General features: G+C 58.9%; 56 protein-coding genes (1 of these 56 running past the window's edge). 31 read left to right on the top strand and 25 right to left on the bottom strand.

Annotated elements, in window-relative coordinates:
* The 14 genes from pseG to D6858_RS14630 form a co-directional block, all read left to right on the top strand.
* Positions 1-123: the final stretch of a UDP-2,4-diacetamido-2,4,6-trideoxy-beta-L-altropyranose hydrolase gene (gene pseG, locus D6858_RS14690; RefSeq protein ID WP_133305307.1), read on the top strand. Its footprint begins 1,017 nt before the window's first position; the window shows 123 of its 1,140 coding nt (coding positions 1,018-1,140); its start codon lies off the left edge, out of view; the stop codon is at positions 121-123.
* Positions 108-764: a hypothetical protein gene (locus tag D6858_RS14685; RefSeq protein WP_205664968.1), complete on the top strand. Its 657-nt coding sequence runs from the start codon at positions 108-110 to the stop codon at positions 762-764. Before pseG ends, D6858_RS14685 begins: the two co-directional genes overlap by 16 nt.
* Positions 757-1,809: a pseudaminic acid synthase gene (gene pseI, locus D6858_RS14680; RefSeq protein ID WP_120112305.1), complete on the top strand. Its 1,053-nt coding sequence runs from the start codon at positions 757-759 to the stop codon at positions 1,807-1,809. Before D6858_RS14685 ends, pseI begins: the two co-directional genes overlap by 8 nt.
* 7 nt (positions 1,810-1,816) lie before the next feature.
* Positions 1,817-3,244 (top strand): capsular polysaccharide export protein, LipB/KpsS family, encoded by a 1,428-nt coding sequence (locus tag D6858_RS14675; protein WP_120112302.1) that lies wholly within the window; start codon positions 1,817-1,819, stop codon positions 3,242-3,244.
* A gap of 52 nt (positions 3,245-3,296) precedes the next feature.
* The gene (locus D6858_RS15680) at positions 3,297-4,460 is read left to right on the top strand and encodes a hypothetical protein (RefSeq protein WP_133305306.1); all 1,164 of its coding nucleotides are present in this window, start codon (positions 3,297-3,299) and stop codon (positions 4,458-4,460) included.
* Positions 4,461-4,479: 19 nt separating this feature from the next.
* Positions 4,480-5,646, top strand: coding sequence for a glycosyltransferase (locus D6858_RS14670; RefSeq protein ID WP_120112298.1), 1,167 nt, complete (start codon positions 4,480-4,482; stop codon positions 5,644-5,646).
* A gap of 29 nt (positions 5,647-5,675) precedes the next feature.
* Positions 5,676-6,704: a polysaccharide biosynthesis protein gene (locus tag D6858_RS14665; protein WP_120112742.1), complete on the top strand. Its 1,029-nt coding sequence runs from the start codon at positions 5,676-5,678 to the stop codon at positions 6,702-6,704.
* A gap of 4 nt (positions 6,705-6,708) precedes the next feature.
* Positions 6,709-7,842, top strand: coding sequence for a UDP-2-acetamido-2,6-beta-L-arabino-hexul-4-ose reductase (gene wbjC, locus D6858_RS14660; protein WP_240623862.1), 1,134 nt, complete (start codon positions 6,709-6,711; stop codon positions 7,840-7,842).
* Between the two features lies 1 nt (position 7,843).
* Positions 7,844-8,980, top strand: coding sequence for a non-hydrolyzing UDP-N-acetylglucosamine 2-epimerase (gene wecB / locus D6858_RS14655; RefSeq protein WP_120112294.1), 1,137 nt, complete (start codon positions 7,844-7,846; stop codon positions 8,978-8,980).
* Between the two features lie 10 nt (positions 8,981-8,990).
* Positions 8,991-10,181 carry a glycosyltransferase family 4 protein gene (locus D6858_RS14650; RefSeq protein WP_120112290.1) on the top strand — a complete coding sequence of 397 codons (1,191 nt, stop codon included), beginning with the start codon at positions 8,991-8,993 and terminating at the stop codon, positions 10,179-10,181.
* A 322-nt stretch (positions 10,182-10,503) separates the two neighbouring features.
* On the top strand, positions 10,504-11,229 hold the full coding sequence (locus D6858_RS14645; protein WP_165859715.1) for a polysaccharide biosynthesis/export family protein: 726 nt from the start codon (positions 10,504-10,506) through the stop codon (positions 11,227-11,229).
* Position 11,230: 1 nt separating this feature from the next.
* A complete protein-coding gene (locus D6858_RS14640) occupies positions 11,231-13,393 on the top strand; it encodes a GumC family protein (RefSeq protein WP_120112283.1) in 2,163 nt (720 codons plus the stop codon).
* 48 nt (positions 13,394-13,441) lie between these two features.
* Positions 13,442-14,599 (top strand): hypothetical protein, encoded by a 1,158-nt coding sequence (locus D6858_RS15675; protein ID WP_165859714.1) that lies wholly within the window; start codon positions 13,442-13,444, stop codon positions 14,597-14,599.
* Positions 14,600-14,719: 120 nt separating this feature from the next.
* Positions 14,720-16,030 (top strand): UDP-glucose dehydrogenase family protein, encoded by a 1,311-nt coding sequence (locus D6858_RS14630; RefSeq protein ID WP_120112276.1) that lies wholly within the window; start codon positions 14,720-14,722, stop codon positions 16,028-16,030.
* Positions 16,031-16,034: 4 nt separating this feature from the next.
* On the opposite strand, the gene wecB (D6858_RS14625) is transcribed toward D6858_RS14630, so the two are convergent.
* The 11 genes from wecB (D6858_RS14625) to D6858_RS14575 all read right to left on the bottom strand — a co-directional run bounded on the left by wecB (D6858_RS14625) (position 16,035) and on the right by D6858_RS14575 (position 25,548).
* Positions 16,035-17,156 (bottom strand): non-hydrolyzing UDP-N-acetylglucosamine 2-epimerase, encoded by a 1,122-nt coding sequence (gene wecB / locus D6858_RS14625; RefSeq protein WP_120112273.1) that lies wholly within the window; start codon positions 17,154-17,156, stop codon positions 16,035-16,037.
* Between the two features lie 54 nt (positions 17,157-17,210).
* Complete coding sequence (locus tag D6858_RS14620) at positions 17,211-17,795, bottom strand: hypothetical protein (protein ID WP_120112270.1); 585 nt, start codon at positions 17,793-17,795, stop codon at positions 17,211-17,213.
* Between the two features lie 64 nt (positions 17,796-17,859).
* A complete protein-coding gene (locus D6858_RS14615) occupies positions 17,860-18,357 on the bottom strand; it encodes a demethoxyubiquinone hydroxylase family protein (RefSeq protein ID WP_120112266.1) in 498 nt (165 codons plus the stop codon).
* Positions 18,358-18,377: 20 nt separating this feature from the next.
* Positions 18,378-18,857 carry a disulfide bond formation protein B gene (locus D6858_RS14610; RefSeq protein WP_120112263.1) on the bottom strand — a complete coding sequence of 160 codons (480 nt, stop codon included), beginning with the start codon at positions 18,855-18,857 and terminating at the stop codon, positions 18,378-18,380.
* 4 nt (positions 18,858-18,861) lie between these two features.
* Positions 18,862-20,199: a S41 family peptidase gene (locus D6858_RS14605; RefSeq protein WP_120112260.1), complete on the bottom strand. Its 1,338-nt coding sequence runs from the start codon at positions 20,197-20,199 to the stop codon at positions 18,862-18,864.
* 80 nt (positions 20,200-20,279) lie between these two features.
* The gene (locus D6858_RS14600; protein ID WP_120112258.1) at positions 20,280-21,506 is read right to left on the bottom strand and encodes a murein hydrolase activator EnvC family protein; all 1,227 of its coding nucleotides are present in this window, start codon (positions 21,504-21,506) and stop codon (positions 20,280-20,282) included.
* Positions 21,507-21,526: 20 nt separating this feature from the next.
* Positions 21,527-21,985, bottom strand: coding sequence for a 23S rRNA (pseudouridine(1915)-N(3))-methyltransferase RlmH (locus tag D6858_RS14595; RefSeq protein ID WP_240623861.1), 459 nt, complete (start codon positions 21,983-21,985; stop codon positions 21,527-21,529).
* Between the two features lie 60 nt (positions 21,986-22,045).
* Entirely contained in the window at positions 22,046-22,414 is a 369-nt protein-coding gene (gene rsfS / locus D6858_RS14590; protein WP_102155112.1) for a ribosome silencing factor, read from the bottom strand.
* A 111-nt stretch (positions 22,415-22,525) separates the two neighbouring features.
* Entirely contained in the window at positions 22,526-23,188 is a 663-nt protein-coding gene (locus D6858_RS14585; RefSeq protein WP_120112734.1) for a nicotinate-nucleotide adenylyltransferase, read from the bottom strand.
* 14 nt (positions 23,189-23,202) lie between these two features.
* Positions 23,203-24,246: an aldo/keto reductase gene (locus D6858_RS14580; RefSeq protein WP_120112252.1), complete on the bottom strand. Its 1,044-nt coding sequence runs from the start codon at positions 24,244-24,246 to the stop codon at positions 23,203-23,205.
* A gap of 30 nt (positions 24,247-24,276) precedes the next feature.
* On the bottom strand, positions 24,277-25,548 hold the full coding sequence (locus D6858_RS14575) for a glutamate-5-semialdehyde dehydrogenase (protein WP_120112249.1): 1,272 nt from the start codon (positions 25,546-25,548) through the stop codon (positions 24,277-24,279).
* 230 nt (positions 25,549-25,778) lie between these two features.
* Here D6858_RS14575 and D6858_RS14570 point away from each other — a divergent pair, with 230 nt between their 5' ends.
* From D6858_RS14570 to D6858_RS14560, 3 genes are read left to right on the top strand one after another with little or no spacing between them, the layout of a single operon-like run.
* Positions 25,779-26,933, top strand: a complete 1,155-nt coding sequence (locus tag D6858_RS14570) for a M23 family metallopeptidase (protein WP_120112247.1) — start codon at positions 25,779-25,781, stop codon at positions 26,931-26,933.
* Entirely contained in the window at positions 26,926-27,321 is a 396-nt protein-coding gene (locus D6858_RS14565) for a bactofilin family protein (RefSeq protein ID WP_205664967.1), read from the top strand. The genes D6858_RS14570 and D6858_RS14565 overlap by 8 nt, the downstream gene beginning before the upstream one ends.
* A 24-nt stretch (positions 27,322-27,345) precedes the next feature.
* Positions 27,346-28,359 carry an NAD-dependent epimerase/dehydratase family protein gene (locus D6858_RS14560; RefSeq protein WP_120112241.1) on the top strand — a complete coding sequence of 338 codons (1,014 nt, stop codon included), beginning with the start codon at positions 27,346-27,348 and terminating at the stop codon, positions 28,357-28,359.
* A gap of 24 nt (positions 28,360-28,383) precedes the next feature.
* On the opposite strand, the gene D6858_RS14555 is transcribed toward D6858_RS14560, so the two are convergent.
* From D6858_RS14555 to D6858_RS14525, 7 genes are all read right to left on the bottom strand, one after another.
* A complete protein-coding gene (locus tag D6858_RS14555) occupies positions 28,384-30,078 on the bottom strand; it encodes a long-chain-fatty-acid--CoA ligase (RefSeq protein WP_120112238.1) in 1,695 nt (564 codons plus the stop codon).
* Positions 30,079-30,155: 77 nt separating this feature from the next.
* Positions 30,156-30,902, bottom strand: coding sequence for a DUF1013 domain-containing protein (locus tag D6858_RS14550; RefSeq protein WP_120112234.1), 747 nt, complete (start codon positions 30,900-30,902; stop codon positions 30,156-30,158).
* Between the two features lie 90 nt (positions 30,903-30,992).
* Positions 30,993-32,072, bottom strand: a complete 1,080-nt coding sequence (locus tag D6858_RS14545; RefSeq protein WP_120112231.1) for a glycosyltransferase family 4 protein — start codon at positions 32,070-32,072, stop codon at positions 30,993-30,995.
* The gene (locus D6858_RS14540; RefSeq protein WP_120112228.1) at positions 32,069-32,989 is read right to left on the bottom strand and encodes a UDP-2,3-diacylglucosamine diphosphatase; all 921 of its coding nucleotides are present in this window, start codon (positions 32,987-32,989) and stop codon (positions 32,069-32,071) included. The genes D6858_RS14545 and D6858_RS14540 overlap by 4 nt, the downstream gene beginning before the upstream one ends.
* Before the next feature lie 111 nt (positions 32,990-33,100).
* Positions 33,101-33,715, bottom strand: a complete 615-nt coding sequence (locus D6858_RS14535) for a glutathione S-transferase family protein (RefSeq protein ID WP_120112223.1) — start codon at positions 33,713-33,715, stop codon at positions 33,101-33,103.
* Between the two features lie 28 nt (positions 33,716-33,743).
* Entirely contained in the window at positions 33,744-34,520 is a 777-nt protein-coding gene (locus tag D6858_RS14530; RefSeq protein ID WP_120112220.1) for an FkbM family methyltransferase, read from the bottom strand.
* Complete coding sequence (locus tag D6858_RS14525; protein ID WP_240623860.1) at positions 34,520-35,542, bottom strand: NAD(P)H-quinone oxidoreductase; 1,023 nt, start codon at positions 35,540-35,542, stop codon at positions 34,520-34,522. Before D6858_RS14525 ends, D6858_RS14530 begins: the two co-directional genes overlap by 1 nt.
* A gap of 104 nt (positions 35,543-35,646) precedes the next feature.
* Between D6858_RS14525 and D6858_RS14520 the strand changes: the two genes are divergently transcribed.
* The 5 genes from D6858_RS14520 to D6858_RS14500 all read left to right on the top strand — a co-directional run bounded on the left by D6858_RS14520 (position 35,647) and on the right by D6858_RS14500 (position 41,614).
* Entirely contained in the window at positions 35,647-35,850 is a 204-nt protein-coding gene (locus tag D6858_RS14520) for a DUF1192 domain-containing protein (protein WP_120112730.1), read from the top strand.
* A gap of 152 nt (positions 35,851-36,002) precedes the next feature.
* Positions 36,003-38,378, top strand: a complete 2,376-nt coding sequence (gene clpA, locus D6858_RS14515; RefSeq protein ID WP_120112216.1) for an ATP-dependent Clp protease ATP-binding subunit ClpA — start codon at positions 36,003-36,005, stop codon at positions 38,376-38,378.
* A gap of 70 nt (positions 38,379-38,448) precedes the next feature.
* Positions 38,449-39,453, top strand: a complete 1,005-nt coding sequence (locus D6858_RS14510; protein ID WP_120112728.1) for a ligase-associated DNA damage response exonuclease — start codon at positions 38,449-38,451, stop codon at positions 39,451-39,453.
* Between the two features lie 33 nt (positions 39,454-39,486).
* Positions 39,487-41,082 (top strand): cisplatin damage response ATP-dependent DNA ligase, encoded by a 1,596-nt coding sequence (locus D6858_RS14505; RefSeq protein ID WP_120112212.1) that lies wholly within the window; start codon positions 39,487-39,489, stop codon positions 41,080-41,082.
* Between the two features lie 88 nt (positions 41,083-41,170).
* Complete coding sequence (locus D6858_RS14500; RefSeq protein ID WP_338067319.1) at positions 41,171-41,614, top strand: globin domain-containing protein; 444 nt, start codon at positions 41,171-41,173, stop codon at positions 41,612-41,614.
* An 8-nt stretch (positions 41,615-41,622) separates the two neighbouring features.
* Here D6858_RS14500 and D6858_RS14495 read toward each other — a convergent pair whose 3' ends face one another.
* The 5 genes from D6858_RS14495 to D6858_RS14475 all read right to left on the bottom strand — a co-directional run bounded on the left by D6858_RS14495 (position 41,623) and on the right by D6858_RS14475 (position 45,798).
* Positions 41,623-41,904, bottom strand: coding sequence for a DUF167 domain-containing protein (locus tag D6858_RS14495; protein WP_120112208.1), 282 nt, complete (start codon positions 41,902-41,904; stop codon positions 41,623-41,625).
* Positions 41,885-42,487, bottom strand: coding sequence for a gamma carbonic anhydrase family protein (locus D6858_RS14490; protein ID WP_120112204.1), 603 nt, complete (start codon positions 42,485-42,487; stop codon positions 41,885-41,887). Before D6858_RS14490 ends, D6858_RS14495 begins: the two co-directional genes overlap by 20 nt.
* Complete coding sequence (locus tag D6858_RS14485; protein WP_120112200.1) at positions 42,484-43,062, bottom strand: GNAT family N-acetyltransferase; 579 nt, start codon at positions 43,060-43,062, stop codon at positions 42,484-42,486. The genes D6858_RS14490 and D6858_RS14485 overlap by 4 nt, the downstream gene beginning before the upstream one ends.
* Positions 43,055-44,050, bottom strand: a complete 996-nt coding sequence (hemB, locus tag D6858_RS14480; RefSeq protein ID WP_102155124.1) for a porphobilinogen synthase — start codon at positions 44,048-44,050, stop codon at positions 43,055-43,057. Before hemB ends, D6858_RS14485 begins: the two co-directional genes overlap by 8 nt.
* Before the next feature lie 92 nt (positions 44,051-44,142).
* Positions 44,143-45,798: a peptidoglycan DD-metalloendopeptidase family protein gene (locus D6858_RS14475; RefSeq protein ID WP_338067318.1), complete on the bottom strand. Its 1,656-nt coding sequence runs from the start codon at positions 45,796-45,798 to the stop codon at positions 44,143-44,145.
* A 197-nt stretch (positions 45,799-45,995) separates the two neighbouring features.
* Between D6858_RS14475 and D6858_RS14470 the strand changes: the two genes are divergently transcribed.
* The 6 genes from D6858_RS14470 (at position 45,996) to D6858_RS14445 (ending at position 51,441) form a co-directional block, all read left to right on the top strand.
* Positions 45,996-48,656: a helicase-related protein gene (locus D6858_RS14470; RefSeq protein ID WP_240623859.1), complete on the top strand. Its 2,661-nt coding sequence runs from the start codon at positions 45,996-45,998 to the stop codon at positions 48,654-48,656.
* A gap of 9 nt (positions 48,657-48,665) precedes the next feature.
* Positions 48,666-48,977, top strand: coding sequence for an RNA-binding S4 domain-containing protein (locus D6858_RS14465; RefSeq protein ID WP_120112196.1), 312 nt, complete (start codon positions 48,666-48,668; stop codon positions 48,975-48,977).
* A complete protein-coding gene (fdxA, locus tag D6858_RS14460; protein ID WP_102154731.1) occupies positions 48,974-49,312 on the top strand; it encodes a ferredoxin FdxA in 339 nt (112 codons plus the stop codon). The genes D6858_RS14465 and fdxA overlap by 4 nt, the downstream gene beginning before the upstream one ends.
* Positions 49,313-49,596: 284 nt before the next feature.
* The gene (locus D6858_RS14455; protein WP_102154732.1) at positions 49,597-50,130 is read left to right on the top strand and encodes a CarD family transcriptional regulator; all 534 of its coding nucleotides are present in this window, start codon (positions 49,597-49,599) and stop codon (positions 50,128-50,130) included.
* Between the two features lie 134 nt (positions 50,131-50,264).
* Positions 50,265-51,053 (top strand): head GIN domain-containing protein, encoded by a 789-nt coding sequence (locus D6858_RS14450; RefSeq protein ID WP_240623858.1) that lies wholly within the window; start codon positions 50,265-50,267, stop codon positions 51,051-51,053.
* Between the two features lie 55 nt (positions 51,054-51,108).
* Positions 51,109-51,441, top strand: coding sequence for a hypothetical protein (locus D6858_RS14445; RefSeq protein ID WP_120112192.1), 333 nt, complete (start codon positions 51,109-51,111; stop codon positions 51,439-51,441).
* A 302-nt stretch (positions 51,442-51,743) separates the two neighbouring features.
* Here the strand turns inward: D6858_RS14445 and D6858_RS14440 are convergent, their stop codons facing one another.
* Positions 51,744-52,685 (bottom strand): L-threonylcarbamoyladenylate synthase, encoded by a 942-nt coding sequence (locus D6858_RS14440; RefSeq protein WP_120112188.1) that lies wholly within the window; start codon positions 52,683-52,685, stop codon positions 51,744-51,746.
* 47 nt (positions 52,686-52,732) lie between these two features.
* On the opposite strand from D6858_RS14440, the gene D6858_RS14435 reads away from it, so the two are divergent.
* Together D6858_RS14435 and D6858_RS14430 are read left to right on the top strand one after the other, a co-directional pair.
* Positions 52,733-54,481, top strand: coding sequence for an acyl-CoA dehydrogenase family protein (locus D6858_RS14435; RefSeq protein ID WP_240623857.1), 1,749 nt, complete (start codon positions 52,733-52,735; stop codon positions 54,479-54,481).
* Positions 54,478-55,293, top strand: coding sequence for a DUF815 domain-containing protein (locus D6858_RS14430; RefSeq protein ID WP_120112184.1), 816 nt, complete (start codon positions 54,478-54,480; stop codon positions 55,291-55,293). The genes D6858_RS14435 and D6858_RS14430 overlap by 4 nt, the downstream gene beginning before the upstream one ends.
* Before the next feature lie 52 nt (positions 55,294-55,345).
* On the opposite strand, the gene D6858_RS14425 is transcribed toward D6858_RS14430, so the two are convergent.
* Positions 55,346-56,806, bottom strand: a complete 1,461-nt coding sequence (locus tag D6858_RS14425; RefSeq protein WP_120112180.1) for a PQQ-dependent sugar dehydrogenase — start codon at positions 56,804-56,806, stop codon at positions 55,346-55,348.
* Positions 56,807-56,894: 88 nt separating this feature from the next.
* On the opposite strand from D6858_RS14425, the gene D6858_RS14420 reads away from it, so the two are divergent.
* Entirely contained in the window at positions 56,895-57,377 is a 483-nt protein-coding gene (locus D6858_RS14420; protein WP_120112177.1) for a GAF domain-containing protein, read from the top strand.
* The last annotated feature ends 294 nt before the right edge of the window (positions 57,378-57,671 follow it).

Here is a 57,671-nt window from a genome sequence, read left to right as displayed (position 1 = left end):
GACCTGTTTGCGTCGCGCGATCTTCCTTCCCGCCTTGCCGCGATGAGCCGCGCTGCCGCGGCGGTCACCGATGGGGAGGGAGCACAGCGCGTTTCTGGAGAGATGATGTGCCGAAAGCAATGAATGTTACCCTCCTTTGCAGTGATCGTCGCCATCCCGTAATGCCGCACTTGCGAGCATGGGCGAAACTCAACGGCAAAGCTCTCAATGTTTCGTTGGTGGATGATATCCATGATGTAGTAGGCGGAGAAATTCTCTTTCTGATTTCCTGCTCACAGAAGATCGAAAAAGCCGATCGCGACAAGTTCAAGAAGGTGTTGGTTATCCATGCAAGCGACTTGCCCACCGGGCGAGGATGGAGCCCTCATGTGTGGAGCATTGTTGGGGGCGCCGACCATCTCGTCGTTACGCTACTAGAAGCCGAAGACACAATCGATAGCGGGGACATTTGGCACAAGCTTACGATTGACATCCCGTCTCATTTTTTGTCGGATGAAATTAACGAGGCTCTTTTCTCGGCTGAGATTGAGCTAATCGATTTCGCGGTTGCCAACTTCGAGACTATCCGGCCAGAGGCGCAGGACAGCACCCAAAAGGTAACCTACCACCGGAAAAGAACCCCCGATGATAGCGAGATTTCCATAGACATGCCTCTTGGCGAGCAGTTCGACCTCATTCGAGTGTGCGATCCCGAGCGGTTTCCTGCGCATTTTCGATTTCGAGGGCACACCTACAAAATTACCTTGGAGAAGCTCTATGAGTAGGAGTTTCAAGATCGCGGACCGCGCTATCGGTGCCAGTTCCCCTCCCTATGTTATCGCGGAATTGTCAGCAAACCATAACGGGCAGTTCGATAAGGCTCTTGCAATCATTGACGCTGCCAAGGAGGCAGGCGCCGACGCAGTGAAGCTGCAGACCTACCGGCCTGACACGATTACGCTCGATGGCGATAGCGACGACTTCCGCATTTCGGGCGGCCTGTGGGATGGCAGAACGCTGTATGACCTTTACGCGGAAGCGCATACGCCATGGGAATGGCACAAACCGCTGTTCGACCGGGCTCGTGAAGTCGGCATCACCATTTTCAGCTCACCATTCGACAATACTGCCGTCGATCTGCTGGAAGATCTTGGTGCACCTGCGTATAAGATTGCCTCGTTTGAAGCAGTCGATTTGCCCCTGATCCGATATGTGGCAACCACTGGTAAGCCAATGATAATATCGACTGGCATGGCGGATGAGGAGGAGATCGCCGAAGCGATTGAGGCAGCACGAGATGGCGGATGCAAGGAATTGGCCATCCTACACTGTGTCAGCGGCTATCCTGCTCCTGCCGAAGATTACAACCTCCGGACAATACCCGATATGATCGAGCGGTTCGGGCTGGTTACCGGCCTTTCGGACCATACACTCGATAATACGACTGCCATAACAAGCGTTGCACTAGGCGCATCGATCATTGAAAAACACTTTACACTCGATCGCAGCGGTGGCGGCCCGGACGACAGCTTCTCGCTGGAACCAGCTGATCTTGCCGCATTATGCCGCGACGCAAAGACCGCATGGTCCGCACTCGGTAATATCGATTATGGGCGCAAATCAAGCGAACAGGGGAATGTCCAATTTCGCCGCTCGCTCTATTTCGTGAAGGATTTAGAAGCCGGGGCAGTTATCACCGAAGACGCCGTTCGAAGTGTTCGCCCTGGATATGGGCTGGCGCCGAAGCATCTCGACAGCTTGATCGGCAAGAAGGTTATCGTGAGCGTCAATCGCAATACAGCGGTCACATCAGAACTGATCGCCGACTGATCGCCACATGAATATTCTGCTCCTATCCAATAGTGCGCCTAATTATTTTAATTTTTTCAATGCATTGGCGCGCTTACTGCACAATGATGGGCACAGTGTCCACATTGCAGTGGATTCCACGTTTTCCCGAGAGGAGAACCAGCTCGACACGCTCGAGTTTGCCACCGTGCATACCTTTTCTGAATACTACACCTCAAACGCAATCGACCATGATACGTTAAGGCGCTATTCTCACTATAATCTCAACGGCGCCCTCCTTTCAGATTTCGAGCGTTCGCAAATCTACAATATATGGGGTGAAGAGGCGGACACCCCCTTCTTTGATCGCCTAAAAAGCACTCTGCTGGGCTTTTTTGAACAGATCATCGCCGATCATCAAATCGATACAGTCATTTACGAGAACGTATCCAATACGTTCGCGCATTTTGCCTTGTTCATGGCTCAGCAGAATGGTGCCCAATATGTCGGGCTTTCACCATCCCGTTTGCCGGGTAGGTTTGCCATCACGGCAGACCCATGGAACGACAAGGTGGTTGAACGCGCCTTTGGCGATATCCAGACAGGTTCTGTTGTTCCCACTGCAGAGGTGCGGAACTGGGTGCGCGAATATCTGGCCGGCATCGAAAAGACCGTTCCCGACTACATGAAGATAAACGGTCTCGACAATGTCGGCATCCTCAAACGATATCTGCGTCGCGATCGGCTGAAGAAGGCCAAATCGCTATTCCGTCACCTGGGCGATGATCGAACGAGTGCGTTTCAGGTTGGAAATCCGCTACGGACTCATTTCAACCTGTTCGCTCGCAATCTGAAACGGCGGTTACGAACCGGAAAGGTGCGGAATTTCTATTCCTCTCCGGATTATGAAGCGGACTTCTTCCTCTATCCGCTGCACTTCCATCCCGAGTCTTCAACATCTATCCTCGCAGGCACCTACCTCAACGAGTATGAGGTGATCAGAAACATTGCCTTCAATCTGCCTGAAGGTATGCGACTGTACGTGAAGGACCACATGAGTGCCTGGGCATTCCCTCCTGTATCGTTTTATCGCGATTTGCAGAGGCTACCTAATGTGGTGATCCTTGGCCCCGGCGAGCCGACCAAGGAACTTATCAAGGCATCCAGAGGGGTTTTGACGCTCACAAGCACTGTTGGTTACGAAGCATTGCTCCTCAAAAAGCGAGTGCTGCTTTACGGCGACGTGTTCTATTCTTTTCACAAGGGGGTAACACGTTGCGACAATCCAACACAGTTACACCACTTATTGTGCACCGAACTCGCCCAGCCAATTGATTGGGACGATCAGTACAACGAAGATTTCGTTTGCGCTTACTATTATTCTACATTCGATCAATCATTAAACTTTCTTCTTCCCTGTGAGCCAGCACAAAAACTGTCTGCCGCAATATACCCATATATACTCAAATCCATGTAAAATATGTATACATTATCTTTCAATCTGATCTTTGAAGTATAGAGACTAGCGCATGTCGGGGACAAAATATGAATACAAAAATCCACATCGATTTATTAGGAAAAACAAATATTCCTTTAGAATGAGAAGAAGTTTCGTTATTAATTTAATAGGACTTCTTGTTCTATATATAGGATACCTCCTATCTACATCAACGTCTGTAATAGACCCAGAATACAAAATTTATTTCCGAATTATTTCAGCAACATTGTTTTCAGTTAACATTATTATTGATAAATCGATATCTGCGAAATATACATTTCCACTTCTTGCACTTTTTTTCATGCTTACTCTCAATCAATCTTATATTGGAGCAAATATTGTATTCATTGTAATGATGTCAATGAGTCTAGAATTAATTGGAAAAAATAAGTCCATAAATACAATTCTTATAGTAACTTCAATATTGGTATTTGTTCACATTGCCTTATTGATGTCGGGTCAGATTGCAGATACGACAACAAATTTTGGCAATCGTTTACGGTCCACGTTGGGATTCGCAAACGCAAACCAAGCGTCAGCAATTTACCTTTCTTTTGCACTGCTGTCTATTTACGCGATCCATATAAAGTACTCAAAAGCAAAGTTATTTTTTGCAATACTTGCCGTTGGCTTGGCGGTTGCCGTCTTCCTGAGAACTGATAGTCGCACAGCTATGGCAGGATTGATAATTTCGGCGATTTTAATGATGGCAAATACGTCTCTCAAGAGATACTTATGGTTTAGAAAGGCATTATTGCTTTTTGCATATATAACGCCTTTGATCTGTATTGCGGCAACGTATTACATGATTAATAACAGCAACAGAGAGATGAATTACCTATTTAGCAACCGCCCCTATTTATATGGTAATTTTTTGCAAAATAAATCAATATGGGAAATAATTTCTGGATGGAAATTATTGGATGGGGAGGACGTAGATAGCGGATATTTGATGCTTCTTTCCGGAATTGGGGCTATTGGAAGCTCTATTATTTTATTATTATATTTATTTAACATTAGGAGGCAGGGAAATATTACACTCTTAATGGCAAGTACTTTTCTAATTTTGTCGATGTTTGAGGCATTCCTACTGAGGCCAGAAATTCCATTGTCGCTATTTTTCGCTCAAATACTCTCTCGACGCCAGCCAGCTTCAAACGCAAGTGCTCAAGCAAAGAGCCCAGCAATCGGTTGATAACGAGGAGTATGGCTGCATGCTTAAAATTCTATGCATTGCCGATTATTACCAGCCAGGATTCAAGGCGGGTGGGCCAATCACTACAATCGCAAATATGCGCGAAACACTAAACCCAGAAGTCTCTTTGTGCATCTTCACTCGCGACCGGGATCTGGGGGATGTTTCCTCCTATGATAATGTGGAGGTTGGGCGCTGGCTGCAACGGCCGAACGGGCCGATATTTTACGCTCCGCCAGCCCAATTTGGGCCGCTTGGAATTAAAAAGATCATGTCCGATGGAAATTTTGACGCGATTTACCTTAATAGTTTTTTTAGCGCCAAGGGCTCCATTGGGCCTTATTTTGCACAAAAAACCACTACGGGCAAGATTCCCATTATAATTGCCCCGAGAGGAGAGTTTTCGCCTGCTGCCCTTAAAATAAAACGCCTCAGGAAGCTTTTTTATATTAAAAATTCAAATTTACTTAGGCTATATAGGGATGTTTTCTGGCATGCTTCAAGTAAAATGGAAGCCGATGACATTTTAAAAGTCTTCCCTGACGCAAGGGATCGAATTCGGGTAGCGCTCGACCCCGTTTCTGATAGAGCACTTAGCCGTCAGGCGGCTCATGTCAGAAAGGAAAAAGTCGCTGGAGAGATTCGTATTGTTTTTATATCACGAATTTCACCAATTAAAAACTTAGACGGGCTTTTAGATATTTTACAAATGTCCCGATCAAATATCATACTCGACATATTTGGTCCGATTGAAGATATGGAATATTGGCACGCATGTAAATTGAAAATTTCCTCATTGCCGAGAAACATATGCACCAATTACTATGGCCCACTCGAACATAACAATGTCGCTTCAACTTTCGCCCTATATGATCTATTTGCATTCCCGACCCATAGTGAAAACTTTGGGCACGTCATTTTTGAATCAATATGCGCGGGTACCCCTGTGATTGTGAGTGACAAAACCCCTTGGCAGGGGGGGCAAGAAGATGGCATCAACGTTATCCCCCTTCGAGACCGCACCGGTTGGGCAAGTGCTATCGACGCCATGGCCGCGCTTGATGAGGACGAACACACCCGCCTCCGCAAAGCAGTCGAGAGTTATGGGCGAAATTTTGCCAAAAGTAGTGATATTCGCCGGGAAAATATCTCGATGTTCAGGAGTATTGTCGATCATGAATGGTAGCTGTGAGATTTCCGTGAGGAGTGGCCGCGTTGTTCTCTGACAAGACCCTGCTGATTACTGGTGGTACCGGCTCTTTCGGCAACGCCGTGCTGCGCCGTTTTCTCGATTCCGACCTCAAGGAAATCCGTATCCTCAGTCGGGACGAGAAGAAGCAGGACGACATGCGCAAGCGCTATGCCGATCCCAAGCTGAAATTCTACATTGGCGATGTGCGGGATTATCAGTCGATCCTGCCTGCCATGCGCGGAGCAGACTATGTCTATCATGCGGCCGCGTTAAAGCAGGTGCCGTCGTGCGAATTTCACCCGCTTGAGGCGGTGAAAACCAATGTGTTGGGGACCGAAAACACGCTGGAGGCCGCTATTTCATGTGGGGTGAAGCGGGTTGTTTGCCTGAGTACGGATAAGGCCGTCTATCCAATCAACGCGATGGGCATCAGCAAAGCGATGATGGAAAAAGTTATCGTCGCAAAGTCACGCTCCAGCGACCAGACCGTGATCTGCGCCACTCGATATGGCAATGTGATGGCATCGCGCGGATCGGTTATCCCTCTCTTCGCCAATCAAGTCCGTGCGGGAGAGCCGATTACCATTACTGATCCCACCATGACCCGGTTCATGATGACTCTGGATGATGCGGTCGATCTGGTTTTGTATGCTTTCGAAAACGGGAATCCTGGGGAGATTTTTGTCCAGAAAGCACCTGCAGCGACAATCGCAACCTTAGCCCAAGCCCTGACTGATCTGTTGGGTGCTCCAAACCATCCGATCAACACGATCGGCACCCGCCATGGCGAGAAACTGTTCGAGGTTCTCCTAAGCCGGGAAGAAATGGTGGCGGCGGAGGATCTTGGGGGGTATTTCCGCGTCCCGCCAGATTTGCGCGATTTGAACTACGGCAAATTCGTCGAAGCAGGCGAAGTGCGGATTTCCGAGGCCGAAGATTATAACTCACACAACACCACTCGACTGGATGTGGAGGGAATGAAATCGCTTTTGATGAAGCTGCGCTTTATGCAGGCTATGGTTCGCGGGGAGCACGTGGAACCTGAGGAGTAGCTCAATGACGCGCGAACCCATCCGGATTCTGATTACAGGCGCGAATGGATTTGTAGGGCGCAATCTGTCGATCAGACTGCAAGAAATCAACGACCTGAAGCTGTCGACTTTCAGCAGGGACGATACCGTCGCGCAATTGAAAGAACGCGTTTCCAGCTCGGATGTAGTGATCCATCTCGCGGCCGAAAACAGACCGGAAGACCCGAACGCCTTCGACCAGGTGAACACCGGGCTCACGACATCGATTTGTCAGGCAATTGAGGAAGAATTTGCCGCGACAGGACGGCGGATCGCACTACTTTTCACTTCATCCACGCAAGCGGCTTGCGATAACCCTTATGGTAAAAGCAAGCTTGCCGCAGAGGAAGCGATTCGTGCGCTGACGGAGCGGATTGACACCCCGGCCATTATCTTCCGCCTGCCCGGAGTGTTCGGCAAATGGTGCCGCCCGAATTACAATTCGGTCGTTGCGACATTTTGTCACAACATTGCCCGAAGCCTGCCAATTCGGATTGACGACCCGAATAAGACCATTCGGCTGGTATACATCGACGACGTCGTCGAGGCATTCCTACCATTTCTCCACGGAGCAAGGCCGGGGCTGCACTGGGGGTCCGTTTCGCCGGAATACGAGATAACTCTAGGCCGGCTGGCACACCAGATTTCGGCCTTTCCCGTTTCGCGTGAAACATTACTGACAGATCGCGTCGGCACAGGCCTTACCCGGTGCCTATATGCCACGTACCTAAGCTACCTACCCAGCGATCGCTTTGCCTATGACATTCCCTCATACGGCGATGAACGCGGTGTATTCGTAGAGATGTTGAAAACCGCTGACAGTGGCCAATTCAGCTTTTTCACGGCGAAGCCAGGCATAATACGCGGCAGACATTATCATCACACAAAGACCGAGAAGTTCCTTGTCATGCAAGGTCAGGCCCGGTTTCGGTTCCGACACCTCCTCTCGAACGAAGCAATCGAAATAACGACCTCAGGCCAGAAGCCGCAAATCGTTGAATCAATTCCCGGATGGTCGCACGACGTCACCAATGTCGGGGATGATGAATTGATCGTAATGCTATGGGCTAATGAGATCTTTGATCGCGAACGGCCAGATACAATTCCCAGCACGGTTTAAAATGAAAAAGCTCAAAGTCATGACTGTGGTCGGAACGCGACCAGAAATTATTCGCCTTTCCCGCGTTCTCGCTGTCCTCGATGAACATTGCGATCATATTCTTGTGCATACAGGACAGAACTATGATTACGAGCTCAATCAAATTTTCTTTGACGACCTCCAGATTCGCAAGCCAAATCATTTCCTGAATAGCGCTGATGGCAGCTGCAGCCCGGCCAATACGATTGGAAACCTGATTACCGCAGTCGACAAAGTGATCGCAGATATCCAACCTGAAGCTCTTTTGGTTTTAGGCGATACCAATAGCTGCCTCTCTGTCATTCCTGCCAAGCGTCGGCAAATTCCGATTTTTCACATGGAAGCAGGAAATCGTTGCTTCGACATGCGGGTGCCAGAAGAAACCAACCGACGCATTGTCGATCATACCGCCGACATCAATCTCACTTACAGTACGATTGCCCGAGAATATCTGCTGCGAGAAGGGCTACCACCCGATCGCGTTATCAAAACCGGCAGTCCAATGAGTGAAGTACTACACCATTATATGCCGCAAATTAAGGCATCAGGCGCAATCGACAGGCTTGGGCTTGAGCACAACCAATACTTTCTGGTTAGCGCTCACAGAGAAGAAAACATCGAAAGTGACCGGAATTTCACAAAATTAGTCGTTGCCCTCAATACAATTTCTGAAGATTATGACTTGCCAGTTGTCGTCTCTACGCATCCCCGAACCCAAAAGAGGGTCGATGCCTTGGGGGTGACTTTTCATGATCGTGTACGGCTACTGAAACCACTTGGATTCCACGATTATATTAACCTGCAAATACATGCAAAGGTCGTGCTTTCTGATAGCGGCACGATAACTGAAGAGAGTTCGATTCTGAACTTTCCTGCCCTCAATCTGCGCGAAGCACATGAGCGACCAGAAGGAATGGAAGAGGCGGCAGTCATGATGGTGGGCCTTGATCGCGACCGCATCAAGCAAGGCCTCGCCATTCTTGCAGAGCAAGGACGGGGCGACAGCCGAGATTTGCAAATCGTGCAAGATTACAGCACAAATAATGTAAGCGACAAGATACTGCGAATCGTTCATAGCTATACCGATTATGTAAATCGGGTGGTTTGGAAAAAATATTGAAGTCGCAGCGATGAAGATCGCTCTGGTCGCCGATACCTTTCCTCCGCTCAGAACTTCAGGCGCGGTCCAATTGCGCGATCTGTCGCGCGAATTTGCTCGGCAAGGACATGATCTAACGGTTTTCCTCCCGGATTCCGACATCGACAGGCCTTGGCATGTGCAGGAGTGGGAAGATGTCCGTATCGTACGACTGCGAGCGCCCACCATCAAGGATCTCGGATACGCACGGCGTACACTCAATGAATTTCTCATGCCCTTTGCGATGCTCCGCAATTTCCGGAAGAGTCCCCTAGTCACGGATCGGTGGGACGCTGTCATATGGTATTCCCCATCGATTTTTCATGCACCTTTTGTCCGTGCCCTCAAGGCAACGAGTCGATGCAAAGGTTACCTAATAATTCGTGATATCTTCCCGGAATGGGCCCTCGATCTGGGCCTTCTCCGTAAAGGACTGATCTATAGCTTCTTTCGCCGCGTTGCAGAAAACCAGTATCGACAGGCCGATATCATTGGCGTCCAGACTCCAGGTAATATCAAATACTTCGATCGCTGGGCCGGAAAGTCTCCCGATCGTGTACTCGAAGTTTTGCCTAATTGGTTGGACAAACCAGTGATCGTCCCTTCATCGATCAGAATCGATCAAACACCTCTTTGCGGTCGCAAGGTTCTGGTTTATGCTGGAAACATGGGCGTTGCGCAGGGTATGGATATCATCCTGCAGCTTGCAGACCGTATGCAGAAGCGAGAGGATCTCGGCTTTCTCTTCGTCGGGCGCGGCGGTGACACACTGCGATTGAGGAACATGGCGCAATCGCTCGAACTCAAAAATGTATTGTTCCATGATGAAATCGAACCGGATGAAATCCCCGAGTTGTATACACAATGCCACGTGGGGATCGTGGCACTCAACCATCAACACAAGTCACACAATATCCCTGGCAAATTTCTGACCTATATCCGCAGCGGCATTCCTGTTCTCGCTAATGTCAATCCCGGCAATGACTTAATTACGTTGATCGCGGAGGAAGGCGTAGGAGAGGCGTGCGAAACAAACGATATCGATGACCTCGAAGCGCAATGCCTTAAATTGCTGGAACGCATCGAACGCGAAACAGATATTAAAGCTAAGTGCGAAAGCGCCTTTGAACGTCATTTTTCGGTCGCCCACATAGTTGAGGCCATAACCGCCACCTTACGCTAGCCGCTAAGATCTATTGAGAAATGCACGTCAAAAGCCTCTGGTTCTGAAAGACACCATATTCCGGGCATTCAACAATATCATCTACGGCCACACTCCGGCGAAAGGAACTGGCGAGCCACTTCACAGTTGAATGCGAGAATATATCCCCTAAGGGGGAGGCTCGCAGAATCTAGCGCAAACGCATCGACACAAAGGCTGCAACTCAATAAAAGCTACCCCCATCAACTTCGCCAACGTGATCGAAGAATCAGAGCATCCACCGGACTTTGCGTTGATGCTATGCTTGCTGCGCTTAAGCGTGGGCGGATGCTAAATGCGAGCGATGAGTAAATTGAGAATTATCATGAAATTCAAAAGGTTGTTTGCATCCGGATTGGCGCTTCTACTCACATCTGCATGCGCATCGACCCAGCCGTACGGCCAATCACCTGGTGTTGAGGTAACCGATCTTACCTCTCTTCCTGCGCCACATGATGCCTTCAAAATCCGCGTCATGCCGGGCGAAAAGTTGACGGTCAATGTTCTCAACTCTGAACCATTGAGTGGTGAATTCATGGTTGACGAAGAAGGCAATCTGCTGCTTCCTTTGGCCGGGTCGGTTCACGCAGCCGGAGAAACCACAACTACTGTATCTGCCAAGATCAGAGATGCACTTGCTGGTCGCTATGTCCGTGATCCACAGGTGACTGTGCTGACGAGCGAAGAAAATATACCGGTGTATTCGATCGGTGGGCAGGTGGTTAAACCAGGCACATATCCTGCGAACATCCCTCTTACATTGTCGAAGGCCATCAATCAGGCGGGAGGGCTGGATAAATACGCCAAGAAGAACGAAGTTCTGGTCATTCGAAATGTTGATGACAAACGTTATATTGGAGTTTTCAACATCGCTGCAATACAGCGAGGGAATTACGTAGACCCGATCATTTATCCAAACGACATTATTACAGTTGGTGACTCAGCTGCCAGCCGACGCCTGGATAAGATCCTCCAATTCATTCCGCTCCTGTCCTACTCTGTTATTCTCCTCGATAGAGTCACGAATTAAAATGAACAATTACACTGCAACCGCGCCTGAAAACTACGCGGCTCAGAATGATCGGGGTGACCATCTCGAGGGCGTCGATTATGCGCTTATGTTCGAGAAATATTGGCGCCAAACGATCCACTCGCGCTATTGGATCGCTGCGATTTTTGTCGCCTGTGTGGCAATCGGGCTGGTTGTCACATTGCTATCGACACCGATGTTCAGAAGCTACTCGATTATCGAAATAAATCGCATAGTCGGCAGCGTTACCAATGTGGATACACCGGAAGTTGAGCAACTTCAGGCTGATAATCAGTATTATGAAACGCAATACAAACTGCTGGACTCTCGCTTCATCGCAGAAGCAGTTGTCGAAGGCGAAAACCTGACTGCATCCGACAAGTTCCGCAGCGCGTTTGAAATCGAACCTGATGAAAGTTTGAACAAGAAGCGTGCGTCGGAAATCCTGCTGGATAACGTCACGATCGAGCCAGTTCGCAACTCCAATCTCGTCAACATCAATTTTTCCAGCTCAGACAAGGTCCTGTCAGCCGAGATCGCCAACGCTTGGGCCAACACTTTCCTCTCGGCAAACTACGACAAACAATTTGGCTCCAACATCGACGCTCGCCGATACCTGCAGGACCAGATTGAAGAGTTGCGGACCAAACTGGCACAATCAGAAGCAGACCTAGTCAATTACGCCAATCAGCATGACATAACGATTATCGATTCCGGCACCACCGGGGACAGCAAAGGCTCCACGAGCTCCTCGTTAGTCGGGAGTACCCTAAGCGCCCTCAACCAGGCCCTGGCCCAAGCGACCGCGAAGCGCATTGCCGCGCAAAGTGCAATGATGGCAAATGCCGGTCCTACAGGTACGAACCGGCAGGCCGTGCAACTGGAAGTGAAACTTGCTGACGCACAGGCACGCATGGCAACACTCGAAAGCAATTTCGGCCCGGATTACCCTCCGCTGCGTGCAGCGAAAGCCGAAGTGGTCGCGCTCAAATCTGCAGTCGCCAAAGCCGACAATCGCGACGCCTCCGACGTTCGCGATGCCTATCGTCAGGCCAAGATGGAAGAGGATGCGCTGAGAAAGAGCGTCTTGAAAGCGCAGCGATCATTTCAGCAGCAGCAGACCGGCGGTATCCAGTACGGCATTCTCAAGCGTGAAGTGGATACCAACCGCGAATTGTATAACGCGCTTCTGCAACGATACAAAGAACTCGAAGCGGAAGGTGCCGGTAAAAACAATATGACACTGGTGCAGTCGGCAATTCCAGCTACCGAACCTTATCGCCCCTCGCTCGCATTAAATTTGGCATTGGCTATTCTTGGGGCGGTAGCAGCGTCGGCAGGCCTGATCTTTGGACGGGAAACCCTCGACCAAACGATCCGTGATCCAAATGATATCAAGCGCTTGCTTGGCCTCACTCCTTTGGGCCTTATTCCGCGCACAGAGTCTGACGATCCGCTGCAGGAACTGGGAGTGCGCAGCTCCGAAATTTCGGAAGCATATACCGCAGTCCGGTCAAACCTTTCCTTCGCGACACCGCAGGGCGCGCCACGATCGATCCAGCTTACGAGTACTCGCCCCAACGAAGGCAAGTCACTGACTTCGGTGGCTATTTGCCGAAGTTTTGCGATGCTCGGGAAGAAGGTTCTTCTCGTCGATGCGGACTTGCGCAATTCAGGCCTGATGGATTTCCTCGGCCAGGCTGCCAAGTCTCAATCGGGTCTGAGCAATTTACTCGTTGGTGCGACTGAAGATATCCAATCGATGGTCGTGCCTTTGGCTGAACATGGGTTCGATCTACTTCCGACCGGTCACAGACCCCCCAACCCGGCCGACCTTTTAGCAGGGGATGGTCTGCTGCGGTTGATCGAACGACTCGGCGAAACTTACGATTTCATTCTTGTGGACGGCCCACCTGTGCTTGGCCTCGCAGACGCTCTCGAAATTTCGAGAGCGGTAGAAGGAACCGTTTATCTGATTGAATCGAACGACGTCAAAGTACGAGCTATCGAAAATGCTTTGCGTCGCCTCCGCGAGGCCGATGCAAAGCTCTTTGGCGCTGTAATCACCAAACTTGATTCGCGTAATCATGCATATGGTTATGGCTACGGCTACGGCTACGGCTATGGCTACGGAGGTACGGACGAGACAGAAGAGCATAGCTAAATGCCTAATTTGAAATCTCGATCATCCAGTGTCATTCGCACAACTGGGTTGATCATCCTTTCCATTGTCGGCGCGACATATGCCGCGTTGGACACTTCCGCGAATATCTTGTCGCGAAGGCAGCCAGATTATGCTGTCTCCATTGCGCCTTGGAATGGCACCACCAATGACGATCTAGCGGCTGGCATCTATCGCGCACAAGTTGCTGAAACGCCAGAAAATCCAGAGCGGCCCTCACCACAAGCGGAAAGGTACGCTCTCAACGCATACAAGCAGGCCCCCTTGAGTCCTGCTTCACTGGCTATCATAAGTTTAAGCAAAGCAGAGCCGGAAAGTCGCGAACTTCTGCATCTTGCCAGTACAATTAGTCGACGCGAACCTCTTTTACAGGCGGCATTGCTGCGGAATTACGCGGCTTCTGGAGAAGTTAGCCAATCAATCAGGGTGCTCAACGAGATCCTGCTGGTAAGAAGGCAACAACGACCACAATTATACCAGATCCTTGCCGGCATGCTCGAGAATGACGATTCATTCTCTGCATTTCTGGAGGTGTTTCGGACTCGTCCTGACTGGATGAACGGCTTTCTAGACTATGCCGCTCAAAACCCTAGAGCGCTTCAGAATCTTGCCAAGCTGCGCGCTCGTCTTCCGAACGATGCAATTGAAAGCACGACTGATCGCACACTGTTGATCGCATTCGCCAGAACTGGGGACATTGCCAGCGCATACAAGTTGTATACGCACCTGATCAAGAAGCGGACTTCGACCAAGGGATGGGATTCGTCTGTTCCACCATTCGATTGGGCATTGAGCGACAAGGACGGATTTCAAGCATCCGTCCCTGGAGATTCAGACGACCTGAACATATCCATCAAGCCAGGTAAAGGCGGTGTTTTCGCTACCAAAATCATTCCTGTGAACGGCGGTGATTCGCTACATATTCAGGGCAATTTTAAAGGGACCGGTTTCACGGATACTTCTCCTCTCGAGGTGAGCGTTTCCTGTGTCGAGTTAGGCTCAACACTCGGGAGTACTCAATTCACCTCCAGTCCAATCGATCTATCGATCAGCAGCATCCCCGCTGAGTGCCATTTTGCCGCCATCATTCTGAACGGCCGTGCATGGTCTTTTGGCGGTAAGATCAAAGCGACTATTTCTCCATTATCCATTACGTCTGGCAAAAGCACATTGACCACTTCGAAATGAGCGGACTCAATCAAAATATCGGGATGCATTCAGGCATTAGCTTCCTCAATGCCTTGTGTTGATTAGTACATGATCGCCTCCTAGAGAGCTTGCAATGAAGCGCATTGAGGGCATCCACACATGAAAATCGCAATGGTCGGCTCAGGTTATGTCGGGCTTGTCTCCGGTGCCTGTTTTGCCGATTTTGGGCACGATGTCGTCTGTATCGACAAGGATCAGTCGAAGGTCGACCGTTTGCGCGACGGGATCATGCCGATTTACGAACCGGGGCTCGACGCACTGGTCGATTCCAATGTGAAAGCCGGGCGACTTTCATTCACCACCGATCTGGCTGAGGGCATCAGGGGTGCGTCCGCCATCTTCATCGCCGTCGGCACCCCCAGTCGGCGGGGCGATGGTCATGCGGATCTGAGCTTTGTTTATGCCGTTGCTCAGGAGGTAGGCGAAAGCCTTTCGGGTGATGCTGTGGTAGTCACCAAATCGACGGTTCCGGTCGGCACTGGCGACGAGGTCGAGCGGATCATCGCGGAAACCGGTTGCCAGCATCGTGTCGCGGTGGTGTCCAACCCCGAATTCCTGCGCGAAGGGGCGGCGATTGGTGACTTCAAACGCCCGGACCGGATTGTAATCGGCGCGGAAGATGATTTCGGGCGGGAAGTTATGCGCGAGGTCTATCGCCCGCTCTTCCTCAATGAAGCGCCGATCCTGTTTACGGGCCGCCGCTCTAGCGAATTGATCAAATATGCCGCCAATGCATTTCTGGCGACCAAGATCACCTTCATCAACGAAATGGCCGACTTGTGCGAGAAAGTCGGCGCGAACGTGCAGGATGTGTCGCGTGGGATCGGGATGGACAACCGTATCGGCCCCAAATTCCTCCACGCCGGTCCTGGGTACGGGGGAAGCTGCTTTCCCAAGGATACGCTCGCGCTGCTCAAGACCGCTGAGGATTACGACAGCCCGGTGCGGATCGTCGAGGCTGTTGCCAAGGTCAACGAGAGCCGCAAACGCGCAATGGGCCGCAAAGTGATCGAATCGCTTGGTGGGGTCGAGGCTGCACGCGGCAAGAAAGCGGCTCTGCTGGGCCTCACCTTCAAGCCGAATACCGACGATATGCGCGATTCACCCGCGATTGCCATCGCACAGGCTCTCACCGATGCAGGCGTGAATGTTGCTGCTTACGATCCCGAAGGGATGGAGCTGGCAAAACCGCTGATGCCCAAAGTTGTCATGTGCGATGATCCATACGCAGCCATCGAAGGTGCCGACGCAGTTGCCATCGTAACGGAGTGGGACGCATTCCGTGCGCTCGATCTGGACCGGGTCAAGGAATTGGCCAATGCACCGGTCATCGTCGACCTTCGCAACATCTATCGCCCTGACGATATGCGCGCGAAGGGCTTCACTTACACCAGCATTGGGCGCCCCTGATCGGTCAGCCCGCTAATAAATCGACGATGCGCGTGCTGGCCTGTCCGTCACCGAACGGGTTATGCGCGCGGGCCATTTCTTCGTAAGCTACTGAATCGTCGAGCAGTCGTTCTGCCTCGGCAACGATTGTATCTGCGTTTGTGCCAACCAGTTTGGCTGTGCCAGCAGCAACGCCCTCCGGGCGCTCGGTCGTTTCCCGCATCACCAAGACTGGCTTGCCAAGCGCCGGTGCTTCTTCCTGCACCCCGCCGCTGTCTGTCAGCATGATATCGCTGATCGCGATCAAACGCGCAAAGTGCGGATAATCAAGCGGTTCGATCAATGCGATATTATCGAGCCCGGCGAGCCGCTGATTCATCACGGCGCGCACATTGGGGTTAAGATGCACCGGGAAAATCACCGCGACATCGGATCTCGCGGCAAGCCGTGTGACTGCCGAAGCAATCGCCTCCAGACCTTCGCCAAAATTCTCGCGACGATGGCTGGTCATGCCAATGATCCGCTTGCCTGCGAAACGCTGCTCAAGTTCGGCCAGCCCAGATGCGAGGTGCGGTTCGCGCTCGATCCGCTCTGTGACCCAGTGAAGCGCATCTATGACGGTATTGCCAGTTATGTGAACCGTGTCCGCTGTAACGTTCTCCCTCAATAGAGCATCGGCCGCAGTCTGAGTCGGCGCAAAGTGCAGCGTAGCAAATGAACCGACGATCTTACGATTCACCTCTTCCGGCCACGGATGATAGATATTGCCGCTACGCAAACCCGCCTCGACATGAGCGACCGGTATCTGCCGATAATATGCAGCCAGACCACCTGCCATCGCGGTCGCAGTATCGCCTTGCACGATGACCCAGTCTGGCCGCTCCTCATCCATGACTTTGCCAAGGCCGATCAGCAGGTTGGCCGTCAGCGCATCAAGCGTTTGATTCGGCTGCATAACCGCAAGATCATGGTGCGGCGTGATGTCCGCTATCTGCAGCACCTGATCCAGCATCCCACGATGCTGCCCCGAAACAGCCACGCGCGACACGAAGCGCGGATCGGCATCGAGTGCGTGAACCAACGGGAACAGCTTGATCGCTTCGGGGCGAGTGCCGAATACGGTGAGAATTTTGCGCGGTGCAGTCATGCCCGGCACATTAACTATGAATGCTTAAAAGAGCCCTAGCTCCAGTCCCGAAGATCAGTGCCGGGGCGGATTATCAGCCGCAGATTCAGTTTTGGCATCCGGCACGGCATCGGCACGGTCCGCCTTAGCCTTGTCCAGCTGCTGCTTTTCGATTTGTTCGACTCGTGCCTGCTCCGCCGCGGCATCGGTATCGATAGTTGAGAGGCGTTCCTGGCGCGCTTTCTCGATCAACTCTCCAAACCGGATGTCGCTCGATTCCTTTTTCGCGGCATAAGCAGCATCGACCAGTGCCTGAGTACACCCGGTGAACCCGCCTGCGCCTCTCGGTGAACACGACATTGCCCCGAAGTTACCAACGGTTTCCAGCTTTTGAACCCGCTGGGTCCACGAGGTGTTTTCCGGGCTATCCGATGTACGGAGCGAAGATGGGATGCGGAAACGATCGCCTTCCGGCCGCCGGGCACAAACCGTGATTTCCGCTTCGGTCGATTGCGGGCATTCGTCTTCGCCATACACGATGACCATATTCACCGAATCATCGCCCGGCGCATCCTGCGCGTGATCCTGCGCCGCAGCGGGAAGCGCCCACAGCGAGACGACGGCCAGCGTCGGAAGGGCAAGCAAACGGGCAGCAGTCATCGGTCGAACTCCTCGAAATCGTCAATCAGCAAATCCAGAGATACGCTGAACGGTGCATTAAACTCTAGATACGCTCCGCCAGCCGGATAGCAAGACGACACCCAAGCCGGATCGCGCCTGACAGCAACGGATAGGCAGGCGCCTGTTCTGCCCCGGCCGCCAACGCGGCATCGCGGTGTTCGCGCTCATCCTCGCGAAATTCCTCGATCATGTCGGCAAGCTCCGGATCGTGTCCATCCACCTTCAGCTCTTCGAGCTGAGCGGTGTAATGCAGGTCGATCTCGGTTTCGACCGCAGCTGTACAAGCCATCGCCGCTTTCGGGCCGATCAGCGCAGTCCCTGCGCCCAGCGCAAACCCGGCAACGGACCAGAAGGGTTGCAACAATGTCGGGCGCACGCCCCGCCGAGCCATCAGCGCATCGAACCGGGCGCGGTGATCTGCTTCCTGCTGAGCCATGCCGGCGATCTCACCAGCCCCCGGCGCGCGATCTCCCATGACGGCCAGCTGCCCGGCATATATGCGCGTCGCACCATATTCCCCCGCCTGATCGACGCGGATCATTCGAGCGGTGTCGGGCCGATTCACAACGTATCTCCCTTGCGCCGCCCCAACAGCCAAAGGACTGCGAGACCGCCAAAAGTCGAGAGCAGGAAATTGTATCCGGCCAGAGAAATGCCAAACAGACTCCACTGTACCTCGTCACAGCGGATCAGGGGTGCATTCATGATTGCATCGAGAGGATCGCCACCGCCCAGCGCAGTTGCCGAACAGGCGGTATGGCCCTGCCACCAGCCATATTCGACTCCGGCATGATACGCACCGATCAAACCGGACACGATGATCGCCAGCCCCGCGAGCGCTATCCAGAATCGCCGGGGCGGTACAACAAACGACAGCAGCGCGAACGCCAGTGCCGCAAAATGCGGATAGCGTTGCCACCAGCACATCTCACACGGATATAAGCCGAAGACGTACTGGCTGATATAGGCCCCGCCTAGCAAACCCACGGGGAGGAGCAGCGCAAGAATCTGCGCCTGTCTTTCACTGGCTAAACGTGCCATCGAATCAGTCCTTCCGCGCAATATTGCCCGATGTTGTACGGCGCAGCGTCTTCAAGGCATAATCGAGCTGGAAATCCTCGATCCCCTTCGCCTTCAGCTCTTCGGCGGTCTGCTGGAAGCGCGGATCGGCTTTCTTGTCCCTTTCCATATCCTTGTCCTTCAGCGCCGCTTCGTTGACGAGATGGCCGCGCAAATCGGATTCGCGCAGGCTCATCTTCTCACGCTTGGCAAGGTCGGGATCGGAAAGCTGCGGCACGATCACGTCAGGCTCAATACCGCCTTCCTGAACCGAATGGCCCGAAGGCGTGTAATACCGTGCTGTCGTCAGCTTGAGTGCAGCGTCCTTGCCCAATGGCAGCAAGGTTTGCACGCTGCCCTTACCGAAGCTGCGTTCGCCCATGATCATCGCCCGATGGTGATCCTGCAGTGCACCGGCGACAATCTCGCTGGCAGAAGCCGAACCTTCATCGATCAGCACGATCATCGGCACGTTCTTGGCCATATCGCCACGATAGACGGTTTCGGCATCGTAGGTGATCGATTCGCCTTTCGCCCGGCCCCGCTGCGACACGATCGTACCGTCGGTCAGGAACAGATCGGACAATGCGACCGCTTCGTCCAGCGAACCACCCGGATTGCGCCGCAGATCGAGTACCAGCCCGTTCAATCGGCCTTTCGCTTGCGTCTTCATCTTCTCGTAAGCAGAAAACACATCGGAACCCACATCGCGCGAGAACTCGTTGACGGAAATGTAGCCGATGTTGCCTGCCTTCAGCTCCGACGTAACAGGCTCCAGTTCGATAACGCCGCGCGTTACCGTTACATCGAACGGTTCGTCGCTACCCGGACGATAGATCGTGAGGCGGATTTTGGTGCCCGCCTCGCCACGCATCTGCGCCACGGCATCATCCAGACTGCCGCCGTAAATCAGCTTGCCATCAAGGTGGGTGATATAGTCACCGGCCTTGATGCCTGCCTTGTCGGCAGGGCTGCCTTTGAACGGGGAGACAATCTTGACCGCACCGTCGTCCATCACAACCGACAGACCGAGCCCCGAATAGTTGCCATCGATCATCGTCTCCAGCCGCTGGAGATCGCCACCATCGAGATAGGCCGAATGCGGATCGAGGCTGGCCAGCATCCCGTCGATCGCTCCGCGCACCAGTTTATCGTCGGACACGGGATCGACATAGCTTGCCTTGATACGGTTATAGACCGCGAACAGCTTGGCAAATTCCGGGCTCGCCCGGCTATCTACCTGAGCAAAGCCAGCGGTAGTTGCAGGAACAAGAGCGACCGCCGTGACAAGTGCAGCGGAGCGGACGAGGGCGGCAAATTTCATGTACTGCGTCGATCCCTTAAGAGTGTTGTCGCATACTATCCGAGCAGAGGGCTTAATGCCAGATGAGGATCGTCTGACGGTCAACGAACATAATCGAGCGGATTGACCGCTTCCCCCTGCCTTCGCAGTTCGAATGTGACAATTGCCTGCCCGGTTCCTGCAATGCCAATCGGCGCGCCTGCCACGAGTTCGTCACCCACTGCCACGTCGGCGCGGACCAGGCCGGTCACAACACTGGTGAAGCCATTGGGGTGTTCTATAATCACGATTCGGTCAAACCCACGATATGGCCCTGCAAATGCGACGCGCCCTTCGGCAGGAGCCACCACTTGCGCTCTATCGACAGGGGCCAGCGATATGCCAGTGGCGCGTACACCGCCAACACCTGCCTCCCCGAATCCGGAAACCGTGCGTCCAACCACCGGAAGCTGAAACCGCATTTGCGGATTTGCCGCATCGCTCGACCTGGCGGCAGGCTCCGCCACTTTTACAGCACCGCCCCGCGCAGGTCGCAGGACAGGGCCTGGCAGTGCTGCAAGCTGACGGCGCAACATTCCGGCAGCGTCGAGTTGCCCCACCAGCGCATCGAGATCACGGGCCTGCTCCGCCAGCGCAAGTGCGCGCTCCGCCTCCCGAGTGGCATCCCCGCTTGCCTTGCGCGATGCGAGGCGTTGCCGGGATTCGACTGCTGCCAGCTGGCGGCGGCGATTGCTCAGGGCCGCCTCGCTTTTCTTAAGAGCCGCGAGTGCCTGCGCCGCTTCGGCAACGATGCGGTCACGGCGCGCAATTTCCCCCCGCAATGCAGCCGTGCGCTTGCGAACTTCGGGAATCGTTGTTTCAAGCACAGCACGTAAATACACTGTTTCGCGAAGCGATCCGGGCTTGAATATCGATAGTGCGAGTGGCCGCATGGCCATTTTCTGCAACGCACCGGTCAGCCGTACCAATGGACCTCGGCGAACCGCCAGCCGCGCATCGAGCGCAGCACGTTGCTTCCCGACAATAGCTATACGCGCCTGCGCCGCCGCAATTCCTGCTTCATCTTGCTGGATACGGGCCGCGATGGCAGCAGCTTCCTGAGCGCTCTTGTCTGCGACAGCGCGTGCATCCCGCGCACGCTGCTCCAGCTTTTCCGCCCGCGCTGCAGCGGCACGCCCATCGGCTTGCGCTTTCGCCAGTGCGCGCTGCGCCTCTCCTGCATCGGTATAGGTTTCGGACGCCCGCTGCGCGATCGCATCGCTAGCGAGCCAGCCGCCCAGGGCGAGCAAGACTATGGCGATCACAGCAAAGAGCGGGCGTGGCGTCATGGCGTCCGCCTCATGCCCGATTATCCGCTGCGGTGGTAGGGGTGCCCGGCAAGGATCGTGGTTGCCCGATAGAGTTGCTCCATCAGCATCGCCCGCGCTAGCAAATGCGGCCAGGTCATCTTGCCAAAGCACAACAGCATATCCGCCGCATCACGCTCGGTATCCGAATGTCCGTCTGCCGCACCGAGTACGAACCGCACTTCACGCACCCCATCGTCGCGCCAGCGGCCAATCACCTCGGCAAACTGTTCGGAATCCATCGCCTTGCCGCGCTCGTCGAGCAAAACTGTGCGGCACGGCGACAATGGGTCGGCAACTTTGCCGCCGGTTTCCGGCAACTCGGTAATTCGGATCGGCCAGCCCAGGCGCTTCTCATATCGAACCACCAGCTCGGCTTCGGGCGAACGTGCGATTTTCCCGCGAGCGATGATATGGAGAAGCGTGATAGAAAATCCTTTGCGAGCCGCGAACGCACGCAACCGGCCCGGTCAAAAAACGTCTGAGCAAAACAACACCCGCGGCACATGCCGCGCCAGAAATTATGCCGTGCCGCTGGCCGCCGGTTTTTCGTCTCCAAAGCCCCACATGCGTTCCAGATTGTAGAAGCTTCGTACTTCAGGACGGAACAAGTGGACGACAACGTCGCCTGCGTCGATCAGCACCCAGTCGGCAGTCGGCAGGCCTTCGACCCGTGCGTTCCCGAACCCTTCCTGCTTGATCTTTTCAGCCAGTTTCTGTGCCATCGAGGCAACCTGCCGTGTCGAACGGCCTGTTGCCACCACCATGTAATCGGCGATGCTCGATTTACCGGCAAGCGGGATCGAGACGATCTCCTGCGCCTGATCGTCGTCTAGCTGGCTCAGAACCAACTGATGCAGCCGGTCGGCCGGGGTATCAGTATCGGGCATAGTGCCCCGCTGATTGTCGGCAGATGCCGGCAAGGATTGCGCCTGTTGCATAGGCGTTGATCAAGCTCCTTCGATGATGGGCGAAAACCATGAGTTCACCGACGCGCATCATCAAAGCGGATTATCCTCCGCGCCAATAATGTGGTGAGTGATCGCATCGCGGGGAGCGGCATTGAGATATTGCGTCACCCAATCCGGATTGCCCCGGCGGATCGCCGTTGCGGAAGTAGGATCAGGATCGAAACGCAGCATTGTCAGGGCCGGAGCTCTCCATTCGCCCGCATTTTTCAATCGAGCTGCAGACACTTCAAATCGCCGCAACCAGGCCATCGCAGGGCTTGCGAGGGCATCGTCATCATAGCCGGGCCGGGCAATCACTGCAATCGGCAACGTGCGCGCTATGCCGCGCCAGTTCTTCCATTGGTCGAACTGCGCCAGATTGTCTGCCCCCATCAGCCATACGAAACGCCGTTTGGGATAGCGTCGCAGCAAGGCGCGCAAGGTGTCATAAGTATAGCGCGTTCCCAGCTCTCGCTCGATCGCAGTTACCCGGATCGGTGCGCGACGTGCCATCACCCGCGCTGCCGCGACCCGGGCATTGAGCGGCGCCATGCCTTTCCTGGGCTTCAACGGATTCCCCGGAGAGACCATCCACCATACTTCATCTAGCCCCAGAGCGCGCCGGGCGAGCAGGCTTATCCGCTTGTGCCCGGTATGCGCTGGATTGAAGCTCCCGCCGAGCAGGCCGACAAACGGGCCGGAACGGCGACGCATGTCCGCCAAACCGATCAATCCTTCGGCGCTTCGCCAGCATTTGCGCCAGCACGATATTCGCTCTGCCGTTGGACCATCCAGCCGGGATATTCACGCGGCAAGGGACAGCAAGCGTCCAGTGTCGCCAACTCATCATCGGTCAGCCTCACATTCACCGCGCCAAGGTTGTCGTCGAGCTGGTCCAGCCGTTTCGCGCCAATGATCACGCTCGTCACAGCAGGCTTGGCTAACAACCAGGCCAACGCGACCTGTGGCACAGTGCAACCACGCGCATCGGCAATCGTCCGCATGGCGTCCACCGCGTCATAGGCATTGTCCTTGTCGATCGGCGGAAAATCGAACTGTGCCCGGCGGCCATCCGCATTGCCGCCATCGCGCGTGTATTTCCCGGACAGGAAACCACCGGCCAGCGGGCTCCATACCATCAGACCCAGACCTTCGCTTTCGAGCATAGGCGTGACATCACGCTCAAGATCGCGCCCGGCGACCGAATAATACGCCTGAAGCGAAGCGAAGCTTTCCAGCCCCAGTCGCTGAGAAATGCCAAGCGCCTTGGCAATTTGCCAGGCTGACCAATTGGATACACCGATATATCGCGCCTTGCCTGCACGCACGATATCGTCGAGCGCGCGAAGGGTTTCTTCAATCGGAGTGAGCGGATCCCAGCCATGGATCTGGTAAAGGTCGACGTGGTCCAGTCCGAGCCGCGTCAGGCTTTCATCGATGGCATGCATCAGGTGATAGCGCGACGCGCCCCGCTGATTCACGCCTTCCCCCATTGGGCCAAGCGCTTTGGTGGCGAGCACATATTCATCTCGCGCGATGCCCAGATCCTTCAGCGCTTTACCCGTGATCTGTTCGGACAGGCCATTTGAATAGACGTTGGCAGTGTCGATAAAATTGACCCCGGCATCGAACGCACGCTTCACCAGTGCACTCGATTCATCCTGAGCCAGCGCCCCGATCGCAGTCCACATTCCATCTCCGCCGAATGTCATCGTGCCAAGGCACAGTTCGGACACGAGCAGGCCAGTCTGGCCAAGGCGATTATACTGCATGATTGCGCTCCATAGCTGGAAGGAAGCGCGTCAGGGGCGTGTTTGCCCCGTGCCGCGCACCAACCATTTATAGGTAGTGAGCCCCTCCAATGCCACCGGGCCGCGCGCGTGCAGTCTGCCGGTCGCAATCCCGATTTCCGCACCCAGCCCGAACTCGCCGCCATCTGCGAACTGGCTGGATGCATTGGTCATCACGATTGCCGAATCCACTTCCTTCAGGAATCGATCTTCTGCACCCGCATCTTCAGTCACGATCACATCTGTATGGCCTGAACTGTGGGCTGAGATGTGAGCCAGAGCTTCATCTATACCGTCCACCATCGCTACCGATAGAATCGCATCTAGATACTCGGTGTCCCAATCTTCGTCTGTCGCGGGCTTGATCCGAGAATCGAGCTTTTGTGCCCGTTCGTCACCACGCACCTCGCACCCCGCATCGATCACATCGGCCACCAGCTCTGCAGCTTCGGGAAATGCGGTATCGATCAGCAACGTTTCCATCGCACCGCATATCCCGGTGCGCCGCATCTTGGCATTCACAGCAAGCGCGCGCGCCTTCACCGGATCGGCGGCAGAGTGAACATATGTGTGACATATTCCATCAAGATGCGCGAGCACGGGCACCCGTGCATCTGCCTGCACCCGTGCGACCAGCCCTTTCCCTCCACGCGGCACGATCATATCGATCAGTCCTGCCGCTTTCAGCATGGCCCCAACAGCTGCCCGATCCTGAGTTGGCATCAGTTGTATTGCTGCAGCAGGAACGCCTGCGCTTTCCAGCCCACGCGCAAATGCCGCTTCGATCGCTCGGTTCGAACGCACGGCTTCGCTACCTCCGCGCAACAGTGCTGCATTACCGCTCTTCAGGCACAATGCCGCAGCATCGGCTGTCACATTGGGGCGAGATTCATAGATGATGCCGATCAATCCGATGGGAATGCGAACACGTTCGATCACGAGGCCATTCGGACGCTCATCACGCGATATCACCTGACCAACCGGAGTCGGCAAGTCGGCAACGGAATCCACTGCGTCGGCAATCGCAGCGAGACGATCTGTGTCGAGGCGCAGGCGATCCAGCATCGCACCTGTCAGGCCCGACGCCTCTCCGGCTGCGATATCATCCGCATTAGCGGCCAGAATTGTCTTGCGATCTTCTCGCAACGCCGCCGCAGCGGAATGCAGGGCAGACGCGCGATCGGCATCGCTCATCCGGGACAAAACGGCCTGTGCCTTGCGACCTTCGCGCGCAAGATCGGCCACAAGGGTTTCTGGGTTCGTTGTATTTACTGCAATATCCATTTTCTCAACTTAGCAGGCCTGACAAGCGATGTCAGGGGTAGTGTCGAGACCGATTCGGCTTCCTTGACTGTCAAGATTATAAGAATGGTTCCCATCAAATCCGGAGTGATACGCATTTTATCGTAGGACTCACTCGATTCATCCCCGTTTTGGTGCCTTCGATTCGACCGATACCGATCGCGCTGCTACCGGGCTGCCAACCATAACAGGACGACGGGGGTCGCCTTACAATGCAATTTGCCGTTGGCGGAACACTCGACCGCCTGCGTGCCTGGTTTCCGGATCGCGAATTTTTCATGCGATCACAGGGGCAGGTACGCTTCATCAAGGTGTCCTCCCGCATCCAGATGGCGGCGGCCGGTACTGTGACACTGGCCCTGACAGTGTGGGGTATCTCGCTGGCGGGAATGGCCTGGAGCCAATATCGCGCAGAGGCCGACCGCGCTTCCTTACTTGATCGCGAAGCGCGCGTTTCTACCGCTGAAGAGCGGGTCGATGCCTACCGCGGGAACATCAAAGCTGTCGCCAGCGATCTGAAACGGCGTCAGGATTTCATCGAAGAAATGGTCGATTCGCTTCCCGCCGATGTGAAGCAGGGCGCGAAAGTAAGCGATTCCTCGGGCGAGGCAGCAAAAACCGTTTCCAAAGTGAGCGCCTCCATCCCTGAAGCCGGGGCACTCGCTCGCATTGAAGCACGCCAACTCGCTTTTGTCGAACGCCTTACCCGCTATGCCGACCGCCGCGCCGCCCGCGCAGCGCAGGCCATTCGCAAGCTAGGGCTGGATCCGCGCTCGATGGTCAATGCGGAAAAGCATCAGGCGATGGGTGGTCCACTCGAAAAACTGTCCACTGCGGCTGATGGCTCGATCGATCCACGATTCGAACGGCTCGGCCTGAGCCTTGCCCGGATGGAAGCGCTGGAACGCGGCCTGCAAGGCATTCCGCAGGTTTTGCCCGCCTCGGTTGAGATGGTCACATCGAGCTATGGCGTTCGTCGCGATCCATTTACCGGAGCGGCGGCCATGCATTCGGGGCTGGACTTCCGCGGCCCCATCGGCGCACCGATTTATGCGGCGGCCAAAGGCGTCGTCACGTTCGTCGGGCAGAAATCCGGCTACGGCAATATCGTCGAAGTGAGCCACGGCAATGGCATGGTGACGCGTTACGCGCATATGTCGAAGTTCAGCGCTCATGTCGGTGAAAAGGTGAAAGCCGGTGCAGTTATCGGTGCAATTGGCAGCACAGGCCGTTCGACCGGCCCTCACCTTCATTTCGAAGTTCGAATCAATGGCCGCGCAGTAAATCCGCGGCCTTTCCTGGAGTCTGCTCCCGATGTTCTCAAAGAAGCACGCCGCAACGCCTCGGCAGAGCGTACCAATGGCTAGTACGGGATCGACTTTCTCTGTCATCGGCAGCGATGTCACTATCAAGGGTGATATCACGGCGAGTGCAGACCTGCATATCGATGGACAGATCGAAGGCGACATCGCCTGTGCCAGTCTGGTTCAGGGGGAAAGCAGCCATATCGCCGGGGCCATTTCGGCGGAAAGCGCCCGCATAGGCGGTGCTGTGACCGGATCGATCACTGCCCGTGAACTCGTTGTCCTGCAAAATGCCAGGATCGAAGGCGATGTGCACTACGACACATTGACGATCGAGCAAGGTGCTGCTGTCGAAGGCCGTTTCGCCCATCGCGAAACCGGCAAGCATCACGCAGTTGAGCCCGCGCTGCCCGACGACGATAGCGAACCCAAGCTTCATATTGCCAGCTAACACCCCTCCTTCTATCCCGCGCTCATGCGGATATTAGTTACAGGGGCGGCAGGATTTATCGGTTCAGCGGTCAGCAAAGTGCTGCTCGCGCGGGGCGATAGCGTTGTCGGGATAGACAACCTCAACGATTACTATCCTGTGAGTCTGAAACGCGACCGCATGGCCGATGTGACAGCCAGCATCGCACACGGTGCCAACACAGCGCGCTATGAAACGCACATAGTGGACTTTGGCGACAAGGCCGCTCTCGATTCGGTACTGGCGAATCAGGAAATCGACCGGATTGTGCACCTCGGCGCGCAGGCGGGTGTACGATATTCGCTCGAAAACCCAATGGCCTATGCCCATTCCAATATCGTGGGGCATCTCAATCTGCTGGAAGTCGCCAGACACCGCCAGATCGAGCATATGGTCTATGCCAGTTCCAGTTCGGTCTATGGTGGCAACGACAGGCTGCCGTTTTCCGTCGCTGACCGGGCCGACCATCCCGTTTCGCTATACGCCGCAACCAAGCGTGCGGATGAACTGATGAGCGAATCGTATGCCCACCTGTTCCACATTCCGCTGACAGGCCTGCGGTTTTTCACAGTCTACGGGCCCTGGGGCCGACCAGACATGATGATGTGGAACTTCACCCGGCGGATACTCGCAGGGGAAGAACTGCCGGTATTCAACAACGGCGATATGTATCGCGACTTCACCTACATCGACGATATCGTTAGCGGGATCATCGCTTGCCTTGATAATCCACCCACGGACGACGGCACGGAAAAGGCGGGTGGCAGCCGCCGTCCGCACGCGCTTTACAATATTGGCAACAACCGCTCCGAACACCTGATGAAGGTGATCGGACTGCTTGAGAAAGCGTGCGGGCGCAAAGCACAGCTTAAGATGCTGCCGATGCAACCTGGCGACGTGCACAAGACATATGCCGATATCGATGCGCTGACCGAAGCTGTGGGATATCAACCCACGACATCTATCGAAGCCGGTGTGCCCGCTTTCGTGCAATGGTATCGCGCATATCACGGCATTTGATCGCCGCGCCGCGCTGAACAGCGATTAGCTACCGAGCACTTCCAGCCGCAAAGCCTTGCGGTCGAGCTTGCCGATCATCGTCTTGGGCATTTCGTCGCGAATCGTCACCCCGGAAACCCGCTCGTGCTTACCAATCCGGGCGTTGAGCCAATCGGTCAGCGCTTCACCAGTTGTGTTGGCATCAGGGTTCAGCGTGACATAGGCATGGGGCTTTTCCCCGCGGTAATCGTCGGGCAAGCCAAGAACCAGCGCCTCTTTCACTGCCGGATTATCCAGTAATACCGCTTCCACCTGGCTGGGAAACACCTTGAACCCGCCAACTGCAATCATGTCCTTGATGCGGTCGACAATGCGGATGAAGCCGCCTTCTTCAACCACAGCAACGTCGCCCGTGCGAAGCCAGCGTTCGCCATTTATCTCGGCAAAGGCCGTGACTGCGGCATCGGGCAGGTTCCAGTAACCCTGCATCACTTGCGGGCCGTTGATGACCAGTTCGCCCGGCTGCCCCGGATCGGCGAGTCGTGAGGCGTCTTCCTTGTCGAGCAAAATGACCCGCGTTCCCGGCAGCACCTGGCCGATCGTACCCGGACGGCGCTCCCCTTCATATGGGTTGGTCGAAACCACGCCCGAACTTTCAGTCAGGCCGTATCCTTCCACCAGCCGCGCGCCAGTTTGCGCTTCCCACTGTTCGCGCACCGGTGCAGGCAGCGGAGCTCCGCCTGAAATACATACCTTCAGCGATGTGAAATCGGTTTTCGCAATTCGCGGGTGATCGAGCAGCGCCTGATACATCGTCGGAACGCCGGGAAACGATGTCGCCTTGGTCCGCTGCAGCGTCTTAAGCGCCTGCGCGGCCTCGAACCGAGGCAACATGGCGATACACCCACCCTTGGTCACTGTACGGTTCAATACACAGGTATTGGCGAATACATGGAACATCGGCAGCACGCCGAGGATCACATCGCGCTCCTCGAACGGGTCGATCGCATCGACCTGCTGAGCATTGGTGGCAAGATTGGCATGACTGAGCATTGCCCCCTTGGGCCGCCCGGTAGTGCCACCGGTATACTGCAGAAGCGCCAGATCGGCAGGATCGACGCGCGGCAAATCACCGCCACCAATGCCGAAACAATCGCTCCATTCGATGACATCGGGCCGGTTGGGAACGGCGGAAAGACTCTTGCGTCCCAGCACCGCCAATGCAATGCGCTTGGCCAGAGGCAGCATTGACCCAAGCCGTCCAACAACGAGCGTTTCCAACTCCGATCCGTCCAGAACTTTCAGCGCTGTAGGCAACAAGCTGGCGACATCGACAGTTACCAAAAGTCGGGTGCCCGAATCGGCAACCTGCGCGCTCAGTTCTTCCGCTGTATACAGGGGAGAAAAGTTGACGACCGTCGCACCGGCCATCATCGCACCATAATAGGCCGAAACATATATCGGCGCATTGGGCAGAAAAAGGCCAACCCTGTCGCCTTTACCAATTCCCCGCGCGATCAGGCCATTGGCGAAACGCACCGCTTCGTCATGAATCTGGCGATAGCTGTAGATACGCCCCATGAAATCCGCCAGCGGCGCATCGGGAGCAGCAGCCACCGATCGCGCCAGCAAATCGGGCACAGTCAGCGATTGGAACGAAGTATCCCACGCGCAGGGGTGGCAATATTCTTCCGCTGCGGGGTGGTCGGAACCGGCTACAGGTGAATTACTGACATCCATGTCAGCATGGTGCAGCGAAATGCGCTGTCAGGCAAGTAAAACCGCCGCATCTCGCATATGCGGCGGTTTTGACAGGATCAGCCGTTGTCGTCGTTCGGTGTTTCCGGCAGCGCAGGCACCGATTCCTCACCCGCTTCGGCGGCGGCCCGGCGTGCTTCCAGCCATGCTTCCGCTTCGGCTTCTTGCGCCGCTTCGACTGCGGCCTTGGCCGCAGCAACGCGCTCCGCCTTGAGTTCGGAAATCAGCGCATCCTTGTCGGTGCCGAGCCGTTCGTCTGTGGGACTCTGATCCGAAATCCCTGCTTTCTTGGCAGCTTTGGCCACAACAGCATCGAGTTCGCGCTGAGAGCACAGCCCCAGGGTGACCGGATCTTTGGGCTGGATATTCTGGATATTCCAGTGGCTCCGCTCCCGGATCGCAGTAATCGTGTTGCGGGTGGTGCCGATCAGCTTGGAAATCTGCGCGTCGGTTACTTCGGGATGGCTGCGAAGAATCCACGCAATCCCATCGGGCTTGTCCTGCCGTTTCGACACCGGGGTATAGCGCGGCCCCTTTGTGCGGCTGACCGCGAGCGGCGCCTTGTGCATTTTGAGCACATATTTCGGGTCTTCCTGACCCTTTTCAATTTCGGCGTGGGTCAGTTCGCCCGCGTGGACCGGATCGCGGCCGGTATATTTCGCCCCGGCCAGATCGTCGGCCATCGCCTGCACTTCAAGGATATGCAGCCCGCAAAATTCCGCGATCTGTTCAAACGAGAGGCCGGTGTTATCGACCAGCCATGTGGCGGTCGCGTGCGGCATCAGCGGTTTGGGTTGGTCGGCCATGGAAAATCGTCCTGAAAATAGAAGGGCCGCCCCTCGCGGAGCGGCCGTTGCCCAATCGATTTAGGGGATTGGGCGCGTTTCGGCAAGCGCTTAGGGCGTTGCCCGTACTTCGCCCGACGCGACCAGCCCGGCGCGAAACTGATCGGTTGCCGCTTCCCAGCTATATTGTGCCCCGATCCGGGCGCAATCGCGCGACGAACAGGTCAGGGCCCCGGCAATCGCCCGTTCGAGCGATTCGGACAGAGCACCGCATTCGGCCGTTACAATATCGCGCGGGCCCGCAACCGGGAAGGCGGCCACAGGTGTCCCGCAAGCAAGCGATTCGACAAGAACCAGCCCGAATGTGTCGGTCCGGCTGGGAAACACGAAGACATCGGCGCCGGCATAGCATCCGGCCAGCTCGCGACCGCTCCGACGGCCTAGGAAGCGCACAGCGGGATAGCGTGCGGCAAGCTCCGCCAAGGCAGGCCCGTCACCAACCAGGACTTTGCTTCCCGGCGTATCGAGCGTCAGGAATGCATCGAGGTTTTTCTCCACTGCGACGCGTCCGACATAAAGCTGTATTGGGCGCGGAAGGTCGGCATATTCCAGCGGCGGCGGTGCATCGGGGGTGAAGCACGACAAATCCACGCCCCGGCTCCAGTGATGCAGCCGCGACAGTCCGCGGTCGCGCAATTCCGAACGGATCGACTCAGTCGCGACCATGATTCGCCGCGCAGGGGAATGGAACCAGCGGATATAACGCCAGAACCAGTCAGCAGGCAGCCCGGTGCGCCGCGCGACATATTCGGGGAACTGCGTATGGTAGGCAGTCGTGAAGGCAACTCCCTTGCCGACGCAGAAACGGCGCGCAGCAAATCCCAGCGGCCCTTCTGTTGCAATATGAACCGCATCGGGAGCCAATGCCGCCAGCCGCCTGCCGACCGCCCCGGGCGCCGTAAACGCAAGGCGTATCTCAGGATAAGTCGGGCATGGCATGGATCGGAATTGATCGGGGGAAATCACAGTGACGTCGTGCCCCCAATCCTCCAGCACCCCGACGGTTGTGGCCAGAGTGCGAACAACACCGTTCATCTGCGGCGCCCATGCGTCAGTGACCACCGCGATACGCTGCGGCACGCGAAGGGGTTCGGCTTCGATGGGACACAACCGTGCAGTCGCGATGTTCATGCCGCTGCCAGCGAGCCATCTCCGCTCGCTCCATCCACCTGGTCCTGCCCGCGGTTACGGCGAGCGATTTCATCGGGCCAGTGGAGGATTTCCATCCGCCCGTCGAAATGTTCGACCAGCGCGTTGCATCCTTCGACCCAGTCGCCATCGTTCCAGTATTCGACCGATTTGCCGTTGTGGCTGAATTCGCGGAACTCCGCCGTATGGATATGGCCACACACCACTCCGTCCACGCCGCGCTCAGCCGCAGCGCGGGCGACGACTTCTTCATATCGCCCAATGAACTCGACTGCGTTCTTGACCTTGTGCTTGGCGACTTTCGACAGCGACCAATATGACAATCCCAGCGCCTGACGAACGGAGTTGACCCAACGGCTCAGCCCCATCATCAAAGTGTACAGAGCATCCCCCACGAATGCGAGCCAGCGGTGCGCCAGCATGACCGCGTCGAATTCGTCGCCATGCAAAACCATGAGTTTGCGCCCATCGGCTGTGGTGTGAAATGCGGCGCGCTGAATTTCCACGCCGCCGAAATGCATCCCGGAAAACTGGCGCACCATCTCGTCGTGATTGCCGGGGATATAGACGATCCGCGTACCACGCTTCGCCCGCTTCAGCACACGCCAGACGATGTCGTTGTGCGCGTCGGGCCAATAGACCTTCTTCTTCAGCCGCCAGCCATCGATGATGTCACCGACAAGGTACATCGTCTCACTGTCGGTGTGGTCGAGGAAATCGATCAGCAGGTCGGCATTGCAGCCGCGCGTGCCCAGATGGACATCGCTGATCCAGATCGTACGATAACACTTGCGTTCGCCGATTTCCGGCTCCGGCACAGTGGGCTGGCGAACAGGGAAGGCGGCAATGTTGGTCAGATCGGCGAGATCGCCATCGAACGCGTCAGTCTCATTCGTCATGCGCGGGCTCCCCCCGAAGCAGATGTCCTATGCGCTTCGGGTGAGTGCCATGCGATTGTTACGCGTTCGAATCAGTCCGGTGACCGTTGAAAGAATATCGGACGATTTCAGTCATTCCATTGTCACGTAGCCCGGCAAGGCCGCAATACGGGCCAGCCACGCCATCACATGCGCCCGATCCGCCAGACGAAAACCACCCGCTTCGGCCACATGTGTGTAGGCATAGAGCGCAATGTCCGCCAAAGTCGGGGCATCGCCTACGAACCATTCGCGCCCGGCCAGATGAGCATCCATCAGTGCCAGCGCATCTTCGCCCGCGATACGCTTGGCCATCACTTGCGACTGCTGCTGTCGCGACAGGTTGGCCTCTCCCACGAAATGGAGCCAGAAACGCAAAGTCGCGATGTTCGGTTCGTGGCTGTATTGTTCGAAAAACATCCAGCGCAGCACATTCGCCTGTTCGAACCGATCCGTCGGGATCAGTGCGCTATCCGTCGCGAGATACCAGCAGGCCGCATTGCTTTCGGGCAGGAACCGTTTGCCAATCTGCAACACCGGAATGCGGCCATTGGGATTGACGTTGGCGAGGAATTCGGGCGTCCGCGTTTCGCCCTGCAGGATATCGTATGCGCGCCGCTCTATCGGCAGGCCAAGCAAGGCGGCAGTCAGGCGGATCTTGTAGCAATTGCCGCTGCGTGGGTCTTCGTGAAGGATCAGATTGTCCATACGCCTCAGCTCCTTTCGCCCGCGCGCCTCAATCGCTCAGCACCCGCCCCGCCATTTCATCGGGCACGGCATACCAGTTTCCGGCACCGTGCGGGCGGGTTGCTGTCAGGCACCCTCGCGGCCGATCAAACCATGCCCGACGATAACCGAGCGGCTCCAGCAATGCGAGGCATTCGCCATCGCGGGCGTTACATTCCAGCATGACCAGCGGCCGTGCATCGCACAGAGTCCGCACCATCCCCGACAGAACTTCGTATTCGTAGCCTTCGACATCGATCTTTATCCCGGACGGCATCAGATCGAGGCTGTCGAAGGTTTCCACCGACACCTCTACCGAAGTGATTTCCACCCGGCGCCCGGTATCCGATTCCAGCCGGGCGGCCTGTTCACGCGCGCCATCGGGCGTCAGGCTGGCGCGGGTCGTGATCGGCAGCCCGCCGACGGTGGGAATATGCAACTGCATCCGCGCCGCTTCCGGCCCCAGGCCAATCTGGCGGCGTTCGAACCGCGAACCGAGCAACCGCTGGACGAAGGCCAGTTCCCGCCACAGCACCGGGTTGGGCTCGAACGAAACGATCCGCGCATCGGGCACGATAAACGACAGCGCCACCGCCGATTGACCGCCATTCGCCCCAATGTCCGCGATCAGCGAAGCCGAGCCGGCCAAGACGGCAAATCCACGCAAGTCCGGCTCATCCGGGCGGCGCAGTATTTTCTGACCGACCAGCATCGCACTACGCATCAGCGAATAGACACGCGGCGGCACAGCCGCCCGGCGCAGTGCGTTCCGCAAGATCCTGCGCACTAAACAGGCATCTCCAGCACGATCTTGCCGATATGGTCGCCCGCCTCCATCCGCGCATGCGCGGCGGCGACTTCCGCCAGCGGGAAGCTTTCGTCCATAACCGGGCGGATCGTGCCATCGAGCACCAGTGGCCAGGCGACCTGCAGGATCTCTTCCGCCAGCAACGCCTTGAATTCATCCGAGCGCGGGCGCAGCGTCGATCCTGTCAGGCACAGGCGTTTCGTCATCACTTTGGCCATATTGATTTCCGCTTTGGGTCCGCCCAGCACGGCGATAGTCACGTGCCGCCCATCGGGGGCGAGGCAATCGATATTGCGCGCGACATAGCTGCCCGAAACCATATCCAGCACCACGTTCACGCCTTTGCCACCAGTGAATTCCTTCACCACAGCGACGAAATCGTCCGTCTTGTAATCGATCGCCCGGTCCGCGCCAATATCCAGCGCCGCCTGGCATTTTTCAGGCGAGCCGCATGTTGTCAGCACAGTCAGACCGAACGCCTTGCCCAGCATGATCGCCATCGTGCCGATCCCGCTGGTTCCGCCGTGGACCAGCAGGGTTTCCCCTTCGCAGACGAACCCGCGTTCGAACACATTGTGCCATACCGTAAACAGCGTTTCCGGCAGCGCGGCGGCTTCGCTCAGCGAGAGATCGGCCGGGACTGGCAGGCAATGACCGGAGTGGGCGAGGCAATATTGGGCATAGCCCCCGCCAGACACCAGCGCGCAGACTTGGCTGCCAATCATGTCGGGCGAAACGCCCTCGCCCGCAGCAACCACTGTACCGGCAACTTCCAGTCCCGGAATCGGAGATGCGCCGGGCGGTGGCGGATAAAATCCCTGTCGCTGGATCACATCGGGCCGGTTTACCCCGGCAAAGGCCACGCGGATCAAGACCTGCCCAGCACCGGGTGCGGGCAAATCCACCGTCTCGGCGCGAAACACATCGGGCCCGCCGGGTTCGTCGAACCCCATTGCGATCATAGTTGCGGGAAGGCGGTGAAAAGAATCGGATTCAGCCATCGGTGATCCCTGTTGTCGTGATGTTACATGCGCCCGACGGCTGTGCGGATAGCGGTGTGGCCCATTGACAGCAAGCGCAGTCCGTTGCGATGTTGTGTCTTGTGATGGACGAAGACGATCGCCCACGCCCACGGGGCGACGCTGCCAGCCTTCTGGCGAAGGAGGATCTTTCGCCATATTCGCAGGATGAATTGAGCGAACGCGTCGCTCTGCTTGAGGCGGAAATCCAGCGGGTAAAATCCCACCGCGACAAGGCCGCCGCGCATCGCAACGCTGCCGAGGCACTGTTCGGGAAACCGACGACGTGAGCGGCCTCGCCTCGCATTTCAGCCGGGCGATCCTATATCCGTTGCAGATGGTTACGCATCACTCCCACATGACACGTAAAATCCGTGTTCATCGTCGTGCTGCATACTGTTCCCCGAACGCTCGACCGTTCCCCCACACGAAAGATCGTTGAATGCCCAGTTTCGCCCAGAGCCTCGAAAAAACTCTTCACTTCGCAATCGATAACGCGCGCGACCGGCGGCATGAATATGCCACGCTCGAACATCTCCTGCTCGCGCTGATCGACGACGAAGACGCGGCGGGTGTAATGGCCGCATGCGGCGTGGATCTGGCAGAGCTGGGCGATGTCGTGCGCCGCTATCTCGATGAAGAATGCCGCACGATCGAAGTCGGCGATGCCGGAGAGCCGCAGCCAACCGCTGGATTTCAACGGGTTATCCAGCGCGCGATCCTGCACGTTCAGTCGAGCGGGAAAGATACGGTTACCGGCGCCAATGTGCTGGTCGCGCTGTTCTCGGAACGCGACAGCTACGCCGTCTATTTCCTGCAACAGCAGGATATGAGCCGTCTGGATGCTGTCAGCTATATCAGCCACGGCATCGGCAAAGGCGGACGGCAGGTTGAAAATCGCCCTGCAGAGGGCGCGGCCGACAGCAATCAGGCCGAAGGCAAGAGCGACGAGGGCGGGTCAAAAAAGGACTCCGCGCTCGACCAGTTCACCGTCAACCTCAACGCCAAGGCGAAAGCGGGCAAAGTCGATCCGCTGATCGGACGCGGCCCCGAAGTCGACCGGACGATCCAGATCCTCTGCCGCCGCAGCAAGAACAACCCGCTTTATGTCGGTGATCCCGGCGTCGGGAAAACCGCCATTGCAGAAGGGCTTGCCCGCAAGATCGTGGAAGGCGACGTGCCGGAGGTGCTCTCCGATGCTGTGATCTACTCGCTCGATATGGGTGCGCTGCTAGCAGGCACGCGCTATCGCGGCGATTTTGAAGAACGGCTGAAGCAGGTTGTCTCCGAGCTGGAGAAGATGCCTCACGCCGTTCTGTTTATCGATGAAATTCATACGGTTATCGGCGCCGGGGCGACCAGTGGCGGGGCGATGGATGCATCCAACCTGCTCAAACCTGCGCTCAGCGGCGGAACGATCCGCTGCGTCGGTTCGACCACTTACAAGGAATTCCGCAATCACTTCGAGAAGGATCGCGCGCTGCTGCGCCGGTTCCAGAAAATCGACGTAAACGAGCCGAGCGTCGAAGATACGATCAAGATTCTCAAAGGCTTGCGGACTGCGTTCGAAGAACATCACGGGGTCAAATACACCCCCGATGCGATCAAGACCGCGGTCGAATTGTCAGCCCGCTACATCAATGATCGCAAGCTGCCCGACAAGGCAATCGACGTGATCGACGAAGTCGGCGCGATGCAGATGCTGGTTCCGCCCAGCCGTCGCAAGAAGAAGATTACCGGAAAGGAAATCGAAACGGTCATCGCAACGATGGCGCGCGTCCCGCCCAAGTCGGTCAGCAAGGACGACAAGCGTGCGCTCGAACATCTCGAACGCGATCTGAAGCAGGTCGTCTATGGGCAGGATAACGCAATCCGCGTGCTCTCCACAGCGATGAAGCTTAGCCGCGCTGGTCTGCGCGATCCCGATAAGCCCATCGGAAGCTTCCTGTTTTCCGGCCCCACGGGCGTCGGCAAGACCGAAGTGGCACGGCAACTCGCCAGTATCATGGGCATCCCGCTCCAACGGTTCGATATGAGCGAATATATGGAGCGGCACAGCGTCAGCCGCCTGATCGGTGCCCCTCCGGGCTATGTCGGCTACGATCAGGGCGGGTTGCTCACCGATGCAATCGACCAGCAGCCGCATTGCGTGTTGCTGCTCGACGAAATCGAGAAGGCCCACCCCGATCTGTTCAACATCCTGTTGCAGGTGATGGACAATGGCCGCTTGACCGACCACCACGGAAAAACGGTCGATTTCCGTAACGTAGTGCTGATCATGACGACCAATGCCGGGGCCAGCGATATGGCGCGCCAGGGTATCGGCTTCGGCGATGTCAGCAAGGAAGATGCGGGCGACGAAGCTGTGAAGAAGATGTTCACGCCCGAATTCCGCAACCGGCTGGATGCCATCGTGCCGTTCACGTATCTCGGCAAGGAAACCGTGGCGCGGGTGGTGGACAAGTTCATCCTCCAGCTCGAACTGCAACTGGCCGATCAGAACGTCCATATTCAGTTCGACAGCGACGCACGTAAGTGGCTGGCAGACCGTGGTTATGACAAGCTCTACGGCGCCCGCCCGATGGGCCGCCTGATCCAGGACAAGATCAAGCAGCCGCTGGCGGAAGAGCTGTTGTTCGGCAAGTTGTCCGACGGCGGCGAAGTGCATGTGAGCGTGAAGGACAACAAGCCTTCGTTCGAACTGACGCCCGCCCCGCCCAAGGCCCGCCCGACCCGGAAACAGGCCGCGAAAAGGCCTGCTGCGAAGAAGAAACCCGAAGCCGGGGCCGAAACCGGCGGCGACGACAACGAAAGCTAAGACCTTTCGATGAAACACAAAATCGGGCGCTGTGCGGGAACGCATGGCGCCCGCTTTGCTTGAATCGTCAATGGCACGCGATTTTGCATGGATCCGGCCTGAGCCGCACGGCATCCATATCGCACCCGCCGATATCTGGATCGATCCATCGCGCCCGGTGCCGCGGGCTTTGGTGACGCATGGCCATGCCGATCATGCGCGCGGCGGGCATGGTGAAACGATTGCCACCCCCGAAACTCTGGCGATTATGGAGCTGCGGTATCAGACCCGCGAGGGCGCACGGCCAGCGCAATATGGCGAGACGATTCGCCTAAGTGGCGGTGTCGATGCGACTTTTATTCCCGCCGGACACGTGCTGGGCAGCGCGCAGATCCTGCTGGAACATGCCGGGGAACGGGTGGTGGTGACCGGCGATTTCAAGCGACAACCCGATCCGACTTGCACCCCGTTTGTCACAACTCCGTGCGATATTTTCGTTACAGAAGCGACATTTGGCCTGCCTGTCTTCCGCCACCCCCCGATTTTCACCGAACTGACCCGATTAATTGACAGGTTACACGCCGATTCCGACAGATGCGTACTGGTTGGCGCCTATGCCTTGGGCAAAGCGCAGCGCGTGATCGCAGAATTGCGCCAGATCGGGCACCACGATCCGATCTACATTCACGGCGCGATGGAGCGGATGTGTCGGCTGTATGAAAACTTCGGAATCGATCTGGGCGAACTGCGGCTGGTGTCGGATTCGGAAAAAGACGCGATGCGCGGCGCCGTCGTGATCTGCCCGCCATCGGCGCTGAACGATCGCTGGTCGCGCCGCTTGCCCGATCCGGTCACGGCAATGGCATCGGGCTGGATGCAGGTGCGCCAGCGCGCGCGGCAGCGCAACGTGGAACTGCCGCTGGTCATTTCCGACCATGCCGACTGGGACGAACTGACCGCCACCATCGAACAGGTCGATCCGCAGGAAAGCTGGATCACCCACGGGCGGGAAGAGGCGCTGCTGCGCTGGCACCAGTTGCACCAGCGCCGCGCCCGCGCACTGGCGCTGGTGGGATACGAGGACGAGGATGACTGAGCCACCCGCCCTGCGATCAGGGGGCACCCGCTGATGGAACGCTTCGCCGCTCTGGTCGATGCGCTGGTCTATACCCGCAGCCGTAACGAGAAACTGCGCCTGATCGCCAGCTATCTGCGCGACACGGCAGACCCCGACCGCGGCTGGGCGCTGGCCGCGCTGACCGGGGCGCTCGATTTCCCGGCGGTGAAATCCTCCACTATCCGCGCGATGATGCAGCAGCGCGTCGATCCCGAACTGTGGGCGCTCAGCCGCGATTTCGTGGGCGACACCGCCGAAACTGCCAGCTTGCTGTGGCCCGCCCCCGATGGCGAACGCGAGCCAGCGCCCACCGTTTCGGAGGCAGTGGCGCTGTTATCCGCGATGACGCGCGCGAATGTGCAGGCGGAGCTGCCCCGCCTGCTGGACCGGCTCGACCCGTCGGGCCGCTACGCCCTGCTCAAGCTGGCGACCGGGGCGATGCGGATCGGGGTGTCGAGCCGTCTGGCCAAAGTCGCCTTCGCCCAGGCTTTCGCCGTTGCGGTCGAGGAGGTGGAGGAACACTGGCACGGGCTGACCGCACCCTATCCCGAACTGTTCGCGTGGGCCGCTGAAGGGGCCGCCCCTCCCGACACCGCCAGCCGCCCGACATTCCGCCCGTTCATGCTGGCTCACCCGCTGGAAGATGGCACGGTCGATCTGGCGGACTATGCCGCCGAATGGAAATGGGACGGGATCCGGGTGGAACTCGTCCGGGTGAACGGAGAAACCCGGCTCTATTCGCGGTCGGGAGACGATATCTCCGCCACGTTCCCCGAACTGACCGATGTTTTGCCGATCGATGCCGTGCTCGACGGGGAACTGCTGGTGCGTGGCAGCCATCAGGGCGGCGAGGAAGGCGGCGCGGCCAGTTTCAACGCCTTGCAGCAAAGGCTGGGCCGCAAAACCGTCAGCCGCAAAATGCTGAACGAATACCCCGCCTTCGTCCGGCTATACGATGTGCTGATGGCCGAGGGCGCGGACTTGCGCGAACTGCCGTGGAGCGAACGACGCACCCGGCTGGAGGCGCTGATGCCGCGCCTGCCCGACAGCCATTTCGACATCAGCGAAATCGTTTCCGCCCCCGATTTCGCCGCGCTGGCCGCGATCCGCGAATCCGCCCGCGATGCGGCCATCGAAGGGCTGATGCTGAAACGCCGCGATTCCCCCTATGTCGCCGGGCGCAAGGCCGGGCTGTGGTATAAATGGAAACGCGATCCGCTGCTGATCGATTGCGTTTTGATGTATGCCCAGCGCGGCAGCGGCAAACGCAGCAGTTTCTATTCCGATTACACCTTCGGCTGCTGGAACGGCGACCCTGACGACGGGGCCGATCTGCTGCCGGTGGGCAAAGCCTATTCGGGGTTCACCGACGCTGAACTGAAACAGATCGACCGCCATGTGCGGCAGCATACGGTGAACCGGTTCGGCCCCGTGCGCGAGGTGGATCGCAGTCTGGTGTTCGAAGTGGCGTTCGATTCGGTTCATACCAGCAAGCGGCACAAATCCGGCCTCGCCATGCGGTTTCCCCGCATCCACCGCATCCGGTGGGATAAGCCATCGCACGAAGCCGACCGGATCGAGACACTCAGCGCTCTGATCCGCGATTGATTTGCGCCAGATCAATGCCGGGTGCACAGATCAAGCGATAAGCTGCCTGTTTGCCACTGCGTTACCACTGCGAAGGACGATTCACGTCGTGATACCGGATACCGAACCGACTCAGACCCCATACGAAGCATTGGGTGGTCGCCCGGTGATCGAACGGATCGCCAACCGGTTTTACGATCTGGTGGAAACCGATCCGCAATATGCCGAACTGCGTGCGATGCATGCAGGCGACCTTACTCCGATCCGCCGCTCGCTGGCCGGATGGCTCACCGCATGGGCGGGCGGCCCGCACGACTGGTTCGTGGAAAATCGCGGCAAATGCATGATGAGCGCGCACCGCGGTCTGGGCGTCAGCGCGCAAACTGCACGCCAGTGGTCCGATGCAATGGCCCGCGCCATCGCCGAATGCGGCCCCACCAATACCGACGCCGGCCGCGCACTGGGCCTGATGATGGCCGAACGGCTGGACATGATGGCCAACGCAATGATCCCGCACCCCGAAGAGACAGGCGATCTGGCCGCTGCGGAGTAAGCCCCCCGCTACCCGCCGATCCGCACCAGTTTTTCGCGCGAAGTTGCGCCGCGCAACAATTCGATGCCTGATGGCGGTGTGCCCAATGCCTTGGCCAACATGCGGATCACGGCATCGTTGGCCGCCCCGTCGGTCGGTTTGGCACGGACTTTCACCTGCAGCTTGCCATCGCCCAGCTCGATCCCTTCGCTGCGCGCGCCGGGGGTGACGCGCAGCGCCAGCCGCCCTTCGCCATCGGCCAGCGCGCGGATCGCAGCGGGATCGGGATAGTCAGCCTTCGGCCGTGCCATCGCTGCTCAATGCCCCGCCCATTACCTCCCCCACCGCGATGGAGTGTGTCTTCGCATTGTGGGCATAGTGGGCCACGCCCATCTTCATCCCCATGATCGCGGCATCGTCCAGATCGCGCATCTTGCGCGCGGGGCGGCCGCCCCACAGCTCGCGCTCGCCCATCGCTTTGCCTTCAGTCAGCATCGCGCCCGCCGCCAGCATCGCATCCGATGCGATCACGGCATTGTTCATCGCAATCGCGCCCAGACCCACGAACCCGCGATCGTGAATCCGGCAGCCGTGCACCATCGCCATATGGCCGATCAGCACATCGTCCCCGATAATCAGCGGTGCGCCATCGGGCATGGCCGGGTTCGGCCCGTCGCAATGCAGCACGCTGCCATCCTGCACATTGGTCCGCTGACCGATCACGATGCGGCTGACATCGGCGCGCAGCACACAGTTGTACCAGATGGATGAATCCGCGCCGATGGTAACATCGCCAATGATCGAACACCCCGGCGCGATCCACGCGCTGTCGTCGATCTGCGGCGATTTGCCGTTGATGGGCACGATTGTCACGCCCGGTCGCTGTACCGTCATGGCCGGTTTTCCTCCCATTGCTGGCGCGTGATGGCGTACACAATGGTGTCGCACCACGGCTTCTCAAAGCGCGTGTCGACATAGTCGAGATCGACGCGCCGCTCCATTCCGAAGCGTTTCATCAGGCCCCAGCTATCGGTGTTTTCAGCGATAGTGATGGCATAGACCGTCTCTGCCCCGAATTGCGCGAACGCCGCATCGAGCGAGGCAATCGCCGCCTCTTTCGCGTAGCCTTTGCCCCAGGCATCTTCGCGCAGGCGCCAGCCGATTTCGAACTCGCCCTCGATCGTGCCGTTGGGCGGCGCGCTGGCGCGTTTCAGGCCGCAGAAACCGAGCATCTCGCCCGACAGGTGCCCGCCATCAGCCTTGCGCTCCACCACCCAGAAGGTGTGACCGTGATCGCGGGCATAGCCTTCAACCCGCTCTCGTGCGGCGCGCATCGTCTCTTCATCGGCCAGCCCGCCCAGCCAGCGCATGACCGCAGGCGTATTGGTCAGCGCCCAGAATCGCGGCCAGTCTTCCGCCCGCCAGTCACGCAGGATCAGGCGTTCTGTATCGAGGCGGAATTCAGCCATTGAGCAGGCGGGCGGCGTGGGCCGCGTGGTAGGTGAGTACACCGCTGCATCCGGCGCGTTTGAACGCCAGCAGCTTTTCCATCAGCAACGCATCGCGATCAGCCACGCCCGCTGCCGCACCCGCTTCGATCAGGGCATATTCGCCGCTGACCTGATAGGCGAACACCGGCACTTCAAAGCGTTGTTTCGCGCGCCAGATCACGTCGAGATAGGCCAGCCCCGGTTTCACCATCACACTGTCGGCCCCTTCCGCCAGGTCGAGCGCTATTTCGCGCATCGCCTCGTCAGCATTGGCCGGGTCCATCTGATAGCTTTTCTTGTCGCCTTTCAGCAGCCCGCCGCTGCCCACCGCATCGCGGAACGGGCCATAGAACGCGCTGGCGTATTTGGCGGAGTAGGCCATGATCTGCACATTGGGATGCGCGTTCATTTCCAGCGCCATACGGATCGCGCGCACCCGCCCGTCCATCATATCGCTCGGCGCGATCACATCGGCCCCGGCATTCGCCTGATTCAGCGCCTGATCGACCAGCACGGCCACGGTATCGTCGTTCACGACATAGCCGCTGTCGTCCAGCAGGCCATCTTGCCCGTGGCTGGTATAAGGATCGAGCGCAACGTCGGTCAGCACGCCGATATCGCTGCCGCAGGCATCCTTGATCGCCTTGGTCGCGCGGCACATCAGGTTGTCGGGATTGAGCGCTTCGGCGCCATCATCGCTCCGCCGCCCCGGCTGGGTATGCGGGAACAGCGCGATGCACGGAATGCCCAGCGCCACCGCCTCTTTCGCGCGGGCGACGATGCCATCGACCGACCAGCGCGATACGCCGGGCAAGCTGGCCACCGGCTCTTCCACCCCGCTGCCGTCGGTCACGAACAACGGCCAGATCAGATCGGCGGGTGTGAGCAGGGTTTCGCGGTGGAGCGCGCGGCTCCACGCGCTGGCGCGGGTGCGGCGCAGGCGGAGGTTGGGATAGGCACTGGTCATGATGCACCGCGCAATGCCGCATTCGGGCAGCGGGCGCAATCGCCCTGTCCCATCGGCGGCGCCAAAGTGCCGCGACGTGCGCTAAGGTAAAGTCAGCCGACCTTTTTCGCTTCGTCGAGCTTGTCGATCTCGCGCACCGGCTCGCTGGCCCTGGCTTCGCTGGCGGTGGGGGTCAGCGGGGCGAGCGCGGCACCCGCTTCGACCTGCTTGATTTGCGACAGGACAGAACGGAACTGCTGCAACTGCGCGCCCGACAGCATGGCGCGGGTAACATATTGCACCGACGCCGGATTGATCCGCTGACCATTGCGATACATCTCGTAATGCAAGTGCGGCCCGGTGGAGAGGCCGGTGGAACCGACATAGCCGATCACTTGCCCGCGCCGCACCGATTGCCCCGCGCGCACGGCCATCCGGCTCATATGGCAATAACGGGTGGCGAGGCCCGCGGCATGTTGCAGCTTCACCGCGTTGCCGCAGCCACCCGCGCGCCCGGCGGAAGCCACCCGCGCATCGGCCACAGCCACGATCGGCTGGCCATAGCTGGCATGGAAATCCATCCCGCCATGCATCCGCACATAGCCCAGGATCGGGTGGCGACGCGGGCCGTATTTCGACCCGATCGATCCCGGCACCGGGCGCATCAGCCCCGCGCGCTGTTCCCCGACGCCCGACGCTTCGTAGAAACGCCCGTCGCTGCCCCAGCGCATCAGTTGCACTTTGGGCGATCCGGCACGGTCGATCCCGGCATAGATCAGCTTGCCCGCCTGTCGTTCGCCCGTGGCGGCGCGGCGATAATCGACGATCATGTCGAACGTATCGGTAGAGCGCACCGCACTGTCGAGGTTGACCTGATCGCCCAGCGCCTTGAGATATTGCTGCACCGCGCTGGCCGGGGCACCGGCGGCGCGCATCGAGCGATAGAGGCTGGAGCCGACCGTGCCGCGAATACGCAGCGGGGTGTCGTCCACCCGGATCGGCTTGCGTTCGAGCGAGAGATTGCCGTCCGGCCCGCGCTGCACCGACAGCGCCAGATCGAACCGCGCCCGAAAATCGAGCGCGCTGAGCGGGCGCGGGCTGTTGGGCGCGGTGCGGCGACCCAGCGTGATATCGACTTGCGTACCCGGATCGATGTCCGCCAGCGAGACAGAGCGCGAAATCAGCGCCTCCACACGTGCGGCATCGGCGCTGCCGATCCCGGCACGTTGCAACATGCGCCCGAAACTGTCGCCCTGCGCCAGTGTCGCGACCAGTTCGATCTGCGGTCGTTCGGGGGCGGAGGCAAGTGGCGTCACGGCGGCAGTGGCCCCCATGTGTCGCCCGCTGTCCCCGCCCAATGCCAGTGGCATAATCATCTGGCTGCGGAATTCGTCGCGCACGCTGTCATTCACCCGCGTGGCGGGGGCAGCCTCCAGCGGAGCGAAGCCGGGCCAAAAGGCAATGCTGGCCGCAGACAGGCCGAGGAACGTCGCCAGCCCGCGAAACCAGCGGCGGCTGCCAATCGCCTCCGCCAGATTGGGCGCGAAATCGATACGCGAGAGGCGTTCGCTCGACTTCAGTCTCCAGGCTTCGAACCGTTCGGCCAGATTGTGCGAGCGGCGCAGGATTGCGGACGATGTTTCCGGCACGATCTGCGCCGACATCATCTGCGAATGCGTCAGTACGGCAGCGCGCCAGCCCGGTGCGCCATCGGCCCGACTGTCCGCCGGGCTGCAACCCGGCGCATCCTGATCGTGCGTGGTGAACACCGCGCTCTCCGTAAACCCAACCGGGCCGCTTTGCGATGCGGCCCACGACCCAATTGCGGGCCGATTGCCCGAAACCCATGCCCGATTGAAGTTAATTCCGGCTTAAGTTGCGACGGGCCGACTCAGGTGCACGGCGGGCTGTGGGAACATCGCGCAGCCCATTGCAGTACCGCCCGCGCAGTGCCACCTTCGCCAGTGTGAGCGATGCCATCATCAAGGCGGTCCTCGGGCCTACCAACACCGGGAAGACGCACCTTGCGATCGAACGGATGTGCGCGCATTCGAGCGGCGCCATCGGTTTCCCGCTGCGCCTGCTGGCGCGGGAGGTGTATGACCGGGTGGTGGCGATCAAGGGCGAAAAGTCGGTCGCCCTGATTACCGGCGAAGAGCGGATCGAACAGCCCGAGGCGCGCTATTTCTGCTGCACAGCGGAGGCGATGCCGCGCGGCGGGCACTGGCGCGGCGGGCCGCTGGCCTTTGCCGCGCTCGACGAAGCGCAGCTCTCCGCCGACCGCGAGCGGGGGCATGTGTTCACCGATCACCTGCTGCACACGCGCGGGCGGGAAGAGACGATGTTGCTGGGGGCATCGACGCTGGAACCGATGGTGCGGGCACTGGTGCCGCGGGCGGAAATCGTTACCCGGCCCCGCTTCTCCACACTGGCACATATCGGCCCGCGCAAGCTGAGCCGCTTGCCCCCGCGCAGTGCCATCGTCGCGTTTTCCGCCGAGCAGGTCTATGCCGTGGCGGAAATGCTCCGCCGGTTTCGCGGCGGTGCCGCCGTCGTGATGGGGGCGCTTAGCCCGGAAACGCGCAACCGGCAGGTCGCTTTGTTCCAGTCTGGCGAAGTGGATTATATCGTCGCCACCGATGCCATCGGCATGGGGCTGAACCTCGATGTGACTCACGTCGCCTTCGCCGGGCTGTCGAAATTTGACGGGCAGCGTCAGCGGCGGCTGAACCCGGCGGAAATGGCGCAGATCGCCGGCCGCGCGGGTAGGCACCATCGCGACGGCACTTTCGGTACACTGGCCGGGCAGCACCAAAACCCCGAATTCACCGAAGAAGAAATCTATGCCATCGAAGAACACCGCTTCGCCCCGCTGACCCGCCTGTTCTGGCGCGAGGCGGAGCCGCGATACGATTCGATCGGCACTTTGATCGACGATCTGGAAGCGATCCCGCCCGAACCGCAACTCGCCCGCGCGCCGGAGGCGATCGATATGGCGGTACTGAAACGACTGGCGGAAGATCCGCTGGCCGATGACGTCACGACGCCCGGCATGGTCCGCCGTCTGTGGGACGTGTGCCGCCTGCCCGATTTCCGGCAGCATGGCGTCGACGTGCACACCCGCTTCGTTGCCCGGTTGTGGCAGGATCTGCGCGGCGGATACCTCGGCGCGGACTATGTCGCTGCGCGAATATCCGAACTGGACCGGACGACCGGTGATATCGACACGCTGCAAGGGCGCATCGCCGCGATCCGCAGCTGGGCCTATATTTGCCAGCGGCCCGACTGGGTTCTGGCGCGTGACGAAATGGCCGCACGGGCCCGCGCGGCAGAGGCGCGATTGTCCGATGCGCTTCATGCCCGGTTGACAGAACGCTTCGTCAACCGGAGGACGGCAATCCTGATGAAGAATCTAGGACAAGATCCCGCGCTGTTGCCCGTCACATTGGCGGAAGACGGCATCGTCGCCGTCGAAGGCGAGCCGATTGGCCATGTCGAAGCGTTCCGTTTCGTGGTCGATCATCGTGCCAACCATACCGATCACCGCCTGTTGCTGTCAGCCGCGGAAAAGGCGCTGCCTCGCCTGTTGGGGGATCGTGCCCATGTGCTCGTCACCGCCGGCTTGCCGGGAATGGCGCTGGCCGCTGGTGTGGTAACGTGGAATGGTGTGGAAATCGCCCGCCTCGAAGCGACTCAGATCGCCACGGCGCCGCGCATTGTGCCTTCACGCGAACTGGCCGCCTTGCCCGAACCGGCAAAAACCGAATTTCTTACCGCGCTGGAAGCATGGGTCGCCGCGCAACTCGCTCCGCTCGAACCGCTTGCTAAACTGGAGGAGGCTTCGCGCGATCCGGCAGCGGGCAGCGAAGCGCGCGCGCTGCTGCTCAACCTGATCGAGGGGCATGGTTATGCCACCCGCGAACGCACCGGGATCGAACATCTGCCGCGCGAAGCCCGCCCGTTCCTGCGTAAGCTGGGCGTGGTGTTCGGCGCGCTCGACGTGTTCGCCCCTGCGTTGCTCAAGCCTGCCGCACGGGCGGCCTTCCATGCCAGCGGTGCGGACAAGCGCCCTCTGGAAGAGGCGATGCGCGCGGTAATCCCCGGCGGCGATCGCCTGCCCAGCGGCTATCGCCCCGCGGGCGAACAGGTCGTGCGGGTGGATGTTGCAGAGAAGCTGCTGCGCGCCGCACACGAAGCGCGGGCGAAGGCCACTGCGCGCCAGTTCACGCTCGACCCCGCGCTGGCGGTATCGACCGGATTGACCGAAGATAGCTGGAAACGCCTGCTGGGCGCGGGTGGATTCCGCGCGAACGGCGCGCGCGCGCTGGCCGAAGGTGCCTTTGGCCCGCCCGCGCCCGACCGGTGGAACTGGCGCCCCGGATTCGCCCGCCGCGCCGATGGCGATGGCGCCGGGCGCCCGGCGAAGGCAGGCGGCAAGCAACGGGGCCAAAGGCAAAAGGGTGGCGGCCAGAAAGGCACCGCACACAAAGGCGAATCGCCCCGGAGCAAGCCGCAGGGCAAACGCCCGCCGCGAAAGGGGGGCGGCAAACCGCGCAACGGCCCCGCGCAATCCGCCCCGCAACCCGGCAATGCCTTTGCCGCATTGGCGGACCTGCTCCGCAAATGATCGGCTGATATGCGAATCGACAAGCTGCTGTGGCAGTTGCGGCTGGTGAAAACCCGCAGCATCGCACAGGCGCTTGTCGGTCAGGGGCATATCCGCCGCAACGGGCAGCGCGTGGTGCGGGCGAGTCAGGATATTATCGCCGGCGATACGCTTACGATTCCGCTGCCCGGTGGGGTTCAGGTGATCGAAATCGCCGCCCTGCCCACCCGGCGCGGCCCGGCGGCAGAGGCACAGGCATGTTATCGGGTGCTTGACCCGACGCGGCAAACCGCGATAGCGGGCCAGAAAGATCAATCGCCTGAAAGGGGCCAGCTTCCATGACTTATGTCGTCACCGACGCGTGCATCAAGTGCAAGTACACCGATTGCGTCGAGGTGTGTCCGGTCGATTGCTTCTACGAAGGCGAAAACATGCTGGTCATCAACCCCAGCGAATGCATCGACTGCGGCGTATGCGAACCGGAATGCCCGGCGGAAGCGATCCTGCCCGATACCGAGGATAACCTCGAACAATGGCTGGAAATCAACACCAAGTATTCCGCCGAATGGCCGAACATCACCAGCCAGAAAGAACCGCCCGCCGACGCGGACGAACACAAGGGTGAAGAAGGCAAGTTCGACAAATACTTCAGCCCCGAACCGGGCGAAGGCGACTAAGCCAGCACCGCCGCACGCCCTGTTTTCGCGCGGCATCTGCCCCTTTTCGGCACCTGATTCTCCCCGATTTACTGCCGGGGTGGAATTTTTGTTGCCAACCTGTTATATAATTACACAACCCGCCGGGTCGCGTGGCGACTCGCGGCGGCGTTTTGAGTGCAGGAACAGGCGCGACGAACCAGCATACAGTCCAGACTCACTAACGACCGCGTGATCCAGCCTGGTCGCCAGAGAGGATTGGTCCGCTTGCAGGCGCTGGCCGCGTCGCCAGGAAAGGACGATTGATGGCAACTCAGGCCCCGGCTTTCGATGTCGGCGATTACGTAGTCTATCCCAAGCACGGCGTTGGCCGTGTGATCGAACTGCAGAGCGAGGAAATCGCCGGCATGCAGCTCGAACTCTATGTCCTCCGGTTCGAAAAGGAGAAGATGACTCTCCGCGTTCCGGTCAACAAAGTCGAAGCGATCGGTATGCGCAAGCTTTCCAGCGACAAAACGCTGAAGGAAGCGATGGAAACCCTGAAGGGCAAGCCCAAGGTCAAGCGCACGATGTGGAGCCGCCGCGCGCAGGAATACGAAGCGAAGATCAATTCCGGCGAAATCGTACTGATCGCTGAAGTGACCCGCGACCTGTTCCGCCCCGACGATCAGCCTGAGCAGTCGTATTCCGAACGCCAGATCTTCGAAGCGGCCTCCAGCCGCCTCGCCCGAGAACTGGCCGCGATGGAAAAGACCGACGAGCCGACCGCGCTCGAAAAGATTCTCGACGTGCTGCGCGAACACGCCCCGCAGTATTACGAGAACGCCGAAGAAGCCTGATCGACCAACGTCTTACAGGCATCGACAGGGGCCGTCCGCAAGGGCGGCCCCTTTGCTTTGGATAGTTGCGGTGTGTTGCCCAGTGTATTACATCGGTAACACGCAAGTCACCGCAAACAAACAGGGCTGGATAGATGCTTCACAAGATTATCAAGGGCGTTGCTCCCCTCGCTGCAATGGTGGTCGCACTGGGCGTATCCGCCTGCGACGGCCACATTTCAATCAACGGCAAAAGCGGCGTACCGCTGGCTGAGCTCGACACCAAGGGCAAAACGCCCACCGAAATCGTTCTGGCCGGGCCGGACAATGTCGTCGTTACAGATGGCGATGCGCTGACAATCGAAGTCAGTGGCGATGCCAGGGCGACAGACGCAGTGCGCTTCACCATCGATGACGATGCGCTGGGCATCATGCGCGAGAAAAACAGCGGGGACAAACTGGGCAAGGCCACAGTACATGTCACTCTGCCGCGCCTGATCAAGCTGACGCTGGCCGGATCGGGCACGATCGATGCACAGAATCTGGTAGGCGATGCGGAAGTGACCGTGGCTGGCAGCGGATCGGTCAAAACCGCGAAAGTCACCGCCGAATCGCTCGACGTTACGATAGCCGGATCGGGCAGCTACACCGCAGCGGGCACGGCAAAATCGCTCGATCTCAGTGTCGCAGGTTCAGGCAATTCGAAGATGGCCGGGTTGAAAGTGGATAGCGCGGATGTCACCGTGGCCGGATCGGGCAGCGCGTCGTTCGCCAGCGACGGCAAAGTCGATGCCAGCATCATGGGTTCGGGCGATGTCACCGTAGCCGGCAACGCCACCTGCACGGTATCGTCGAACGGTTCGGGCAAGCTGCGCTGCACCGGCGGCACCGCTGGTAAAGCCGCAACGCAAGATGCGCCGAGCGATCCGGCAAGCGACGCCTGAGTCATCGACCTGCAAGGCTGGCGCGGCTATGCGCTTGCATCGAGAGGAATTTTCGATGCGTCGCATAGCCCCCACCTTGCTGATTCTCGCCATACTGCCCTTGCTCGGCGGCTGCCTTGCGAAAACCGCGCTCGACGTGGCGACCGCACCGGTCAAAATCGGCAGCAAGGCTGTCGATATGGCCACCACCAGCCAATCCGAAGCGGACGAGAAGCGCGGCCGCGAAATCCGCAAGCGCGAAGAACGGCTGGGCCAGTTGCAACGCGAACGCGAAAAGCTGGAGCGCAAATGCAGCGACGGCAACGAACGCGCCTGTCGCGATCTGGCCGAAGTGGAACACGAGATTGAAGTACTGAAGCCGCAAGTGCCCTACGAACCCGATCGGTAACGCGGATCAAGCGGTTCCCCGTCGCCTTATTCGCGATGAAGGCGAGATGCGTCTCATGGATTGCCGCGTCGCTACGCTCCTCACAATGACGAGGAAAGCGGCGGCTAGCTGAAACCGTGAACGTGCCTGCATCACTCTGGTTGTGAGTCCGGTGCACCGCCCGCCCTCTTCCACGTCACCCCGGCCCCGAGCCGGGGTCCAGCTCCGCCCTTCTGCCACCTTACGCTAAAAGGAAAAGCGGGGCCCCGGATCAGGTCCGGGGCGACGAGGGGCCGTTCCGGCAAGTTATCACCCAGCTCCGTTCACGCCGCCGCGCGGCGCAGGCGGTCGTTGATGGCCGCACCGATGCCTTCGTTGGTGATCGGCGCGACCGCGACGCGCGGCTTGGGCGAAGCAGCCGCCATATGCAGGCAGGCGTAGAGCCGCGCGGCTGCCTCTGCCAGATCGCCCGTGGCCGATAACGTGCAATCGCCCGCAATCGGGCCGAACCCAATCATGAATTCGTCCGCCTCCGCCTCAGACGCGCCCAGCCGCACGGGTTTTCCCGGCGAATAGTGTTGTGCGAGCTGGCCCGGCGCCTCCACTTTGGCCGAGAGTACCGGATCGGGCGGGCCGAGCATCGCCGTCAGATCGGCTTGCGGGATCGGGCCGTGGCGCAACAGTTGCCAGCCGGATTCGCGAACCGCCACGATAGTCGATTCCAACCCGCGCTCGCACGCCCCGCCATCAAGCACAGCGGCAATCCGCCCATCGAGCGTCGCCAGCACATGATCGGCATCGGTCGGGCTAACCGCGCCGCTCCTGTTGGCCGATGGTGCGGCCAGCGGCAAATCGCATTGTTCGAGCACCTCCCGCATCACCGGATGCGCGGGGCAACGTATGGCAATCGTCGGCAACCCTGCCGTAACCGCCGGAGCGATTTCCGCCTCCGCGCGCAGTGGCAGCACCAGTGTGAGCGGCCCCGGCCAGAATCGCGCCGCCAGTGCGCGGGCGCGGTCATCGAACACAGCCAGCCACTCTGCCGTCGCCAGCGAGGGAACATGGACGATCAGCGGATTGAAATCGGGCCGCCCCTTTGCGCGATAGACAGCGGCGATCGCGGCATCGCTATCGGCCCGCGCCGCAAGGCCATAGACCGTCTCTGTCGGCAGCGCGACAAGCGCCCCATCGCGCAACAATTGTGCCGCTTGCGCGATTCCCGCCGCATCGGCGGCCAGCCTTACCGTAGCGTCCTTGTCGCTCATCGCATCGCGCTATAAGCAGCGCGGGACGAAAGCCCAAGGAGAACCGCGTGTACACCCCCGCCACCGCCGATCAATTGCTCGCCCTTTCGGTCAATACCGGGATTGACGAACTCGCGCAGCACGAACGCTTTGCTGCGGCCGAGCCTGATATGGTGTCGGCCATCGTCGAAGGAATCGGCGCACTGGCGGCGGGCGAATGGGCGCCGCTCAACCGAACTGGCGATCTCGAAGGGGCGAAGCTGACAGACAGCGTTGTGCGCCTGCCCGATGGCTTTGCCGGTGCCTATGGCGACTATGTCGAACAAGGATGGAATACGATAGCCGCCCCGGCCGATTTCGGCGGGCAGGGCCTGCCTTTCGCATTGGCGACTTGTGTGTTGGAAAATCTCGGCACGGCCAATATGGCGTTCACGCTACTGCCGATCCTCTCTGTCGGCGCTGTGGAGGCATTGTTCCACCACGGGTCCGACGCGCAGAAAGCGAAGTATTTGCCCAAGCTGATCAGCGGGGCATGGTCGGGCACGATGAACCTGACCGAGCCGCAAGCGGGCAGCGACGTGGGTGCGCTGCGCACCACCGCGACCCCAATCGAAGAGGGCGAACACGCGGGCAAATACCGAATCAACGGATCGAAGATCTTCATCACCTGGGGCGAACACGAACTGGCGGAAAATATCATCCACCTCGTGCTTGCCCGCCTGCCCGGCGCGCCGGAGGGGAGCCGGGGCATTTCGCTGTTCGTCGTGCCCAAATATCATGTGAACGACGACGGTTCGCTGGGTGCGCGCAACGATCTGCGCTGCGTCAGCCTGGAACACAAGCTGGGCATCAACGCCTCGCCCACATGCGTGATGAGCTTCGGTGAAGGCGCAGGCACTGGCGGGGAATGCATTGGCGAACTGGTTGGCGCGGAAAATCGCGGGCTGATGGCGATGTTCACAATGATGAACAACGCGCGAATCAATGTCGGCAGCCAGGGTGTGCAGATTGCAGAGCGCGCCACGCAACAGGCCGTCGCCTACGCCAAAGAACGCGTGCAATCGCCCCGCGCCGGTGCGGCGGACAAATCGCCGGTGGCGATCATCGAACACCCTGACGTGCGCCGGATGCTGGTGCGGATGAAGGCGCTGACCGAAGGGGCGCGTGCGCTGCTCTATTACACCGCCGGTCAGGTCGATCGGGGCACGCTGAGCGACGCCGATGCCGCGATGCGCGCCGAGGTTCTGGTGCCGCTGCTCAAGGCATGGGGCACCGACATCGGCTGCGAAGTGGCGAGCATCGGGGTGCAGGTCCACGGCGGAATGGGCTTCATCGAAGAAACCGGCGCGGCCCAGCATTACCGCGATGCGCGGATTGCCCCGATTTACGAAGGGACCAACGGCATTCAGGCCGCCGATCTGGTGACCCGTAAACTGGGCATGGACGGCGGCGGCGCTGTAGAGCGGCTGTTGCAGGATATCGCGCACGATGGAGCGGAGGAAAGCAATCTGGCAGCGCTGGCGCAGGATTGCATCGCCATCGGCCAATGGATGCGCGACACCGCCAGCCTCGACGATCGGCTGGCTGGCAGCGTGCCCTACACCACGATGTGCGCAGTGGCAGTCGCCGGGTGGCAATTGCTGCGTCAGGCGCGCGCGGTGGCCGATGGCGCGGCTCCGTCGCTGGCGAAAGTGAAGCCGGTCACGGTGCGTTATTTCATCGACCATATCGTGCCCGAAGCGATGGGCCTGAAGGCAGCGGCCACAGCGGGCGCCGCGCTGTTCTATGCAATCGACAGCGAGGCACTGGCAGGATGAGCGACCCGCTGGAAAGAATCGCAGCGGCGCTGGAACGGATCGCGCCGCCACATGCGCCCGATCCCGACTGGCTGGCCGCGCCCGCCTATATCTGGGATGGCAAGGCAGCGCGGGCCGTGGCCAGTTTCAGGGCGCCTTCGCTCGATCAGCTCAAGGGCATCGACCGGCAGAAGGCAGTCGTGGCTGAAAACGTCGCCCGGCTGGCACAAGGGGCCGCAGCGCACGACATGTTGCTGTGGGGATCGCGCGGCATGGGCAAGAGTGCGCTGATCCGCGCATCGATCATCGCCGCGCAGGCCGATGCGCCGCAGCGGGTGGCACTGGTGCAAGTGGGCACCGATGCGCTGTCGACGATACCCGCGCTGTTCGCCAAGCTGGCGAAGGTGGAGCGCAACATGCTGGTCTATCTCGACGATCTGGGGTTCGACAGCGACCATGCCGGGCCACGCCACCTGCGAAGCTGGCTGGAAGGTGGAGTCGAAGCGCGCCCGGCCAACGTGCGACTGGCGGTGACATCCAATCGCCGCGCCATCGTCGAACGGCACATGAGCGAGCAGGACGATCCGATCAATCCGCGCGACGCAGTGGACGATATGCTGGCGCTGGCCGACCGGTTTGGTCTTAGCGTTGGATTCCATGCCGCTTCGCAGGATGATTACCTTTCTATCGTCGGTGCTTATGCCGATCCGCTGGGTCTGGAATGGGAACCGGGCGACGCGCTGGAATGGGCGCGGCGGCGCGGTGCCCGTTCGGGCCGCACGGCGTGGCAATATGTTGCGGAGCTGGCCGGACGCGCGGGCAAGGCACTGTAGGCCCCGCCTTGTGCGCGGATAAACGTCGCGCGCCCGTAACGGTAACGCAGGCTTACTTCGGTACTTCCTGTGCGTAGCTTTCCCCGAACGATGCCTCCTGCCCGCGCAGTTCGCGTTGCGGCGGCAGCGAGGGGCCGGTCAGTGCCCTGATCTCCGGCGCGGGCTTCGCGTCCGGTGCCGTCACACGCCAGACGATGCCCGCGGTATCGTCGCTAACCAGCAGTGCGCCATCCTTCGCCCAGGCGACCCAGGTCGGGCGGCCATGCGTGGTCTTGCCATCTTTGGAGAGGAAGCCGGTGAGGATCGGCACCGGCTTGCCCGTAGGATTGCCGCGCGCGTCGAACCGCACGAACACCACCTCGTATCCTGATTTGGGCTCGCGATTCCACGATCCATGCTCGGCAATCACCGCGCCCGACACGTATTTTTCGCCCAGCCGCGAACCATTGCCCGCGAAAGCCAGCCCCAGCGCAGCGACATGCGGCCCCAGTGCATATTCGGGGATGCGGACATATTGCGGATTGAAATAGGCCGGTTGCGGCGCGTCGACCCGCTGATCGAAATTCTCCCGCCAGTACACCCACGGCCAGCCGTATTGCGCGCCGATCGGGACGTTGGTGAGATAATCGGGCACCAGATCCGAACCGAGCATGTCGCGTTCATTCACTGTCGTCCACAACTCACCCGTCCACGGGCTGAATGCCAGCCCGTTGGGATTACGCATCCCGCTGGCGAACAGGCGCGCCTTCCCCGTCTTGAGCGAATATTGCCAGATTGCAGCGCGGCCCTGTTCCGCCTCTATCCCGCGCTCAGCGATGTTCGATGCCGAACCCACCGCGACATAGAGGTTCTCCCCCGCCGGATCGATCACGACATTACGCATCCAGTGGTTGCCGCCACCGGGCAGATCCATCAGCTTCTTCGGTTTGCCCGTCAGCTTCGTATCACCCGGCGTGAAGGGAAACGCCAGCAGTGCATTGTGATTGGCGACGTAAAGCGTGCCATCGTGCCACGCCATGCCGGAGGGGGAAGCCAGCGCCGCGTTCTTCATCGGGAAAGTCTGATCGGCACGCCCATCGCCATCGCTATCGCGCAACACCGCGATTTCATTGGCCGACGCAACATCGGCCCCGGCCTTGGCAAACAGGAAACCCGCAATGAACCCTTCGATTCCGCCGATATCCGATTCAGGCGGGCGATTGGTCAGCGCCACCAGCACATCGCCATTGGGCAGAGTGTACAGGGTGCGCGGATGCGACAGACCGACAGAGAATCGCTCGACTGTCAGGCCCGGCGCGGCCACGGGCTTTTCCCCTTCTGCCCAACCGACCGGCTTCGCCACTTCAGCGGTGGGGAATGTTTCGGCGCGCGGATCGGTCAATTCGGGATCGGCACCTGTAACGTTCGCGAAGGCAACCTGCGCCTTGTCCGGCATACGGAGATAGAAAAACACCCCTGCCAGGATGACGATGGCGATAATTGCGCCGACGAGAATCTTGCGACCTGTGCTCATAATACGATGGAATAGCCGCAGTGCCCGTTCCCGGCAACGGCGCAACGCACTGGCGCAACGCGATTGCCCCACCTAAATAGCCGCTACCATGTACGATTTCGCGCCCGATCCCGATCTGCCCGCCGCCGAACGATACCGCCAGCTTGCCAGCGCCGCCGACGCGCTAACATCGGGGGAACCGGATGGCGTCGCCAATATGGCCAATATCGCCGCACTGTTGTGGGAATTTCTCCCTCAGCTCAACTGGGCGGGATTCTATCGCATGATCGATGGCGAGCTTGTGCTGGGCCCGTTTGTGGGCCGCCCCGCCTGCATCCGTATTCCTGTGGGCAAAGGGGTCTGCGGCGCTGCCGCGCAATCGGCACAGACACAACTGGTGGCCGATGTCCACACCTTCCCCGGCCATATCGCCTGTGATTCCGCCAGCCGATCCGAACTGGTGGTGCCCGTGACCCGCGATGGAGCGGTGATCGCAGTGATCGATCTCGACAGCCCCGAACCGGCGCGGTTCGATGCTGACGATGCAGCCGGGGTGGAAGCGCTGGCCGCTCTGCTTTCCACGCGCATCTGACAGGATTCAGGGGCTCGCCCGCCCTTTCGCCCTCGCAAACGCAGGGGGCAATCGATGATGCGAGGGTGATGCCCATCGCACCGGTTGTGGCGGAGGCCACCGGCGCACCTTGGATTGCCGCGTCGCTACGCTCCTCGCAATGACGAGGAGAGGACGGACGGGGGAAGCCATATTCCTGACTGCATACCCCGTCCCCCGGGCCGGGGTTCCGCCACCGGCGTTTCCGGCCCGATTCGGGACACGGGCAACGCGCACCCTTCTGAAATGTGCGTTTGTCATGATAAATTTTGCGTT

Origin of the sequence: Tsuneonella suprasediminis (genome assembly GCF_003605755.1) — a bacterium.
Classification (GTDB): Bacteria; Pseudomonadota; Alphaproteobacteria; order Sphingomonadales; family Sphingomonadaceae; genus Tsuneonella; species Tsuneonella suprasediminis.
This window is presented reverse-complemented; position numbering and strand designations above follow the sequence as displayed.

Excerpts from the sequence above, each read along its gene's own strand:
- pseI (WP_120112305.1), top strand. The coding sequence starts at position 757 with ATGAGTAGGAGTTTCAAGATCGCGGACCGCGCTATCGGTGCCAGTTCC.
- D6858_RS14675 (WP_120112302.1), top strand. The coding sequence starts at position 1,817 with ATGAATATTCTGCTCCTATCCAATAGTGCGCCTAATTATTTTAATTTT.
- D6858_RS15680 (WP_133305306.1), top strand. The coding sequence starts at position 3,297 with ATGTCGGGGACAAAATATGAATACAAAAATCCACATCGATTTATTAGG.
- D6858_RS14670 (WP_120112298.1), top strand. The coding sequence starts at position 4,480 with ATGCTTAAAATTCTATGCATTGCCGATTATTACCAGCCAGGATTCAAG.
- wbjC (WP_240623862.1), top strand. The coding sequence starts at position 6,709 with ATGACGCGCGAACCCATCCGGATTCTGATTACAGGCGCGAATGGATTT.
- wecB (WP_120112294.1), top strand. The coding sequence starts at position 7,844 with ATGAAAAAGCTCAAAGTCATGACTGTGGTCGGAACGCGACCAGAAATT.
- D6858_RS14650 (WP_120112290.1), top strand. The coding sequence starts at position 8,991 with ATGAAGATCGCTCTGGTCGCCGATACCTTTCCTCCGCTCAGAACTTCA.
- D6858_RS14645 (WP_165859715.1), top strand. The coding sequence starts at position 10,504 with ATGAGTAAATTGAGAATTATCATGAAATTCAAAAGGTTGTTTGCATCC.
- D6858_RS14640 (WP_120112283.1), top strand. The coding sequence starts at position 11,231 with ATGAACAATTACACTGCAACCGCGCCTGAAAACTACGCGGCTCAGAAT.
- D6858_RS14630 (WP_120112276.1), top strand. The coding sequence starts at position 14,720 with ATGAAAATCGCAATGGTCGGCTCAGGTTATGTCGGGCTTGTCTCCGGT.
- wecB (WP_120112273.1), bottom strand. The coding sequence starts at position 17,156 with ATGACTGCACCGCGCAAAATTCTCACCGTATTCGGCACTCGCCCCGAA.
- D6858_RS14620 (WP_120112270.1), bottom strand. The coding sequence starts at position 17,795 with ATGACTGCTGCCCGTTTGCTTGCCCTTCCGACGCTGGCCGTCGTCTCG.
- D6858_RS14615 (WP_120112266.1), bottom strand. The coding sequence starts at position 18,357 with ATGATCCGCGTCGATCAGGCGGGGGAATATGGTGCGACGCGCATATAT.
- D6858_RS14610 (WP_120112263.1), bottom strand. The coding sequence starts at position 18,857 with ATGGCACGTTTAGCCAGTGAAAGACAGGCGCAGATTCTTGCGCTGCTC.
- D6858_RS14605 (WP_120112260.1), bottom strand. The coding sequence starts at position 20,199 with ATGAAATTTGCCGCCCTCGTCCGCTCCGCTGCACTTGTCACGGCGGTC.
- D6858_RS14600 (WP_120112258.1), bottom strand. The coding sequence starts at position 21,506 with ATGACGCCACGCCCGCTCTTTGCTGTGATCGCCATAGTCTTGCTCGCC.
- rsfS (WP_102155112.1), bottom strand. The coding sequence starts at position 22,414 with ATGCCCGATACTGATACCCCGGCCGACCGGCTGCATCAGTTGGTTCTG.
- D6858_RS14585 (WP_120112734.1), bottom strand. The coding sequence starts at position 23,188 with ATGCGTCGCCGTTCCGGCCCGTTTGTCGGCCTGCTCGGCGGGAGCTTC.
- D6858_RS14580 (WP_120112252.1), bottom strand. The coding sequence starts at position 24,246 with ATGCAGTATAATCGCCTTGGCCAGACTGGCCTGCTCGTGTCCGAACTG.
- D6858_RS14575 (WP_120112249.1), bottom strand. The coding sequence starts at position 25,548 with ATGGATATTGCAGTAAATACAACGAACCCAGAAACCCTTGTGGCCGAT.
- D6858_RS14570 (WP_120112247.1), top strand. The coding sequence starts at position 25,779 with ATGCAATTTGCCGTTGGCGGAACACTCGACCGCCTGCGTGCCTGGTTT.
- D6858_RS14565 (WP_205664967.1), top strand. The coding sequence starts at position 26,926 with ATGGCTAGTACGGGATCGACTTTCTCTGTCATCGGCAGCGATGTCACT.
- D6858_RS14560 (WP_120112241.1), top strand. The coding sequence starts at position 27,346 with ATGCGGATATTAGTTACAGGGGCGGCAGGATTTATCGGTTCAGCGGTC.
- D6858_RS14555 (WP_120112238.1), bottom strand. The coding sequence starts at position 30,078 with ATGGATGTCAGTAATTCACCTGTAGCCGGTTCCGACCACCCCGCAGCG.
- D6858_RS14550 (WP_120112234.1), bottom strand. The coding sequence starts at position 30,902 with ATGGCCGACCAACCCAAACCGCTGATGCCGCACGCGACCGCCACATGG.
- D6858_RS14545 (WP_120112231.1), bottom strand. The coding sequence starts at position 32,072 with ATGAACATCGCGACTGCACGGTTGTGTCCCATCGAAGCCGAACCCCTT.
- D6858_RS14540 (WP_120112228.1), bottom strand. The coding sequence starts at position 32,989 with ATGACGAATGAGACTGACGCGTTCGATGGCGATCTCGCCGATCTGACC.
- D6858_RS14535 (WP_120112223.1), bottom strand. The coding sequence starts at position 33,715 with ATGGACAATCTGATCCTTCACGAAGACCCACGCAGCGGCAATTGCTAC.
- D6858_RS14525 (WP_240623860.1), bottom strand. The coding sequence starts at position 35,542 with ATGGCTGAATCCGATTCTTTTCACCGCCTTCCCGCAACTATGATCGCA.
- D6858_RS14520 (WP_120112730.1), top strand. The coding sequence starts at position 35,647 with ATGGACGAAGACGATCGCCCACGCCCACGGGGCGACGCTGCCAGCCTT.
- clpA (WP_120112216.1), top strand. The coding sequence starts at position 36,003 with ATGCCCAGTTTCGCCCAGAGCCTCGAAAAAACTCTTCACTTCGCAATC.
- D6858_RS14510 (WP_120112728.1), top strand. The coding sequence starts at position 38,449 with ATGGCACGCGATTTTGCATGGATCCGGCCTGAGCCGCACGGCATCCAT.
- D6858_RS14505 (WP_120112212.1), top strand. The coding sequence starts at position 39,487 with ATGGAACGCTTCGCCGCTCTGGTCGATGCGCTGGTCTATACCCGCAGC.
- D6858_RS14495 (WP_120112208.1), bottom strand. The coding sequence starts at position 41,904 with ATGGCACGGCCGAAGGCTGACTATCCCGATCCCGCTGCGATCCGCGCG.
- D6858_RS14490 (WP_120112204.1), bottom strand. The coding sequence starts at position 42,487 with ATGACGGTACAGCGACCGGGCGTGACAATCGTGCCCATCAACGGCAAA.
- D6858_RS14485 (WP_120112200.1), bottom strand. The coding sequence starts at position 43,062 with ATGGCTGAATTCCGCCTCGATACAGAACGCCTGATCCTGCGTGACTGG.
- hemB (WP_102155124.1), bottom strand. The coding sequence starts at position 44,050 with ATGACCAGTGCCTATCCCAACCTCCGCCTGCGCCGCACCCGCGCCAGC.
- D6858_RS14465 (WP_120112196.1), top strand. The coding sequence starts at position 48,666 with ATGCGAATCGACAAGCTGCTGTGGCAGTTGCGGCTGGTGAAAACCCGC.
- fdxA (WP_102154731.1), top strand. The coding sequence starts at position 48,974 with ATGACTTATGTCGTCACCGACGCGTGCATCAAGTGCAAGTACACCGAT.
- D6858_RS14455 (WP_102154732.1), top strand. The coding sequence starts at position 49,597 with ATGGCAACTCAGGCCCCGGCTTTCGATGTCGGCGATTACGTAGTCTAT.
- D6858_RS14450 (WP_240623858.1), top strand. The coding sequence starts at position 50,265 with ATGCTTCACAAGATTATCAAGGGCGTTGCTCCCCTCGCTGCAATGGTG.
- D6858_RS14445 (WP_120112192.1), top strand. The coding sequence starts at position 51,109 with ATGCGTCGCATAGCCCCCACCTTGCTGATTCTCGCCATACTGCCCTTG.
- D6858_RS14440 (WP_120112188.1), bottom strand. The coding sequence starts at position 52,685 with ATGAGCGACAAGGACGCTACGGTAAGGCTGGCCGCCGATGCGGCGGGA.
- D6858_RS14430 (WP_120112184.1), top strand. The coding sequence starts at position 54,478 with ATGAGCGACCCGCTGGAAAGAATCGCAGCGGCGCTGGAACGGATCGCG.
- D6858_RS14425 (WP_120112180.1), bottom strand. The coding sequence starts at position 56,806 with ATGAGCACAGGTCGCAAGATTCTCGTCGGCGCAATTATCGCCATCGTC.
- D6858_RS14420 (WP_120112177.1), top strand. The coding sequence starts at position 56,895 with ATGTACGATTTCGCGCCCGATCCCGATCTGCCCGCCGCCGAACGATAC.